The organism is Larkinella ripae, assembly GCF_054780775.1.
Genome location: NZ_BAAGVR010000017.1, coordinates 230,686 through 288,356 on the forward strand (window position 1 = coordinate 230,686; position 57,671 = coordinate 288,356).

Sequence of the window (57,671 nt, forward strand, 5' to 3'; positions counted from 1 at the left end):
GCTGATCGTCGCGGCCATTCTGTCGGCGGCCATGAGCACCATCAGTTCCAGCATGAACGCATCGGCTACGGTTTTCTCGGTCGATATTTACCAGCGCTACCTCAAATCCAATCTGTCGGACGGGCAGGCGCTGCGGCTGTTGTACGTTGCTACTACGGTTTTTGGCTTGCTGGGCATGATTACCGGCATTGCGATGATTGGCGTCAAGAGCGTCCTCGACATCTGGTGGATGCTATCCGGTATTTTTGCGGGTGGGATGCTCGGCCTGTTCCTGCTGGGTATGATTTCCAAACAAACCCGCAATACGGAAGCCTGGATGGCCACGGTGATTGGCTTGCTGGTGATTGTCTGGATGACGTTTTCGCCCCAGATTCCCGACGAGTACGCGGCACTCCGCAATCCGTTTCATCAAAATATGATTATGGTGGTCGGTACGCTGACGATTTTCCTGGTCGGGCTGCTGTTTACCCGACTTCGCGGTAAGAAAAATACGATTATTCCTAAACCCAAGACGATTGCTCAACCCTAACCCTTTTCTTTTATTCCTAAACCCTTAAGCTATTTCGCGGAGTTGAGCGGAGAAGTGAAGAGTTAAGCAGAAGCTCCGCTTGACTCTTCTTACCTCCGTTCAACGCTGCGAAACACCCTAACAATTTCCTTTAAACGCTCTTTACCATGCCTTCCTCTACCGTCGGATCATTGCCCCAGGGTTTTATTCCCGTCATGCTTACTCCTTTTCAGGAAACCGGTGCCGTCGATTACCCGGCGCTGGCTCAGTTGGTCGATTTTTACCTGGAAACCGGGGCCGCGGGCCTGTTTGCCACCTGTCTGTCCAGCGAAATGTACGAGCTGACGGAAGAGGAACGCCTGGAAGTCACCCGGTTTGTGGTGGAACAGACGGCGGGGCGCGTGCCGGTTGTGGCGACGGGCACCTTCGGCGGACCCATTGCGCAGCAGGCCGATTTTGTCAAGCGTATATATCAAACCGGTATTCAGGCCGTTATTGTCATCACCAGCCTGATAGCCGGCGAAGACGAATCCGATGCGGTTTTTCTGGAACGGATGCACGAGCTGATTGACCGGACGGACGACATTCCGCTCGGTTTTTACGAATGCCCGGTTCCTTACAAACGCCTGATCAACGTCGAAATCCTGAACGATCTGCTACCGACCGGTCGCCTGATTTACCACAAAGACACTTGTCTGGACGAGGCTGAAGTAGCCCGCCGGATCGCTGCCGGAGCCGGTTTTCAGTTTGGCCTGTATGACGCCTACATGGTCAATGCCGTCTCGTCGCTGCGGGCCGGAGCCGCCGGTTTGTCGTGCATCCAGGGCAATGAGTTTCCGGAGCTGATCGTCTGGCTTTGCAACAACGTCAACAAGGCGGAAAAACAGCCGGACATCGACCGCGTCCAGCAGTTTTTCGTCGATTGCATGGACCTGGTACATTCGGCGTATCCGACCATTGCTAAATACACCCTGCAAAAACGCGGTTTACCGATTTCGCTCTACACCCGCCGGGAGGTTGGCACACTGACCGACGAGTTGCAACAGGAAATGGACGCCCTGGTCGAAACCGCCAGCCAGCTTCAGACGGAACTGGGCATCGAGTCGGTTCAGGTCGGGAAATTGATCGAATAAACAAACCAACAGGAACGCGGATGACGCGGATCGAACCGATTGACGCGGATTCACATCCGTTTTGATCCGTCCAGTCCGCGTCATCCGCGTTCCTGTTTCTTCTCAATCACGCTATGAAATACACTTTTTGGCTCTTGTTTTCCGCGTTAGGAACTACAACCGCCTTCGCGCAGGAAACCAACTCGCTGGGCATGAAACTCGCGACGGTTCCGGCCGGCCGGTTTTATCAGGGCTCGGAGGGCGAAGGCGAAGATTACGACGAAGCGCCGGTGCACCGCGTCACAATTTCCAAACCGTTTCGGATGGCGGTAACGGAAGTAACCAATGCGCAGTACGAAGCCTTTGATCCGGAACACCGGAAATTGCGCGGGAAAGCCGGTTTTTCAAACGACGACGCCGAAGCCGTGGTGTTCGTGAGCTACGCCGAAGCCGTGGCTTTCTGCGACTGGCTCAGTAAAAAAGAAGGCAAACCGTACCGGCTGCCGACCGAAGCCGAATGGGAATATGCCTGCCACGCCGGAACGGTCACGCCCTTTTCGACGGGCCGTTTTTTGCCCGCAAGCTACCAGAAAAGCCAGAAAACGGACCGCACCCCGGTTGCCGTTTCGCTGAAAGTGGCCCAAACGCCCGCCAACGCCTTCGGTCTCCAGGATATGCACGGCAACGTCGAAGAGTGGTGCGCCGACTGGTATGGCCCCTACGCTGCCGCCGAGCAGCGCGATCCGGTGGGCCGGGCCTCCGGCTCCTTTCGCGTCACGCGCGGAGGCAGCCACGGAACGCCGGTGCAGTACCTGCGTACCACCAACCGGCTGGGCATGATTCCCGAAGACAAGACCTGGCTGGTCGGTTTCCGGGTGGTGCAGGCCGAAAAACCGACCTCGCAGCCCCTGCCCGCCCTGCCGCCGAAAACCCACGCGCAGAACGTTTCGCAAAAACCGGCTTCCTGGAAAACCGTCGCGGCCCCGAAACCGGTTTTTCTGGAACCGATTCGTTACGTCAACAAACCGGATTGCAAGGCCGAAACGCCGTTTTATTCGCACAATCACCAGCCCGCCATCACCTGGATGCCCAACGGCGACCTGATGGCAATCTGGTTCTCGACGGAAAAAGAAGCCGGGCGGGAGATGACGGTGGTGGCCAGCCGGTTGCGGGCCGGGCAGCCGCGCTGGGAATTGCCCACGGAGTTTTTCAAAGTGCCGGATCGCAACATGACGGGCAGTTCGATTTTCCACGACGGCAACGGCACCCTTTACCACATGAACGGCGTCGAAGCGGGCGGTGACTGGCAGAATCTGGCGATGGCGTTACGGACCAGCCGCGACAACGGCGCGAGCTGGTCGTCCCCGAAACTGGTGGCGCCCGAGCACGAAAAACGGCATCAGGTCATTGCCGGGATGTTTCAGACGAAAGAAGGCTGGCTGGTGCAGACCTGCGACGCCGACCCCAGTTCGTCGGGCGGTTCGGCGGTGCACGTCAGCCGGGATGGTGGCAAAACCTGGGCGGCTGCGTCGAGCGATCCCCAGAAACCGGCGTACAAAAACGGCGCGTCGGGTGGGCTGATTGCCGGGATTCACGCGGGCGTGACGCAGTTGAAAGACGGCAGTCTGCTGGCGTTCGGTCGCAGCGATAACCTTTCCAACGCCGAGGGTGTGCTCCGAATGCCGATGAGCCAATCGCAGGACATGGGGAAAACCTGGACGTATTCGCCCTCCGGATTTCCGCCGATTGGGGGTGGGCAGCGGCTGATTCTACACCGCCTGAACGAAGGCGCGATCCTGTTGATCGGCTTTACGCACCACCCCGAAGAACCCGACGAAGCGAAGAAAGGGATGCTGTTTACCGACGCCAGCGGCAAGTCATTCAAAGGGTACGGGATGTACGCGGCCCTGTCGTTCGACGAAGGCAAAACCTGGCCGGTCAAAAAATTGCTGACTGATGGCAACTACCGCTACCTCAACGGCGGGGCCTGGACCGGCGCGTTTGAAATGGATGCCACCCACGCCGAACCGCGCGGTTACCTGGCCCTGACGCAAACCCCCGACAACCTGATTCACCTGATCAGCAGCAGCATTCATTACCGGTTTAACCTGGCGTGGCTGCAACAGAAAATGGCGGTGGAAGCGGCAAAACAATAAAGCCAACACGCGCGAAACAATTGGCGCTTTATGCCCTAGTGGAACCGCATTTTGTTCCTAATTTTACGACATGGAACCGCTACGCATTGCTACCGCCCAGTTTGAACACCACAACGGCGACAAAAACCGCAACCTTGCAATCATTCGTCAACTGGCCGCCAAAGCTTCCGAACAGGGCGCTGATGTGGTTGCTTTTCACGAATGCTCCATTCCCGGCTACACCCACGCCCGGCACCTGTCGCGGGAGCAGATGCTGGCGCTGGCCGAACGCATTCCGGAAGGGGACAGCATCCGGACGCTGACCGATATTGCCCGCGAAAACCGTCTTGTGATTCTGGCGGGGCTGTTTGAAAAAGACGAGCAGGACCGGCTTTTCAAGGCGCAGGTCTGCGTCGGCGAAAACGGGTTGATTGCCAAGTACCGCAAGCTGCATCCGTTCATCAACCCGCACCTGCTGCCGGGCGATCAGTACGTGGTGTTTGAGATCAAAGGCTGGAAGTGCGGCATTCTGATCTGCTACGACAACAACGTGATCGAAAATGTCCGGGCCACGACGCTGCTGGGGGCCGACCTTATTTTTATGCCGCACGTCACGATGTGTACGCCCTCGACCCGGCCCGGAGCCGGTTTTGTCGACCCGGCGCTTTGGGAAAACCGGGAAGCCGACCCGACGTCGCTGCGACTCGAATTTGACGGCCTGAAAGGCCGGGCCTGGCTCATGAAGTGGCTGCCCGCCCGCGCGTACGACAACGGGATTTACGTGGTCTTCTCCAACCCGATTGGCATGGACGACGATCAGCTCAAAAACGGCTGTTCCATGATTGTCGATCCGTTTGGGGACGTGCTGGCCGAATGCCGGAATCTGGGCAACGACCTTGCCATTGCCACCTGTACGCCCGACAAACTGACCAGGGCGGGCGGTTTTCGCTACAAAAAAGCCCGCCGACCCGATTTGTACCGCGAGATCATCGGACAGCCGCACCAGTCCGAACAGAACGTGGTCTGGCTGAATCCCGAAACCGGCTCAGCAGCCCAGCAATAAACCGTATTCCGCTCCTAAACCCGTTTTTTATGCGTTTTCTGCAAATGCTCCTGCTCATTGGCTGGGCCAGCGTCAGCTTACAGGCCAAAGATTACCCGGCTTCGTTGTTTGGTATTTATTCGGACGGCGCCACGCTCAACACCCGCTCCATCCAGTACGCCATCGACCACATTCACCAGAACGGCGGGGGTCGGCTGGTGTTTTACGTGGGCCGGTATCTGACCGGTTCGGTGCATCTGAAATCCAACGTAACCATCCACCTGGAAGAAGGGGCCGTGTTGCTCGGTTCGCTGAACCCGTTCGATTACGACCGGCACATCTGGACGGCGCTGGTGTTTGCCGAAAATCAGCAGAATATCGGCATTACGGGCAAGGGCGTCATCGACGGCCAGGGGCGGTATCTGGCCCGTAATGTCGTCAACGTCATCCAGAAGGGGCTGGTCAAGGATCTGTTTCGCTACGACCGGCCGGAAGCCGAGGCCCGGGCGGTTTTGATTTATTTCCGGGGCAACCAGCGCGTTAAAATTCAGGGCGTTACCTTGCGAAATTCGGCCAGCTGGGTTCAGATTTACGAGCAGTGCAAAAACGTGCAGCTGGACGGCATCACGGTCGATAGCAAAGCCTACTGGAACAACGACGGCATTGACCTGGTGGACAGTGACAGCGTCAGCGTGACCAATTCGTTTATTGATTCGGACGACGACGGCATTTGCCTGAAATCGCACGATGCCACGAAGGTTTGCCAGAATATTTACGTCCGCAACTGCACGATCCGGTCCAGCGCCAACGCCATCAAATTCGGAACGGCCAGCTACGGCGGTTTTCGAAACGTCAAAATGCACCAGATCAAGGTGTACGACACCTACCGCTCGGCCATTGCGCTGGAAGCCGTCGACGGCGGTTTTATCGAAAATGTGGAAATTGACAGCCTGCAGGCCCTCAATACCGGGAATGCGATTTTTCTGCGCATCGGCGAGCGGGTGAAGGGTAAGAAAGGCCGGCTGGAAAACGTCCGGCTGACCAACATCCGGGTCGAGGTGCCCGCGACCAAGGCCGATGCCGGGTATGAATACGAAGGACCGATTGAAGACATGCCCCGCAACATTTCGCCCTCCTCGATTGTCGGTATGCCGGACGCTTTCGTCAACAACGTGACGCTCCGCAACGTCGAGATCATACAACCGGGCGGGGGCACCACCCAGTTTGCCAACGTGCCCCTCAACGCCCTCCACAAAGTCCCCGAAAAACCGGAAGCCTACCCGGATTTTTCGATGTTCGGCGAGTTGCCAGCCTGGGGTTTTTACCTGCGCCACGCCCAGAACATCCGGTTTGAGAACGTGCGGTTGACCTGTTTGAAAAAAGATTACCGGCCCGCCGTGGTCCTCGACGACGTGAAGCAGGCGGTTTTGACGCCCATGACCATCCACGATCCGGACAAGAAAAAACCGCCGGTTTTTGCCAGCCAGTCGAGCGGTGTGACCTTGCCGGGTAAATAAACCAGAAAACCGGTCTGGTCACTTCACCAGCCAGTCGTACGAAAACCGGCTGTAGACAATTTGGGTGTATTTATCTTTTTCGTACAGCAGACCGATGTCGCCGTTTTGCTGAATGACCAGATCGGAATAGGCCGACGAACCGCCGTAAATCGTTTGGCCCGCCGACCAGCTTTGGCCCTCATCCGGGCTGATTCTGACGGTCAGATTCTCGCGGCTCTTCTGGCTGTTGGGATTCGAGAACAGCAGCACCGCTTTCCCGCGCCGGGGCCGGTAAGCGATCATACTGCCCTGGCAAACCGGGTCGGGCAAATCCGGGGCCACCCGCACCGGCTCCCAGCTTTCTCCGCCGGTTTTCGACCACGACAGCAGGCGGTTTTTCACGTCGCCCGACTGGTTGCGGCTGTTCATCAGCAGGTTTCCGTCGGCGGTTTCCACGGCCGTACTTTCGTTGCTGCCGGGATAGGCGATGCTGGGCGTTAGTTTCCAGCTTTTTCCGTGATCGTCGGAGTAAAAACCGTGTGCCCGGTAATCGCGAAACTGCGGTTGCGGTGGTCCGGCGGAATGGTTGGCGGGTACAAAAAGCCGGCCCCGGTAGCGCCCTTTTTGCAGTTGCAGCGCGTGGCCCGGGGTGTTGGCGTACGATCGCCAGTCGTCCGCAAACGCATAGGCCGGGTTAACGGCGGGTTTGTTCGGGCGGGAAACCTGCGTGGTGATGTTCACGGAATCCGACCAGGTCTGGCCATTGTCGGCGCTGGTTTTGTACCAGACTTCCCGCACGGCCTCCCCGTTCCGAACCTTGTTCTCCGACGTGATGCCGGTGTTGTAAATCAAAAAAAGCCGTCCGCGCCGAAAAGCCGGGTCCGTCAGGTCGAAAACCGGCGCGGGATTTCCGGCCTGAAACGTTCCGTTGTCGGCCACCACCCGCAGCGGTCCCCAGGTCCGGCCGTTGTCGGTGCTGACCCGGAGCACCAGATCGATATCGCCAAAGTCGTCGCAATCTTTCTTCCGGCCTTCCGCAAAGGCCAGCAGCGAGCCGTCCGGTGCTTTCACGATGGCCGGAATCCGGTAACATAGATAACCCGCGTCACCGTTCCGAAAAACCGTTGTTTCTTCGGGCGCGACTGGCGGCAAAACCATCCCGGCGGATGAGAGGACCAGCGCAGTGACCAGACCGAGGGATTGGCGTAAAAACCGGAGCATGAGCAGGATCAGGAACGAGTAGGAATTCGCGAAACTAGACAAATTTCGGTTCATCTGCTGAAAATGTGTTTCCTTTGAACCATGAGCAGTTGGTATCTCATCGACTTAATCGGCACCAGCGTGTTTGCCATTTCGGGGGCGTTGTCGGCCCTGAGCAAAAAGATGTACCACGATTTGTTCGGCATCTTTTTCATCGGTTTTCTGACGGCCGTCGGGGGCGGCACCCTGCGCGACATCATCATGGGTGCGTATCCCATCGCCTGGATCCGTGACCCGAATTACCTGATCGTGATTCTGGGCAGCGTCAGCGTGGCGGTTTTGGGGCGTCGGTGGTGGCTCGGCAAACTGCGCCGGGCGCTGCTGGTGTTCGATACACTCGGCATCGGGATTTACACCATTCTGGGTATGCAGAAAGCCCTGGGTCTGGACGTCAACGGCTGGGCTGCCATTCTGCTCGGCCTGATGTCGGCGCTGTTCGGGGGCGTTTTGCGCGACACGCTGGTGAATGACCTGCCCCTGATTTTCGACCGGCAGGTGTATGCCACAGCCTGTCTGGCCGGAGCCGTCGTTTACCTGACCGGGCGGGCGCTGGGGCTGGATCCAACCCTCAATTTCCTGATCTCTGCCGGAGCCATTACGTTCATTCGGCTGCTGGCGATCCGCAACGGCTGGTCGTTGCCGCGCATTGATGGTCAGTGAATGACGTAGCCCAGGTTGTGCTTGATTTCTTTCAGGACGAAGGTGCTGTTCAGGATGCCAATGTTCTCAATTTCAGAGAGTTTGTATTTTACAAAATTGTGGTAACCGTCGAGGCTGCTGACGTGAATTTTCAGCAGAAAATCCACCTGACCGGCCATGTGGTAACATTCCTGCACCTCTTCGAGCTTCTTGATTTCCTCCTCAAACTTATCGATGAACGCCTTATCGTGGTAGCGCATCGACACCTGACAGAAGGCCGTGATCGGCTGGCCCAGCAGGTTTTTGTCCAAAACCGCCACGTACTGCTTGATAAATCCCAGGCTTTCGAGTCGCTTGATGCGTTCGTAAACCGGCGAGAGCGTCAGGCCCAACTGAGCCGCTAACTCCTTCGTAGTCAGCTTTGCATCGGCCTGCAAAAGCCGCAGCAACTTCTTGTCAATTTCATCGAGTTGTTCCATGCCGAAAATTTTTCTACGGAAAGCTGTATGAATTTCGCTAATTCAGTGATTTTGTCTGCTAACAGCTTTTACTGCAGCAATATTAGCGGATTTATTGAATAAATAGCCAAAAATAGCCGGCATAAGTACCTTTGTACCATAAAAACAATTCGAGGACCAGCGTTGTTACGTTTCATACTTCAACCGACTAAAAAAATGAAGCGCGAGACCATTTTAGTGATCGGCGCCAACGGCCAGATCGGAACAGCCCTGCTGCCCCGGCTTCAGGCTCTGTATGGCTTGAATTCGGTGATTGGTGCGGATTTGCGCCGGCCGGATCAGGAGCAGGGGATTTTTGAGATTCTGGATGCCACCAAAGCCGACGCGCTGGCCGAGCTGGTGCAACGGTACCGGATCACGCAGATTTATCACCTGGCCGCCGTGCTGTCGGCCAAAGGTGAATCAGACCCGCTGGGTGCCTGGAATCTGAACATGCAGACGCTGCTCAACGTGCTGGAAGTAAGCCGGATCCATCGCATTCGGAAGGTGTTTATTCCGAGTTCGATTGCGGCTTTTGGCGAACACGCGCCCAAATTTGAAACGCCCCAGACCGCTTCGCTCGACCCGGCCACGGTTTACGGCATCAGCAAGGTAGCCGCCGAAAACTGGTCGCTGTATTACCACAAACGCTACGGGCTGGATGTGCGCTCGCTGCGGTATCCGGGGCTGATCAGCTACCAGTCGATGCCGGGGGGCGGCACCACCGATTACGCCGTCGCGATTTTCCACGCGGCCGTTCAGGGGCAACCGTACGAATGCTTTCTGGCCGAGGATACGCTGCTGCCGATGATGTACATGGACGACGCGCTCCGGGCAACGCTGGAACTGATGGAAGCCGCCGAAAACCGCATCGGTGTCCGAACGTCGTACAACCTGGCGGGCATGAGTTTTACGCCCGCTGAACTGACCGCTTCGATTCAGACGTACTTTCCCGGTTTTAGGGTTCGGTATCAACCGGATTTTCGGCAGGCCATTGCCGACTCCTGGCCCAGAACCATCGACGATTCGGTGGCCCGTCAGGATTGGGGCTGGCAACCGGACTATGATCTCTCCCGCATGACGCAGGAAATGATCGCCCAGCTTTCGAACGTTTATCACACCCTTGTTCCAACCCATTAACGGTATGTACGGCATCAAAGAAGAACTTCAGCAGGAACTCGACTCGATTCGGGAAGCCGGTTTGTATAAATCCGAACGGATTATTATTTCGCCCCAATCGTCGGTCATTGCGATTCACGGCGGTCGGGAGGTCCTGAATTTTTGCGCCAACAATTACCTCGGCCTGTCGTCGCATCCGGCGGTGATCGAAGCGGCTCACCAGACGCTCGACAGCCACGGTTTTGGCCTGTCGTCGGTGCGGTTTATTTGCGGCACGCAGGACATTCATAAAGAACTCGAACGCAAAACCGCCGAGTTTGTCGGGGCCGAAGACTGCATTCTGTACGCGGCCGCGTTCGATGCCAACGGCGGGGTTTTCGAGCCGCTGCTGAACGAAGAAGACGCCATTATTTCGGACGAACTCAACCACGCTTCGATCATCGACGGCATTCGGTTGTGCAAGGCCAAGCGGTTTCGGTACAAGCACAACGACATGGCCGATCTGGAAGCGCAGTTAAAAGCCGCGGAGGGCAATCGGCGGAAACTGATCGTGACCGACGGTGCGTTTTCGATGGACGGCACCATTGCCCAACTCGACAAAATCTGCGATCTGGCCGACAAGTACGGCGCGATGGTGATGGTGGACGAATGCCACGCCAGCGGTTTTCTGGGAAAAACCGGTCGCGGAACCCCGGAATACCGGAATGTGTTCGGTCGGATTGACATCATCACCGGCACCTACGGCAAGGCGCTCGGCGGGGCGTCGGGCGGTTTTACGGCAGCCCGGAAAGAAATTGTCGAGCTGCTGCGTCAACGCTCACGGCCCTATTTGTTTTCAAACACACTGGCTCCGGCCATTGTGGGGGCGTCGCTGAAAGTGCTTGAAATTCTGGGGTCGTCGACCGAACTGCGCGACAGGCTGGAAGCCAACACCCGGTATTTCCGGGAAGCCATGACAACCGCCGGTTTTGACATTCTGCCGGGCGAACACCCGATTGTGCCGATTATGCTCTACGACGCCCCGCTGGCCCAGTCGTTTGCGGCTAAGTTGCTGGAAGAAGGCATTTACGTCATCGGTTTCTTTTATCCGGTGGTTCCGAAGGGCAAAGCCCGGATTCGGGTGCAGATTTCGGCGGGCCACGAACCGGAACATCTGGAGAAAGCCGTGGCTGCCTTCACCAAAATCGGCCGCGAGCTGGGCGTCCTTTCCGCCGAACAGCCGGTTGCCTAGTTACCAATCCAGCAAAAAAGCCGTCCAGAACAATTCTGGACGGCTTTTTTGCTGGATCAGTTCAGTGCTTGCTGAGCCATTCCAGAATATAATCCGCGTCTTCTTGCCAGGTCGGTTGGCCCAGCACGAAGTGGTTGCGTCCCGGAAATTCCTTGTAATCGAGCACCGAACCGTTTGGTTGATACGCTTTATAGTTCCGGTGATTCAGGTGGGCCGGAATGATGTTGTCGATTTCACCGGAAGTGATGAGCAACGGAGCGTGCGGTTTGGCAAAATCCACATTAGCCGCGCTGGTCAGCCCACCCCGGGCGACGGTTTTTGATTCCGGAATCGTGTTTTCTTCGTAGGCTTTTTTCTGCTCGTCCAGCGGCATGTTGTTCACGAACGCATACTGCCAGTCGGCAAACGACATCAGGTAGGTTTTCTTCAGCGAGGTAAACAGGCCCAACGCTTTCCAGCCCGCTTTCAGAAACGAAAATTCGTACGGAAAAACGCCTTGCGGGGGAACCGGGTGGATGGCAACCCCGGCTACGCCCAGACCCCGGTTGATCAGAATCTGGGTGATAAGCCCGCCCAGCGAATGGCCGACAATAATCGGTTTTTCGGCTAATTTTTTGGCAATGTTCGCGTAGTGATCGACGAGTTCGGTTAGGGTCAGCGCGGCCAGATCGGTGTCGTTCGGCTGGCGGTTACGAAGTTCGGCGGCCGTTCCGTTTTTGTAGGGCCAGGCCGGAGCGAGCGTTTTATATCCCTTGCTTTCAAAGTAGGCCTGCCATGCTTTCCAGCTGCTGTTAGCGACAAAGGCTCCAGTGACGAAGAGGAGGGTTTTTGTGGTATTGGCTTTCATGATCGTATCGTTTAGACGTTGTGTTTTGGTCTGTCGTTCAGTGATTTGAACAAGACAAAGGTCCGCACAAGGACGATCAATACTTTTAACCTGGGTTAAAAAAGCCGGAGCAACTGAAAAATTTCTCGGGCGTAATTATAAAGTTTTTCCGGAATAAGTGACTTGCTGCAATTGCCTTCGTCCAATACTATGTAAACCGGCTGATTGTTCGAAGCACCGGTTTTGATCACCCATCCGTACTGGTACTGAATCATGAGAAAATACATGCTTGCTTTAGCCGCACTGGCTTTTACGCTCGTTCTGGTTTCGGTCGTAACCAGCGGTATTCTGAGTGTCATCTGCGCACTGATTGCGGCCGGTCTTGGGGTGTGTGCCGGTTATGTTCAGGCTGCGGTCCTGGTAGACGAAAACTATCAGGTGATTCCGAACACGGAGACCGCACCGTCAGCGGCCAAAACGCCCCATTTGATGCCGGAAACTACCGTTTCTAAGTATTAAAGTCGGAAACCGGTAAGGCGTCCGTCGTTAGGGCTTAGCGCTCCATCATCCGTTTTCGAATGCGGCTCAGCGAGGGCCCCTGAATCCCGAGGTAAGACGAAATATGATAAAGCGGGATGGCATTGTAGAGATCGGGATGCTGCTTCATCATCTCCAGATACCGTTGTTCCGGCGTTTTGAACAAAAAATCTTCGGCCCGCTCCATCGCAACGTTAAAAGCCCGCTCGGCCACCAGCCGGCCAAAATGCTCCCACTGCTTTGATTCCTGATAGAGCTGGTTGATGTGGTTGACGTGAATGTACAGAATCGTCGAATCGACCATCGACTCCGTGTAGTAATTGCAGGGCGTCTGGTTGACAAAACTCTTGTAAGAAACAACAATCTGATTCTGAGAGAAGAAGAAAACGTTTTTTTCCTCGGCGGTTTCTGAATGAATGTAATAGGTCCGGAAAATACCGTTCAGAATAAAGCCGAGGTGTTTACAGACATTCTTGTATTCGTTGTAGAATTCGCCCTTCCGGTAGCTTTTCTTTTGCCAGTAGGGAATGGACAGAGCAAATGCTTCCTCATCCATTCCCGCAAACTGTTTTAGGGCATACCCCAGTAAATCGATTTCATTCATAAGCCGCTATTTTTCCGTTCGGTTCTTTGTCTTTCGCCAGTCCCGCCCTCTGGTCCATGTGCAGCGTCTCCTGATAGGTTTTGTTGTTCAATGGATCGTAACCGTATTTCGGCAGTTGCGGCTTAAAGTACAAAAAACATTTTTGTCAACTTTTTTGCGGAGTAGCCAAATTCTATTTGATGAACAGGTAAGGCGCTTAAAGATACGGTTTTGTGCTGAATGGACCCATCAATCGGTTTGCTAACTTCCATTTCCCGTTATGGCTGGGGTTACCAACTTTATCGTTGATTTTTCCTTTTCTGCGTAAAGTGCCGGATTTATGACCTATCTGGAATTATATAAAAAATATAGACTTTGCCGGCCCCTTATTAAGCTGAAGCTGAGGATTTTGTTGGCTTCCTGAAAGCCAAACAGGAAAAAGTGCTGAGTCAAAAAAACAGCCGGTTTTTGGCAGTGCTCAAGGCCAATTTGAAATGTCGCCGGATTTTGACGCTCCTCTGGACGATTTTGCTGATTAAATGTAATGGGTCTGTTACTGAACACCCAAGCACTCATCTGGTTCCGCAATGGCGATGTAAAAGCGCTGTCGGTCAAAGTCCGGACTGAAATCGAAGATCCACAAAATACCTCGTTTGTCAGTATGGTCAGCCTCTGGGAAATGGCCATCAAAATCCGGCTCGGAACGCTTACCTTCCGACCTGCCTACGACGATCTTCTGGCTTTAATTGATCAGAACAGATTGGCTCTACTTCCCGTTATCTTTCAACATACGCAGCAGTTATTAAAGCTGGAGATGCATTACCGCGATCCGTTTGATCGGTTATTGATTGCGCAATGTCTGATTGAAAATAAGGTACTAGTCACAAAAGACCGCCATATCCCTCAATACCCTGTTCGTTGTCTCTGGTAGTTTTATCGTATTCGACGTATCCGGTGGGAACCCGTCTATTCATCGGTATTCATTTCCCGTTACGGCCAGAATTGTTACCTTTGCGGCTGATTTCCTGTATCGTTTCACTGATTGATATCTAACAAATGGAGAAAATTAAAGTAGCTAATCCGGTGGTCGAACTGGACGGCGACGAAATGACCCGCATTATCTGGAAGTTTATCAAAGACAAGCTCATCCTCCCTTACATCGACGTTGACATTAAATATTACGATCTGGGCGTTGAATACCGCGACGAAACCAACGATCAGGTGACCATCGATGCCGCTAACGCCATCAGGGAATATGGAGTTGGGATTAAATGCGCCACCATCACGCCCGATGAAGACCGCGTGAAAGAATTCAATCTGAAGCAGATGTGGAAATCGCCGAACGGTACGATCCGGAATATTCTGGACGGTACGGTTTTCCGCGAGCCGATTGTGATCAACAACGTTCCGCGCCTGGTGACCAACTGGTCGGCCCCGATCATCGTCGGTCGTCACGCATTTGGTGATCAATACCGCGCCACGGATTTCGTCGTGCCCGGTAAAGGCAAGCTGACGATGAAGTTCGAGGGTGAAGACGGAACCGTGCAGGAATTTGACGTTTATCAGTTCAAAGGAGCCGGTGTCGCGATGGGGATGTACAACGTAGACGAGTCGATCCGCGGGTTTGCGCAGGCTTGTTTCAACATGGCTCTGCAAAAAGGCTGGCCGCTGTACCTGTCGACCAAAAACACGATTCTGAAGAAATACGACGGTCGTTTCAAGGATATTTTCCAGGAAATTTACGAAAACGAGTTCAAGGCGAAAGGTGTTCACTACGAACACCGTCTGATCGACGACATGGTGGCCTCGGCCCTGAAATGGGAAGGCAATTTTGTCTGGGCGTGTAAAAACTACGACGGTGACGTTCAGTCGGATACGGTGGCGCAGGGTTTTGGCTCACTCGGCTTGATGACCTCCGTGCTGGTGACGCCCGACGGCAAAACGATGGAAGCCGAAGCGGCCCACGGCACCGTAACGCGCCACTACCGCGAACACCAGAAAGGCAACCCGACTTCAACCAATCCGATTGCGTCGATTTTCGCCTGGACGCGCGGTCTGGCGTTCCGGGGCAAACTGGACGGCAACCAACCGTTGATCGACTTCTGCGACGCGCTGGAAGCGGTTTGTATCGAAACCGTCGAAAGTGGCAAAATGACGAAGGATCTGGCGTTGTCGGCGTTCCCGGCGGGTACTAAATTGACCGCTGGTGAGCATTACCTGAACACCGAAGATTTCCTGGAGGCACTGGATCAGAACCTGAAAGTGAAACTGGGTTAATTTCAACGCATGCGAAATAGTAATTAGACCTGTAAGGTTTCAAAAACCTTGCAGGTCTTTTTTGTCTGAAGAACTATCTAATTTTTATTTGTAAAACGTCAACAGGCACGGCTACGCAAGCGGTTAAGAAAATTGTTAAACCGAACGAAAACCGGCAGGTGGCCATAATCGTCTCATCGGGCCGGAAGACATTTTAAGTGCCGCAACCGCCTTCACCCATCGCTTCCTGCTGGCTACGATCAACAAAAAACGCTTTGAGCGCGTTGATACCCTGACGCTCATTACGCCGGAAACACGGATGTTATGGATGCTATTAAATCCTTCTTCCAACCTTTTTCCTTTTTCCAGCGTCTTATACCAAAACCTGTAAACGTGATGAAGACGCTATCCCTGTTGCTGAGCCTGCCATTGCTCATTGCCGCCTGCCAAACCGCCCCCTGGGATAACGAAGTGGCCGTTAGCGCGGATTGTCCGTCGTATGCCGAGTGGAAAAAAGCCGCCGAACTCCGCGAAGTGCCGGGAACGGTGATTAACGAAGCCGAAACGTCGCAAACCAGCACCTGGCTCTACATCCTGACCCGCGACAGCACCCGGTATTTTCCGTGCAACCTGCCCGAAACGGCCCGAAAAACCGGAACCAAAGTGGTCTTCAACGCCGATGAGTTTGCGCCCCCGCCGAACGTCCGGCTGGCCGGTGTCCCCATCAAACTGACAAAATTACGGACGAGCCGGTGAGGTTGGTTAACGATCCAGTTGGGCCAGAACCCGCTGGTCGGCCCGACGAACTAGCTGCTTAATACTGCGCCAGGCCCGCAGCATGAGCCGGATTCGAAAGTAAAGCACGATGGGTTTGGGAAAGTGTTTGCGAGCAAACAACAGACTGCTCTGGTGGAAACTGCCGTTGAAAAACTTTTCTTCCACGCCCGAATCGACGCCCCCCTCGTTGCTGGCGTGGTGAATCAGCGCGGCCGCGGCCACATACCCCATCCGGCACCCGGCCCGGTAGGCCCGCAGACCGAAATCCGCATCCTCGTGGACGGCAACACCGACAAAACGCTCGTCGAACAAACCAGCTTTATCAAAAACCGGGCGGGATACCGAGAAGTTAGCGCCGGTGACGACGTTGACCGGCCCATCGACCGGGCAATCGTCACTGCCGGTGAATTTCAGGTACCACGTAAGCCAGGACGGTTTCGGTTTGGGCGAAGCGTGTTTTTCAATGATCCGGCCCTGCACCACCTCTAGGCCGTTCTGATGAGCCTGAACATGGGTTTGAATGAACGCCGGTTCAAATTCCGTATCGTCGTCAATGAAGATCACCACGTTGCCCCGGGCGTGCCGGAGCCCAAGATTCCGGGCGGCTGTGAGCGACGGTTTTTCGCTCCGAATCCACTGAAACCGGTTTTGGTTCGTTTCCAGAAAGTGTTGGGTAGCCGGTTCGTGCCGGCGCGTCTGATCGACAAGGATAATTTCGAAGTCGCGGAAATTTTGCCGAAAGGCACATTCCAGGCACTGAATCAGCAGGGCTTCGCGGTTGTAGGTCGGAATAATCAGGGATGCGAGCACAAAGGTTGAGTCTGGTAGCCTTATAACTTTTCCCGAAAGAGTTTCAGAATGTCGTCGGTTTTGGAAGGCAGAGGGGCATCGCGCTTGATGAATTTGCCGTCGCGCCCGATCAAACCGGCCGCTGGAACGTACTCGGCCCGCAGCGAACGGAGCAGGTCGCCAAACTGGTCTTCTTCGACGTAGACGTGCACGCCTTTGGGCTTATTTTTCGCGACCCATTCCCGCCAGTGGGGCATCGACGTTTCATTGCTGCACACGTAGGCAAACAACACATCGCGGCTGCCAATTCGCTCCTGAAGCGCGCGGGCTGCGAACATTTCCTGACGCGACGGCTCCACGTCCGTCGACCAGGCGAGCACGTAAATCGGTCGCCCCTGCGCCTGTTGCTGGAGCTGCTCGATCAGTTCTTTGCCGTACCGGCTGGACTGTAGCAGACTCACGCCCGACAGGACTTCTACCGGTTCGTTAATCCGTTTTTCGCTGAATTTTTCGGAGAACTCCCGCACGGTCGCGCTGTCTTTCACTTCCAGCCGGTACAATTCTTCGAGCGAAAGCTGGTAATGCCGGTCGCCCACCTCCGGCCGGATGTGCTGGTACAACAACTCCTGGTTTTTCAATTCGATGGTCGGCAGATTCATGGCCAGAAACTGGGCTTTCAGGTAATCCAGACCGGTGCTGTCCACAATTTTCCGGTACTCCGCCATCGTCGTTTCATACGTCAGCAGTTTGGTCAGTCGGTCGTCATGGCGTTGCATAATTCGCTGCAACATCGTTATGTCGCGACTCACGCCGGATTTGGCGGTTTTGAGTTCCTGAATCCGGCTGCGTTCCGTTTCCGATAAATCGTTGACATACCGGTCGACCAGCCGGGCAAACGTACTCACCGGAATGCTGCGTCCCGAACCCGTCAGCGATAAGTCAGACACCCGCGAACCGGCATAGGCCGCAAACCGATCCATCGCCGTTGCCCGCTGCACCGTCAGAAAAAGGTCGTCGGCGGGGCGCAAAGTGCTGGCGGGCACGCTGGTTTCCAGCCGCGTGTCCTGCTCGGCTAACGCTTTTTCGTACAGAAAAGCCGCTGCTTCGTATTTGGCCGCCGAGCGGATGTATTGATCCAGCAGGGGCAGGACTTCGTTGGTCTGCCGGTATTTTTCGTAGGTGGTGATGAACTCGTTGGTCAGAATCTTCCGGCTGTCTTCCGCCGACCGGCCAACGAGCCGCCGTGATAACTGACGGTTATCCGTTTTGGGTTTGTTTTTGAACTCATATGCTTTGTACCGAGTCAGTTGGTTGTTAACCTGGGCGTTGAGACCGCGAAACCGGAAAGGCGCTTCCGACAAAAATAAGGAGTCGGCATCGAGGGCAATTTCGATGGTGCCGGATGATGCCAGAAAGGCCGTTGAAATCTGGCCAAAATTGAAATACAGTTCTTCGTACGGATACACCAGCGGCAAGGTTACCCGAAACGAACCGTCGGGCTCCAGCGGGGCCGGGCGGGCCATCTCGCGGCTGGCCTGCAGAATGTTGTTGCGCGAAATCGTAACGTTGGGGCTCTGGCGGTAGAGCTGAATCGTCAGGTTTTTGATCCGCCCGGTAACCGTAACCGAATCGGATTTTAACTGACCGTAGGCCGCCGTGCCTAACGGACTGAAAAAACCGGTCAGCAAAAGGCAAAAAGCCGAAAATAGGTGATATCGTAACGTTGGCATGAAAGCAAGGACGCTGGTCTACTCAGAAAAGAATACAAGTTAAACCGCCCGGTGCACACTACCAAACGTTCCTGATCGGGTGGGCTATTTCACCTTGATGCCGTGATAGGTTTCCATGTCCTGATAATCTTTCCGCAGCGGATGGCCCTGCCAGTCGGTGGGCAGCAAAATCCGGCGCAGGTCCGGATGCCCGCTGAACTGAATTCCGACGAGGTCGTAGATTTCGCGTTCGTGCCAGTCGGCGGTGCGCCACACGTTCGTTACCGTCGGAACCGCGGGCAGCGGTTCAGCCCCGGCATTGCGCGGCAGCAGTACTTTGAACATCAGCGTGTGCTCGTACGGGATGGACGTCAGGTTGTAAACCACCTCCATTGAATTGGCTTGCGGCCCGTTGTCGATGCCGGTCATGCAGGCCAGAAAATCAAAAAAGAACCGGTCGTCGTCGCGCAGAAACTGGCAAACCTCCGCAATTGCGGCCGTTTGAACCACAAAAAAAGGCTGCGGATTGGTGGTATTGATTTGCTGGATGAGGTCAGCGCCAAACCGGGCGACGAGCAGATCGGTGATTTCAGAGAAAGTCATTCCGCAAGTTAGCGAATCGAGATAATGGTGATCTCGTCGGCTTCAAATTTAGATCCCCAACCGCACTGCACGGTTTTCTTCCGGTCCGTGAATTTGTAAATGATGTTGCCTTGTTTCTGGTTGTCCTTCCCCAGAAAACTCTCGATGACCCCGGTCGATTCGGCATCGGGCGCATACCGGACTACTTTAGCCGGATCATTCCAGTTCAGGGCCACGTGCGTTTCGCAGCCGTCGTAGGCCAGCCCGTTGGCATAAACCATCACATCATCCCGAAGTTCCGGACCGGTTGGTTCGTCGCTGTTTCGGCACATCGCCAGGCCAAAAACCGTGGTCAGTATCAGAAGGGTCGTTTTCATTGCAGTTTTCTTTTAATTTTCAGGACCCTTCAGCGACCGCCGGGGTTGGACTGTCTCCCAAACTTTTGCGGTTTTCTTCTAGTTCCAGCGCCAGCAAAGCCGTGGGCGCGGGTTCTTCGGTCAGCCGGGCGTTCCGGATTTTTTCCTGTAATTTCAAAAAACCGCCAATCAGCGCTTCCGGACGCGGTGGACAGCCGGGCACGTAGACATCGACCGGAATGATCCGGTCTACGCCCTTGACGACGTGATACCCGTGTTGCCAGTACGGCCCTCCGCAGTTGGAGCACGAACCCATCGAAATGACGTAGCGCGGTTCCGGCATCTGTTCGTACAACCGCCGGATGCGGTCGGCCATCTTGAACGTTACCGTTCCCGAAACAATCATCACATCCGACTGCCGGGGTGAAGGGCGAGGGAAAATACCGAACCGCTCCAGATCGTAGCCCGACGCAAAGGTCTGCATCATTTCGATGGCGCAGCACGCCAGCCCGAAGCCCATCGGCCACAGCGACGAGAGCCGCGCCCAATTCAGGAGGTCTTCGGCAGTGGTCAGCAACACGCCCCCTTCGCCGGATTTAAACCGTTGATCGAGTAAACCGCTCATGGTAAAACTTTTAAAACCGGTACGATCTTCAAGACCTTGCCGGTTTACTGTATTTCTGATTTACTTTTTCGTACAGCGAAGCTGGGACGCTGGTTTTGATTTCCGGCACTTTGGGTTCCGGTTTTACCCAATCCAGAAAGCCCTTCACCCAGGCGTAGGCCAGCCCCAGCGCCAGCAGGGCAACAAAGATAAACATCTCCGTCAGCGACAGCCAGCCCCACAAGCCGTAGGTTTCTTCGATCAACCGCTTCTGCCCGAAAACCGTTGCCCACGGAAACAGAAACACCAGTTCGACATCAAACAGCACGAAGATGATGGCCACCACGTAAAACCGCACGTTGAACTGCACGTTGGCGTTTCCGACCGGTTCTTCACCGGATTCGTAGGTCGTCAGTTTTTCAATATTGGGACGGTTGGGCCGGAGCAGCCCCCCCACAAACAAAATCAGCCCAACGAACGCCAGGCCGGTGATGATGAACAGGAAAATGATGCCGAAGTCGGATAACATTGCTGAATGGTCTGAACCCGAACTAATCTGTGAATCCGGGTTCAGGACGGTTTTTTATTTCATATACGTTCCAAAAACGTGGTCCCACAGGGGGGACGAGACGCCGTAGTTCCGGTCGTGGCTTTTGTAATGGTGCACCGAATGGTTGATCCAGAGCCACTTGAAAAAGTTTTTGGGCGGAGCGTAGGCGTGTACGATGAAATGCACGAACAGGTAGCCCGAATACCCCACCAGAAAACCGGGGAAAAAGGCGTACGAAGCTTCCCCCAGCAGCAAAAACATCACCGCGAACAAGGCCGCGCCAACGAAAATGGCCGCAGCCGGAGGCATCGCCAGCCGGGTTTTGTCTTTGGGGTATTCGTGGTGAATCCCGTGAAACGTATATTGAATCTTGGCCTTCGCCGGGGTGTCGGCTTCCATGTGGAAAACGCCCCGGTGAACGGCGTATTCGACCAGGCTGAAAACCGTAACGCCCGCAAAAAACAGGAAGCCGATCCAGGCCGCCGACATGTCGGTGTACGTGAAGGCGTACCAGCCGAAAATGGTGGAGGTTACTAAGTAAATTCCAATCGGTACGGAGATGTGGGTACGTGACAAACGTTCCAGAATGGGATTCTCGAACAACGGTTTGGTGCCACTATTTTTGGGTCTGACTTTGTTTTTGGTTATTGTTCCTTCCATGATTATAAACGAGTGATTCCGCCGAACCGTTGGGAAACGCGGTAGCGATGGGTGTGTATATGTAAGCGCAAATTTATATTCCAATTCCAGAGATAGTCAAGCAAGTTGACTGATTTCTATTTTGTCACCAGCTGATCTTCGACCTTTTGCTTGATGGCTTCCAGATTGCCTTTCGGCAGTTTGGGCTTGATAATCAGCCGCAGCGATTGGTCGTCGCTCAGGTAATTCCAGGCCCAGTTGATCAAAATCAGCAAGCGGTTTTTAACACCGACAATGGCCATCAGGTGAATAAACAGCCAGACCATCCAGGCAAAAACGCCCTGAAAACTCCAGAACGGCAGATCGACCACGGCTTTTCCCCGGCCAATGGTTGCCATCGTTCCGAGATCTTTATAGACAAACTCCTGCATCGGTTCGTTTTTCAACGTCCGGATGAAGTTTTTCGCCAGGTGTTTGCCCTGCTGAATGGCCGGCTGCGCAATCTGTGGGTGGCCATTCGGGTATTTCTCTTCGGTCATCAGGGCAATGTCACCCACGGCGTACACGTCCGTCAAGCCCTGCACCTGACTGAGCCGGTTCACCAGAAGCCGTCCCCCGCGTCCGATGGTTTCTGGCGGCAAACCGTTGAGCGGATTGGCCTTCACGCCAGCCGCCCACACCAGGTTATTCGTCCGGATCGTGGAGCCGTCGGCCATGTACACCAGCCGCCCGTCGAAATCCTGAACGCGGGTATTCAGTTTGACAACGACCCCCAGTTTTTCAAGGTATTGCTGCGATTTAACCTGCGATTCTTCCGACATGGGTCCCAGCAACTCACCCCCGGACTCGATCAGGTAAATCTTCATCATCCGGAAATCCAGCTCGGGGTAGTCGCTCGGCAACACGGTTTTTCGCATTTCAGCAAACGTTCCGCATAACTCGACACCTGTCGGGCCTCCTCCCACTACGACCACGTTCAAAAAACCTTCTTTTTCGTCCACACTGTCCACCGAGAGGGCATCTTCAAAGTTCTGAAGCACCCGGTTTCGGAGGGTGATGGCTTCCGAAACCGACTTCATCGGCAAGGCCCGCTCGATGATGTTTTTCATGCCGAAAAAATTCGTATCGGCGCCCGTCGCAACGACCAGATAATCGTATTCGATCGGGCCGAGGTCGGTATCGACGGTTTTGGTATCGGGATGCACCGCCGTAACGGTCGTTACGCGGATGTGAACATTTTTGCAGTTTTGAAAAACCGCCCGCAGGGGAAACAGAATGGAACTGGCTTCCAGCCCGGACGTCGCCACCTGATAATACAGCGGCTGAAATTCGTGGAAGTTATTTTTATTGATCAGAACGACCTGAAAGTCTTTCCGGCTTGAGAGTTTGCGCGCTAACTGCAACCCTCCGAACCCCGCCCCCACAATCACTACACGCTTTCGGTCGGTACGTGGAATATTTGGGTTCATGTTCTTTCGAGTTAAACCTTTTGTCAGAATAACTCCAATCGTTTGGGTAAGGTTTCAACCAGGACCGGTAAACGGTTGATTTTGGCCTAAATTCCAGTCAAATTCGTTCCTCAGGACTTTACTTCGACGGCCTTTCCTGCCGCAGCCATCTTTACGTTGCCCGCTTCAAACGTTAAATCGATGCGGCCCAGGTAAATCCCGGCAAAACCGACCTGGTTGATCAGCACCGGCAAACCCTCCTGATTCAGCACGTTGACGGGCGCTTCCAGAAAGGTATGCGTGTGCCCGCCGATGATCAGGTCGATGTTCCGGGTTCTGGAAGCCAGCACGCGGTCGGAAACGGTCGTGTCGCTGTATTGATAACCCAGGTGCGACAGGCAAATTACGTAATCACATTTCTTGTCTTTCCGTAAAGTAGCCGCCACCGCGTTGGCCGTTTCAATGGGCTCTACATACACCATTTCCCGGTATAACTCTTTCGGAATCAATCCTTCCGGCTGGATGCCGAGTCCAAAAACGCCAATTTTCAAACCGTCTTTTTTGAAAATCCGGTACGGTTCCGTCCGGCCGTTCATGGCGGTATTTTTGAAATCGTAGTTGGCAATCAGAAACGGAAAAGTGGCTTTCCCGAACTGCGTCACCATGTTGTCCATGCCGCCATCGAAATCGTGGTTACCGATGGTGCTGGCGTCGTAGCGCATCCGGTTCATGGCCTGCACTTCGGGTTCGCCCTTGAACACGTTAAAATAGGGCGTTCCCTGAAACAAATCGCCCGCGTCGAACAACAGCACGTTTGGTTGCTCCTGCCGGATCTGCTCGATCAGGGTGGCCCGGCGCACAATGCCCCCGCGCCCCGCATTCCGGCTGCCGTCCATCGGAAACGGCTCCAGGCGGCTGTGAACGTCGTTGGTGTGCAGAATGGTGAGGCTGGTCGCGGTCGGTTTGGCCCAGACTTCCGGCGCCAGACTGCCCACCACGGCGGCCGTCCCGAATGCTTTCAGAAACTCGCGTCTATTGGATTGCAATGCGTCCATCGGTCGTTGGGTTTATGGGTTGGCCGGTTTTGCCGAGTTGCCGGAAATAGTCAATGAAAACATCCCGGATCGTGACGGGAAAATCCTTGCGGGCTACGGCATCTTTCAGAAAAGCCGTGCCCCCGCCCCGGCTGGCGATGTAGTCGCTCACCAGAATCGTGTAGGTCTGGTTGGGATCAAACGTTTTGCCGTTCGTGAACGTAATGGACGTCAGCAGGTTGTTCTTGATCGTGACCCGCACGCCCCCGACGATCAGCGCATTTTCCTCGGCCTGATTGCCGATGAAAAACTCGAAAAATTCCCGCAGCATCGCGCCTTTCAACGTCAGCAGCGTCAGCTGGTTGTCAAACGGCATCACCTCGTAAATGTTCTCAATCCGGATCGGTCCCTGGGGCAAGTTGGTGCGAATGCCGCCGTAGTTCAGGTGGGAACAGTCTACGGGCTGCCCCAGCTTTTGCTGGCCGTATTGAAGCAGGGCGTCGGCCAGCATGTTGTTCAGGGCCGACTCCGGTTTGGCTTTGTTGAGCGGCCCCGCCGACTGCACCAGCACTTCGTTCATCGTCTGGCCGAGTTGCTGCTTGTAGGGTTGCAGAAACCGGGTCATGGCGCTGTCGGCTCCGGCCGACAGCGAATCCACCAGCAGGCGTTTGTACGACTGATCGGTCAGGTGATACCCGGTTTTCTGACAGGCGGCTGTCAGCAGCGCCAGAACCGGGATAAAAAATAGTTTCGTGAAACGCATGGCAACGGGTTATTGCTGGGATTTAAGGCTGTTGGGATCGAGGTGTTTGGCGCCAAAGTATTGCAGTTCGTACCCAAAATTCAGCCAGCCGCTCGACCGCCGGATGAGTGTGGTTTGCCATTCGCGGGTGGTGAACAGCGTATGCCACGGGCCGAAGGCAAAGCGGTATTTCAGGGGCATGTTAAAACCGTAAGCGCCCGCAATCCAGCGGTGTTGCACCTCAATAAAGTCGCCTTTCTCGGTCACTTTGTATTCGAGAACGGGCGGAGCGGCATAATTCAGAAACTGATCAAAAACCGGCCGCAGATCAATGTTGGTTTCCTGACACAGAATGTCGATGATCTGCTTGGTGGTCACAATCGAATGTTTGCGTTGCAGCGCCACCTGCCGAAGCGCCATAAACCAGACGTTGTCGTCGTCCACGATGCAGCGCAGGGAGTGCAGCAACCACGACCCTTTGTAGTAAATATCCGTGTCCTTGTGCTGGTAATTGACGCCCTTCGGCCCCATCATCGGATACTTGTTTTTAATGAGCGGTTTTTGCGTCATCAGGTATTTGATCATCGACGGGTAGCCGTCCGTATTTTCCACATAGATGGATTCCATGTAGGTGGCAAAAGCTTCGTGAATCCACATTTCGGCCGGATCGGAGCAGCTCAGGCTGTTGCCAAAATATTCGTGTGCGCTTTCGTGGATCAGAATCGGATCGAAGCCAAACGCATTGTTCTGGTATTTGTTGCCGTAGCCGATCGCGCTCTGGTGTTCCATGCCCAGATACGGCGTTTCGACCAGGTTGTAGCCGTCGCGCCAGAACGGAAAATGGCCGAAATACCACTCGTAACAATCCAGCATTCCGATCACCTGCTCGAAGTGCTTGACGGCTTTATCGCTGTTGTAACGCAGCACGTAATAATTCAGATCGAGGTACTTGTAATCCCGGCTGCGGTACTGATCCCGCACCGCTACGAAATCGCCCAGGTTAAACGTAACGTTGTAACTGTTAATGGAATACGAAACTTCCCAGGTAAATTCGGTCTGGTTGTCATCCACCTCCTGCTGGCGCAGCAGACGCCCGTTCGAGATTGCTTTCAGGCCCCGGGGCACGCGAAACGTCATCCGCATCGAATCCGGTTCGTCGGACAAATGATCCTTGCAGGGCCACCACGAACTGGCGCCCAGTCCTTCGCAGGAGACGCCCACCCAATCTTTGCCGGTGCTGTCCTTGCTCCACGAAAAACCGCCATCCCAGGGCGGGTTCACCGCTTCGCGGGGTTTGCCGTGGTAGGTTATTTTCAGTTCTTTGACATCGCCCTTTTCCTGCGGATCTTTCATGGTTACAAAAACCGCATTGCCTTCCCGCGTGTAGCGCAACGCTTCGCCATCCTGCCGGATCGACTCGATGGTCAGGTTCTCGAACAGGTCAATCTGCATGCGTTTGAAGGGATTCCGCACCCGGTAGAGGATCGTGTTGCTCCCCGCAATGGATTTAGTCGCCGGATTGACGGTCAGGTTCAGATTATAAAAACCGACATTGTAACAAATTCGCTCGGGGCGCAACGAGCCGCGCAACGAGTCTTGTCGGGTAAATGGTTCGGGTTCAGAGGGTTGCTGCGTTTGTTGCGCAAAAAGAGGAGTAAAACTAAAAAAGGCCAACACGGCCACCAGCCATTTTCTCATGAATGCATGCTTCAAAATCTCCTACAATAATAAGAAATTATAGCCCGACCACCAGCATCCGGCGCAAGACCGGGCGTGATTGATGGCGGTTTTTAACCGATCTTGGATTCTACGAAAGCAGGCTGTATTTTTAAGTATATGAATAAGCCCACGATTGCCGAATTGCAAACCTCCAGTCAGTACCGACTCACCGAATCGTTTACCATCGCCGGGATGCAGCAGTTTATTTTACGTGAACTGGGCCTTGCGCCACCCGCCGAAAAAAAACCGGCGCAACTTAGCGTTAAACGCCTGATTTTCTTTGTGCTGCTGGGCGTAATCGGCGGCTATGTCGGGATGTTGCTGGCCAAAAATGCCCTGACGATTCCGTGGTGGCAGTTGGGCGCAGCCATCGGCGGTCTGTTTGTGCTGATGCCCATTCACGAAGCGATCCACGCGCTGGTTTTCAAGGCGTTGCGCGCCCCTAAGGTCGGCTTCGGCTATTCCGTTCAAAGTCTGATGATTTACGCCTACGCCCAGCGGTTTGTGGTCACGCTGAACGAAAATGCGCTGGTTGCGGTGATGCCGTTTCTGGTCATCACCACGGGTCTGGTGGTGGCCTGGCTGATCTGGCCCCCGCTCGATCTGGTGTGGGGCACGATGCTGCTCTTTCACACGCTGCTGTGCGTCGGGGATTACGTGCTGGTGCAGTATGCGATCAAAAACCGCCACCGAACGATGTTTACCTTCGATGACCTGGACGAGCAGAAATCGTATTTTTACGAACGTACCCCCGAGCTTTAACCCGGGCCTTCCGGATGCGGTTTTGAGGATGCCTGAAGCCCGGGCACGCACCGCCGACCGGCCGGTTTGATGCAACCACCTTTCGCAGAGTTCGGTTAAGCGTATCGTGATTTTAGCGCGTCGCCCGGGCTAGATCGTCTGCGAAGACAGGCACGTTCGGGGCCGGGAAGCCCGAGGGTGGTCGGCGTCCTGAAAACCGCGTTGTCACGGTGGCCGGACCGAAACCGCCGGTTGGTAATCGCCGGGCTTAGTTCAGGTGCCGCGTGATCGTCGAGCGGTTGTATGCCCCGAAACAGCCCAAACCGCCCTGAATATTGGTCGGCATCAGCACCGGTTCGGCAAACGGATTGTTCTGCGACTGCCGTTGCTGCTGGCGCGCCCGGTGGTAGCGGTAATAGTTTTCGTCGGTCTGCAAAACCGATACCCGAATGGTCAGCGGTCGGGCAAACGGGTGGCTTCCGGAATAGGTCTTCTGAGCGATGCTGTCATACCCCGAATAATCGAAATACAAGGGCACTTCGCCCCGCGCCGATACCAGCAACTGGCCGTCCTGATTCTGGTCAGAAATGTACTGATCCTGCCGGCCGAAACCAATAACGCCCCGCATCACCACTTTGGGTTGGGTCGTATCCAGGTAAGCCTCCGGAAACCGGGGCAGCCAGTTCAGGCACTCGCCATAGCCGCTAATGCGGTAGTAATTGGTCTGACCCGCCGGGTCCTGCCAGAGCAGCCGAACGTTGTATTGCCAGGCGGGGTCGCTGCCCGGCCCCGCGTACGACCGGGTCGAATCAAGCGCCAGTTCAGAAACCGGCACGTTGCCCGGAATGGTGCAGGAGCTGGTCACGGTTTCAAAACCGGGCGCATCGACTTGCAGCGTATACGTGCTGGCCACCAGAACCGGAAACAGGCGGGTGCGGGCCGTGTAGACCCGGTTTTGCGGATCGTAGGTCAGCCTGACGGTTCGGCCTTCGCTGGCCAGAATCACCGTCGCGTCGCGCACCGTATTGACCGAATCGCTCACGAAATCGCCCAAAACCGTCTGTGAACTCGATACCGAAATAGACAAAACCGTGTCCTGCGGGGACAAATAGCCGTTGACCACCAGTTTGCGGTCGATGGGCGGCAGGTTTGACGGGTCAATTTCCGTGACTAGATTCTGACAAGCCATCGTGACCAGCAGCACCAGCGCAACCAAAGACGACAATCGAAAAAGCATAGTCCGTTAGAATTTAAAACCGTACGTCACCGACGGCACAATCGGAAAAACCGAGTAGCGCTGAAAAACCGTCTTCGTCGGCTGGTTGGTTTGCTCGTTGGTCTGCGTTGTGAGTTGGTAGAAAAACGGATTCCGGCGGTTGTAGAGGTTGTATACGCTCACCTCCCAAGTACGCTCGTGGTGCCGCTTTTTCTTGTGAAACTGGATGCCGAGGTCCATCCGGTGATAGGCTTCGGCCCGGAAGCTGTTCTTCTCGCTGTAATCGTTGACCGCCCGCCCGTAGCTGAAAAAGGGGTTGATAAACGAATTGTCGTTGTTGATCACCGGATTCGGCTGGTGGGTGGCGGCCTGGTATTTCGCCAGCGGAACCGTCAGCGCGTTGCCCGTGCCGTAGACCCAGGTGCCCGACAGCGTGATTCTGGGGCTGATTTCGTAAATTCCGACCACCGAAATGTCATGCCGCCGGTCGTAACGCGGAAAAAACTTCCGGCCGAAATTCAGCTCCGGAAACTGCCACTGCGTCCACGACAGCGTGTAGCCGGTCCAGCCCGTTAACCGTCCGAGCTTTTTCTGCAACAGAAACTCCGCGCCGTACGACCAGCCTTTGCCCGCCGTCACGTTGTCTTCCCAGCGCACCTGGTTGGCCGATTCGGGGTTGTTGATCAGCAAAAAGCTGGCTCCTTCGCGGTAGTTGATGATGCTGTTCATCGTTTTGTAATACCCTTCGATGGTCATGCTCAGGCCTTTTCCGGCACCTTTGTCGGCAAAATCCTTGGCGATGCCCACGGCAACCTGCTGCGACTGTTGCGGTTTGACCTGATCGGTGGTGGGCACCCACAAATCCGTCGGCAAACCGATGCCGGTGTTCGACAGCAAATGCACGTACTGGTTCATCAGCGCGTACGACGCCTTGACCGACAGCGACGGCTTCAGAATGTAAGCCGCCGAAAGGCGCGGTTCGGGCCGGAAATAATTCGTCTGCTTCTGCACAAAATGACTCAGCCGAAGCCCGCCGTTGATGCGCCAGTGAGGGGTAGGCCGCCAGTTGTCTTCGGCGTATAAACCGGATTCGAGCACGTCAATGGCGTCGATTTTGGTCGTAAATTGATTGATCAGCGTGTTCTGCAACACCACGGCGCTGGGCGTAAACCGGTGCGCAATGGTCTGAATACCAAACCGGACCGAATGCTTTGGCGACGGATAAAAATCCACGTCGTACTTCAGCGACCAATCCCGGATGCCGGAGCTGTAGCGCAGCGAAAAAAAGTCGGATGAAACCGCATCCGTTTCGTCGGAGGCAATCTGAAATTTATAATTGCTGAAAATCAGCGAGAGGTTGGAAAAAAGCCGTTGCGAAAACAGGTGATTCCACCGCAGCGTTGCGGTGGTGTTGCCCCAGTCGAGGTTGATTTTGGTTCCGCTTTCTTTATCATCAGCGTAAAACCGGTCCTGCCCGAAATAGCCGCTCAGGTACAGCTTGTTGGCGGGACCCCAATCGTAGTTGGCCTTGGCGTTCAGGTCGTAAAAATAATACCCCGCCACCGTCTGCCCCTCGGTCTGCTGCTTGATGATGGGCCGGGCCACCACATCCAGGTACGTCCGACGCGCCGACACCAGAAACGACGACGAACCCGACCCCGACTTCTTTTTGGTCAGTGGCCCCTCCAGCGTCAGCCGAGAGGCTATCAGACCCACCCCCCCCTCCCCGTGGAGCTTCTCTTTGTTGCCTTCCTTCAGGTTCATCTCGATCACCGACGACAGCCGGCCCCCAAACCGGGCCGGAAAACCGCCCTTGATCAGCTCCACACTCTTGAGCGCATCGCCGTTGAAGACCGAAAAGAAGCCGAACAGATGGTTGGCGTTGTAGACGACGGCATCGTCCAGAATGATCAGGTTCTGGTCGGGCCCGCCCCCGCGCACGTAGATGCCGGTGCTGCCTTCGGAGCCTTTCTGCACGCCGGGCATGAGCTGGAGCACTTTCAGCACGTCTTTCTCCCCCAGAAAAGCCGGTATTTTCTTGATCTGCACAACCGGAATAGCAATGGTGCTCATCTGCGGACTTTCGCTTACTTTTTCCTCCGTCCGGTTGGTGCTGATGGTCACTTCCGAAAGGAGCTGGCCGGGCGTGAGCAGAATGGAAAGCTCCCGGTTTTTCCGAAACGGCACGGTTTGTTGGACGGCCTGGTAGCCCACGAAGGAGAAGGCAATCGTCAGGCTATCCTGGGCCGGCAGCGTCAGCGAGTAAAAGCCGTAGGTGTTGGTGGTGGTGCCGGTGGTGGTGCCGGGCCGGTAGACATTGACGCCGATCAGGGCTTCCTGACTACCGCTTTCCCGCACATAACCGCTGATCGTGGCAAGGGCTCGGGCGGTAGGCGATTGAGCCGCTGCCCTGGCTCCACCCAGCAGAAATACAAAATAAAACAGGAAGAAATGCTTCATTCAGGCATTCAATAAGCTTATTATTTGTTATTACGACAGAAGGCGTTCAAAAAGTATAACCCGGCAAAACTTAACAGTTTAAGAGATGCTGAGTTATCATTGCAACAACCTGATTAACACACGACGACCATGCTGAATTTTGATAAACTTTCGCTCAATATTCCCGATACAACCAAACCGCGGGTGGTCATTATTGGCGGTGGATTCGGGGGGCTCAATCTGGTTAAAAAACTAAGTGGCAAAGATTTCCAGATTGTGATGTTCGACAAACAGAACTACCACGGTTTCTGGCCGCTGCTGTATCAGGTTGCCACCGCCGGGCTCGAACCCGACGCCATTGCCGAACCGCTGCGAAAAATGTTCGACGAAGACTACGAGGACTTTCATTTCCGGCTGGTGCGGGTGCTGGGCGTCGATCCGGCGACGAAAACCGTCAAGACGATGATCGGCGAACTGCCTTACGATTACCTGGTGATTGCCACCGGCACAAAAGCTAATTTTTTTGGCAACGAACAGGTGCAGAAATATTCGTTTTCGCTTAAAACCATTCCCGAGGCTCTGAATCTGCGCAGCCAGTTGCTCCAGTCGTTCGAGCAGGCCAGCATCACGACGGACCCCGAAAACCGGGAAGGGCTGCTGAATTTTGTCATTGTGGGGGCCGGGCCGACGGGCGTCGAAATGGCCGGATCGCTGGCCGAAATGCGGAAGCACGTGTTGCCGGGCGATTATCCGGGGCTGGATTTCAGCAAGATGAAGATTTACCTGGTCGAAGGACTGGACCGGGTGTTGCCGCCGATGTCGCCGGAAGCCAGCGCCAAAACGCAGAAATACCTGGAAGAACTGGGCGTTATCATCAAGTTAAAAACGCTGGTCGATACGTACGACGGTGAAGTGGTGACGCTCAAAACCGGGGAGCAGATCCGTTCGCAGACCGTTGTCTGGGCCGCTGGCGTAACCGGTGCGCTCATCGACGGCCTGCCGAAAGAACTCATCGCGCGCGGTGGCCGGATTACGGTCAATGAATTCAACCAGATTCAGGGCTATACCGATATTTTTGCCATTGGCGACATTGCGTTCATGAAAACCGAGAAATGGCCGAACGGGCATCCGGGCGTGGCGCAACCGGCCATTCAGCAGGGCCAGCATCTGGCGAAAAACCTGCGCCGGCTGATCAAAAACGAGGCCATGACCAAGTTTGATTACTTCGACAAGGGCTCGCTGGCGATCATTGGCCGGGTCCGCGCCGTGGCCGACTTGCCGGGAAACCTGCACCTGGGCGGTTTTATCGCCTGGATGGCCTGGCTGTTCGTCCATATTTATTACCTGATCGGCTTCCGGAGTAAACTCGTGGTGCTGAGCAACTGGATCTACCGCCTGTTCACCTACGAACGCGGCACCCGGCTCATCATCCGGCCGTTTGTCCGGAAAGACGACAAAGAAGCGCAGGAGTTTGTAATGAAGAATGAAATGTCGTAGTATGGCCCGGCTTACGTCGTGTAATCCGACGGGGCCGTCCGGAGGGTTCAGACATCCTGGTTAATCCTTTAATCTGTGTAATCCGAGTTCAGATAATTCCGATGAGATTTTTGCTGACTGTTTTCTTCCTGCTCGAAACGGTTCTGGTTTCGGCCCAGACGACCCTGAATCCCGACACGGTGAAGGCCGGGCCGTTCGATATGGGCAAAATGTGGACGTTCGACACCCCGCCCCAGGACTATTTTCAGAAAACCTACGGATTTACGCCCGACCAGAAGTGGTTCGATGAAGTGCGACTGGCGTCCTTGCGGTTTGCCGACTATTGTTCGGCTTCCTTTGTGTCGGCCAACGGACTGGTGATGACCAACCACCACTGCGCGCGCGAATCCGGAACGGGCGTACAGCGGAAAGGGGAAGACCTGAACAGCAGCGGTTTTTTCGCCAAAACGTTTACCGAAGAGCGCAAGGTACCGAATCTGTACGTCGATCAGTTGCTGAAAATCGAGGACATCACGACGCGCGTACAGGCCACGATGGCGGGCGGCAAATCGGAAACCGAACAACTCCAGCTCCGCGAACGCGAATTTGCGACCATCAAGCAGGAATACGGCAGTCAGGCCGAGTGGAAGGGGCTGGAACTGCAAACCATCACGTTCTACAACGGCGGTCGGTATGCACTCTACGGGTTCAAGCGGTATGACGACGTGCGGCTGGTGCTAATGCCCGAATTGCAACTCGGTTTTTTCGGCGGAGATCCCGACAACTTCACCTACCCGCGTTACGCGCTGGATTTCTCGTTTTTTCGGGTTTACGACAACGGAAAACCGCTGAAGACGACCCACTTTTTTAAGTTCAATCCGGACGGCATCAAGGAAAACGAGCCGGTTTTTGTCACCGGAAATCCCGGTAGCACCGAGCGCCTGAAAACCGTGGCCGAACTCGAATTCGACCGGGATCTGAAAATACCGTACATTCTGCAACTGCTCCGCAACCGGGCCGACGCGCTGACGGTCTACAATGCGAAAGCAAAGAACGACAGCATTCAGAACGAAATCTTCAGCCTTGAAAATAGCCTGAAAGCCTATGGTGGTCAGCTGGACGGCCTGCGCGATTCCTATCTGCTGGCCCGGAAAGGCGCTTTTGAGCAGCAGTTCAAAGCCGACGCCCAACGGCTGGAAGGCGGGCGCGGGCAGTCGAAGCTGAGCACCGGTTCCGGAAAAAGTAACGAAGCGGCCAATGGAGCGACGGCCGGAGCCCCCGGGTCGCGGTTTGATGTCAACCTGAAAGTATGGGACAACATCGCCACCAACGTCAACGACCTGCGGAAGTCTTTTAACGATAATACGTATCTGTCGCCGAGTGAGTTAGCCCGGGGTGATTTGCTGGTTTTTGCCCATTTGCTGATTACCTACGCCGACGTGGCCCGCCAGAATCCCGCCCGCGCCGAACAACTGAAAGGCTTGCTGGAAACCCCTACCCTGACCGATCGCGCGCTGGAAGAAGCATATCTGGCGGCTCATTTGGGCGAAGCGCGGGCGGCTTTGGGCAACGATGATCCGTACATCAAAGCGGCTTTGAACGGCAAGGCCCCCAAAGAAGCGGCCGCGTATTTGCTGAACAACACGAAACTGAACGATCAGGGCTTCATCAACGATCTGATTACCAAAGGTCCGGCGGCCATCAGTGGCGACAACGACCCACTGCTGGCGCTGGCCCGGATTTCGGTGCCGCGTTACCAGCAGGCGTCGGCGGCTGTGAAAGCCCTGAGCGGCAAACAGACGGTTTTACGGAGCAATCTGGGACGGTTGCTGTATGAAGTATACGGCACCGGTATTCCGCCGGATGCGACGTTTTCCCTGCGCATCAACGACGGCGTCGTGAAGGGTTTTCCCTACAACGGTACCGTTGCGCCCTACCAGACGACCTTCGCCGGGCTGTACGACCGCTATTATTCGTTCAATGGTAAATTTCCGTGGTCGCTGCCGAAACGCTGGCTGAACCCACCCGCGGCCTTGCTGCGGCAGCCGATGTGTTTTGTTTCCACGAACGACATCATCGGCGGTAATTCGGGCAGTCCGCTGATCAACAAAAACCGGGAAGCCGTCGGGCTGGCGTTCGATGGCAACCTGGAAAGTTTGCCGGGCAGTTTCATTTTTGTTCCCGACAAAAACCGCACGGTTTCGGTAAATACCGGTGCCATCGTTGCCTCGATGCGGTACATCTACAAGGCCGAGCGGCTGGTGAACGAACTGGTGGGCAAATGAAACGGATCGTCCACAAACACCCGCTGGCGCTGCGCTGGTTTCACTGGATCAACTTCCCGATTCTGTTCGTGATGATCTGGAGCGGTCTGCTCATTTACTGGGCGTATCAGCCTTACAAAATTCAGATCGGCGATGCGGTTTTCTTTAAATTTTTTCCGGACTGGTTCATTCAGGCGCTGAGCCTGCGTCGTCGGCTGGCCGAGGGGATGTCGTGGCATTTTGTGTTCATGTGGCTGTTCATACTCAACGGAATCGTATACGTTTTATATACCCTGATTTCGGGCGAATGGCGGTTTTTGCTGCCCAACCGGCGCTCCTTTCGGGAAGCCTGGCAGGTAACGCTGCACGATCTGGGCATTCGAAAAATCGCCCCTCCGCAACTGAAATACAACGGGGCGCAACGCATCGCCTACACGGCCATTCTGCTGATGGGATTCGGGTCTTTGGTAACGGGGCTGGCCATTTACAAACCGACGCAGTTTGCCTGGGTGACAACGCTTTCCGGTGGGTACGAAACCGCCCGGCTGGTGCATTTTGTCCTGACGATCGGCTACGTCCTGTTCTTCGTGATTCACGTTTTGCAGGTCATTCGGGCGGGCTGGAACAACTTTCAGGCAATGGTGACCGGTTTTGAGATTGAGAAAAGTAAAGCAGAAACTTCTGGCCTGACGAAGGTGGAGGAATGACTACGACACCTGTCAGGTTTTGAAAACCTGACAGGTCTGGAAAAATTTAGCAATGGCCGAAATCAACGACATCGACGAGACGCTTCCGGAAAAACAACCGAAACGCGAGGAACTGACCACCGATCAACAAATTCGGCGCCGGACGATCCGGGCATTTGCGTGGTTTGGCGTCCTGAGTTTTGTGCCCTATGGCGTCTGGAAATGGATTCGGGAGCAGCCCAAAGAAGCCGGTTTGCCAAAAATATTCCGCGAAGTTTTCAAGACGAACGAGCAAGTCGCCAACCGCTATTTCAGCGACGCGCATCTGGCGCCGACGTTCCCGAAAGAAAGGGCCGCCAAAAACGTGCGGGTGAATGGCCGGGACGGTTTGCGGAGCGCCCTCGACAAAGACGCCTGGCGGTTGAAGGTGGAACGGTCCGGTCAAAAACCGCTGTTGATTTCGCTCGAGGAACTCAAGGCAATGCCCAAGCAGGAGATTATTTTTCAGTTTAAATGCATCGAAGGCTGGAGCCAGATTCAGCACTGGGGCGGGGTTAATTTTGCCGAATTTGTTAAAAACTATCAGTTGGGTCAGAAAACCGGCTCCGGCGACTGGTACCCGTACGTTGGCATGAAAACGCCCGATGGCGGGTATTACGTGGGCATCGATACGCCCAGCGCCCTGCACCCGCAGACGATTCTGGCCTACGAAATGAACGACGAGCCGCTGTCGGATCCGCACGGCGCTCCGCTCCGGCTGATTATTCCGGTCAAGTACGGCGTTAAAAACCTCAAACGCATCGGCAGCATCTGGTTCAGCGACGAACGCCCGCGCGACTTCTGGGCCGAGCGGGGCTATGATTACCACGTCGGATTGTAGGCACCCCGCTGACGGATCAAACCGGCTTTTTGCTATCTTCGGAATCCATTCAGAAACAAACGGGTTCATGAAGAAAATTCTCCGCTACGCCGTTCTTTTCGGGCTGTTGCAACCGCTTGCCCATGCCCAGACGGCCCAACAAAAGATTGTTGTTACCGACCTGACGCGGATCAAACAGGTGGGCGGCATCAAAACGTCACCGGATGGTAAACGGGCCATTTACACGCTGACGACCATTGAACCGGATGCGGACAAAAAAGACGAATACGAGTACAAAACCCACCTTTATGTGTCCGACCTGCAGCCCGGCCCGGCGAAGGCACTGACCAACGGCAGCGAAAGCGCCCGGCAGCCGGACTGGTCGCCCGACGGGAAGTCGGTTGCCTTTGCGCGAACTGTCAAGGGAAAATCGCAAATCTTCGTGATGCCGCTCGACGGGGGCGAAGCCTGGCAATTGACGAAGCTGGGTTACGGCGCTTCCAATCCGCAATGGTCGCCCGATGGCCGGCGGATTTTGTTTACGGCATCGGCTTCGTTGTCCGAAATTCTGAAAGATTCGGTCCTGAATCCGGGCAAAACCGTACCCGCCTGGTCGCTGGAAAAACCGGGTTTCGCCAACAACGATTTTATCAAACCGGACAAAACCGTAAAGGCCAATCCCGACGGATCGCTGGCCGAAATCCGGGCGTATCTGAACAAGGATGTGGACGATAAAAAAGCGAAAGTGATCAATCGGCTGAACTTTCAGGGCGAATCATCCACCGAACCGGAACTGAATTTTACGCACCTGTACAGCGTCGAGGTCAAAGAAAATGCGACGCCCAAACCGCTGACACGCGGTTTTTATTCGTTTCAGGCGCCGGTCTGGATGCGGGATGGGCAGGGGGTTCTGGCCGTGGCGGATCGCGATACGCTCCGGCACCCGGATCGGGAGCAGGATGCCGCGCTGATCTGGCTGGCGGCCGATGGCTCCGGCAAGCGGGCGACGCTCCTGGCCGGTGCGGGCCGTACGTACTCGGCCCCAGCGATTTCGCCCGATGGCCGTCAGTTGGCACTGCTGGTGTCGTCGGCGCAGGGCGTCAACGTGGGGCAGGTGGCCGTCGCGAACCTGAATGGCCCGGCGGTTTCGGATCTACAGGTCGTTTCGTTCGACCGGGCGGCTGGCAATCTGAAATGGGGGGCGGTAGCGGTCGCCGGTTCCAGGAGAAAGAAAAACGCTGATACGTCGGTTTTTGCGGTTTTTTTTACCGCGCCCTCGAACGGCGGTTTTCCGCTGTACCGGCTCGATCCGGCGACGAAGCAGGTGACGCAACTGTCGGATTTTGAGACCGGAATCAGTTCCTTTGACGTGGCGGGTAGCCGGGCGGTTTTTGCCAAAACGGAGGTGGCCAATCCTTCGGAGTTGTATGTGGCCGACCTGGCCGGCGCTACGGCCCGGCAGCCTATCACGGGCAAAGCCGTCAAACTGAGCCGCCACAACGAGTGGGTGGCCGGCAAAACCCTGAGTTTACCGGAGAAACGGACGTACAAAAATTCCAAAGGCCAAACCGTGGAGTACTGGATCATGAAACCGACCGCCATCGCGACCGGCCGCGCAGCGGTTTCGGCCCAGAAATTCCCGTTACTGCTCAACATGCACGGGGGACCAACGGCCATGTGGGGGCCGGGCGAGCCGTCGATGTGGCACGAATTTCAATATTTCTGTTCGCAGGGCTACGGAATTGTGTACGCCAACCCGCGCGGATCAGGTGGGTACGGCATTGATTTTCAGCGCGCCAACGTGAAAGACTGGGGCACCGGACCCACCGAGGACGTGCTGGCGGCCGCCACCGATGCAGCCCGAGAAGCCTGGGTTGATACGAGTCGGCAGGTGATTACGGGCGGATCGTATGCCGGCTACCTGACGGCCTGGATTGTAGCCCACGACAACCGCTTCAAGGCGGCTTTTGCGCAGCGGGGTGTCTACGACCTCACCACGTTCATGGGCGAAGGCAACGCCTGGCGGCTGGTTCCGAATTATTTTGGCGGCTACCCGTGGCAAAAACAGGCCGCGGACGTGCTTGAATCCAACTCGCCGTACACGTTTGTGGAAAACATCAAAACCCCTTTGCTGATCAAACACGGCGAAAACGATTTGCGAACGGGCGTAATCCAGAGCGAAATGATGTACAAGAGCCTGAAAATTCTGGGTCGCCCGGTCGAATACGTTCGGATGCCGGGGGGGACGCACGAGCTGAGCCGGACGGGGAATGTGCGGCAGCGCATCGACCGGATGCTGCGGATCTACGAATTTTTCGAGCGGTATATCGGCGGGACTACCAGCAGACAATAAGAGGGGAGCGCGGCCACCGCGTTTTCATTAAAAAGGCGCAAATGCCGTAGAAATGTCGGGCTAAAACCGGCACACACCCGGTGTCTGCGCGGCTACCTTTGGTCAAAACAACGCAACCATGAGCAAGGGACTATTGGCTGGAAAAATTGGGTCACTGCGCAAAAGCAAAGGGCTTTCGCAGGAAGAACTCGCCGACTATGCATCGATCAACCTGCGAACGCTGCAACGGATCGAAACCGGGCGCACCGAACCGAGGGGGCAAACGCTCCGCTTAATCGCCAAAGCGTTAGACACCCCCGTCGAGGATTTTCTGGATTTTACGAAAGAGGAAGACCGCGGTTTTTTGCAGATGATGAACCTGTCGAGTCTCTCGTTCTGGGTCATTCCGCTCGGCAATATCTTTATTCCGCTGGTGCTCTGGGTCATGAAACGCGACAAGGTGAAAGGAGTCAACGAACTGGGTCGGCGCATCATCAACTTTCAGATTACCTGGACGTTCCTGACGTTTGGTCTGGTTTGCGGCTGGATCGCGGGCGTCTTTCTGAATCCCGAATGGTCCGGTTTTTTCTCGCCGTTTGTCATGATTGCCCTCATCGCCGGACTGTGCGTCCTGAATTCGATCCTCATCCTGTTTGCCACGTTTCAGGTCCGCCGGGGGACAGAAACCGTATATTCCATCGGGTTTCCCATTCTGCGGTAATGGGGCCGAAAACCGGGTTGGTGCAGGAAACACGACCCTCGTTTTTTCACTGAATTAACGCATTGACCCTGACCAGTTTGTATTTCTTTTGGCGCAAATACGTCAGCAGTTCGTTCAGGTGCTCGTAGAGTTTATCGGTGCGGTCGGGATGCGTACCTACGTGCAGCAGCAGAATAAAACCGTTCAAGCCCGCCGGATGCCGTTGCTCGTAGTCGTAAATGGATTGCAGAATGGCGCGACTGCTGCGGTAATTTTTCAGATCGGGCGTGGTGTAATCAGCGTGGCTGAGGGTGCCGGACGTGTAGCTGATCAATTGCAAACCCCTATTCCGGGTCCAGGCCGCAATGGTATCGTTGTACCATTCGTAAGGCGGCAGAAAAAACCGGGCCTCCGTTTTGGCGATACCGTAGCGATTCATTTCCGCGTAGTTCCGGTCCAGGTCGGCGCGAAACTGGCTCGGGCCGACCAGCAGGCTATCCCGGTTCGTCCAGTCGCAATACAGCAGGTGCGCATCGGAATGGGCGCCGAGGTAGTGACCATCTTTTTTCAGGGCCCGAATGAGGGGCTGAAAAACCGGGTTGCGATAAAACCGCCCCGTCAGAAAGAACGACGCCGGAACCCGGTTTTTCCGTAACACGTTCCGGATCCGGTTTCCTCCGTCGGCGTATTCATCCCCCGTAAAAACCAGCGCCACGTTCCGGACCGTGGTATCGCCCCGGATGATGGCGCCCCGGACCGTCGTGTTGGCGCCCGAAATAAATTTTTGCGGATTTGCTGAGGTCCGTGCAACGTCGGAAACCGCAACTGCATCTTTTAGGCAATTATCGACCTTCGGAACGATAAACCAGTCAAGCAGCAACCACCAAACGATCAGCATAGCGGGGCATCATTACTTTCCAAAAAACACCGTGTCATGAATTTGATGAACTCTTGGGCTACCCGGACCCCTATGGCCACTCCGTTGACCACTTACACCGTTGAAATGGAACACACCGGTTTATCCGGCTGGATCAGCTACCGCGAACCGCTGCTGACACTTCGGTTTGCCTACGAACGGATGCTGACGTCGATCTACATTTTTGTGCCGGGCGACGAGCAGTGGCCGGCCTATTGCCGGAGCGCCGGGGCCAAAACCGCCACCCTCCGCCGTGCCGAAATCATCCAGCGCATTGCCGCCGAACTTCGCAACCAGCAGTCACCTTCGATGGTGCAAATTAATGATTTTGGAATTGAAGTGGTGTTTTAATCCCTTTCTGCACTTTACCGCCGTCTCTTTTTCTTTTTGCCCGACGAACGTTTGGCCGGGGCTTTTTTCCGTCCTGACGATTTTTTCCGAACGGTTTTTGATTTTCGCGGAGCCGGTTTCTTTTTCACAACGCTCGCTTTGACCGGCGCAGCAACCGCCGAAACCGCGGTTTCACCTTCTTTTGCCGCCAGCAGATAAATCAGCGAAGCCGTCCCATCCATAGTGGGTTCGTTGGTGCTGTAGTCGCCGTAGTCGTCGTGGTAAACGACCAGATCACTCTGAAAAGCCGCGTATTCGTCCGGGTCTTTGAGCTGAATGCCAATCAGGTTTTTGTAGATCCGGCCATACACCGGTCCATCGACCAAACCGCCGTCGATGGGATACTTGCCGATGTGCGTGAAAGCCGAATGTGGATCCGTTGGTGTGTCGGCCCCGGCGGGCAAACCGTACACAAAACTCGTCCCCCACGGATTGCAGCCAAAGAGCCAGTCGAAGCAGGCCTGCTCGAGCTGGAGATACTGCGTGTCGCCGGTTAATTTGCGGTACCAGTAACACTGGATGGCAAAGGAAGTCGTCAGGTTGTTGCTGCACCAGGTAAACGGGACGCCCCGGTAAAAGGCGTTGCTTTCGGCCTTTTGCCAGACTTTCTCAATCCCGCTGCGGTAAAAGCCAATGATGTGCTGTCGGCGCGAATCGACCAGGCGCTTGGCAATCTCAAAATGGCCGATATTGATAAACGGATACCATTGATAATGCCGGGCGGTGTCCGTGCCCAGCCAGGGGGTCACCGGTTCGATCAGGCCGTAGGCGTAGGCGCTGTTGAGGTAATCGGCGGCTTTGTATCCCTGAACCCGGGCGGCATTGTACATCTCAACGGCGGCCAGTTCCAGATCATCAACGTAATTGTCTTCTTCGTAAAAATACGGTGAGCGGCCCGGCGCGGTCTGACAAACACCCGGCTTCTGCAAACCCAGCGTGTAAGCGGTTTGGGCGCGCTGCCAGAGCTTTTCGGCATAATCGGGGTCTCGCCGACGGAGCACCTGAAAGCCCAGCGCAAACGCGCTGCTGAACTTGCCCGCCGTGGAAGCGACGCCCGTGGTGCGGTTTTTATAGTTGAAAAGCCCCTGCGGTTTTCCGGAAGCAAAATAAACCGGTCGCTCGTACCCCTTGCCATACGCCGAATCGCGTTTGGGAATCCGCATCCCGGTATGATCCCGGTCGTCAGCCAGCTGGTTAAACATCCAGTCGTCTTTCGGGTGCATTTTCAACAGCCAGTCGAGGCCCCAGCGCGCTTCGTCCAGCACATCCGCCTGGCTGTTGGTGCCTTCCAGTCCATTGCTCAGGTGCCGGTCGCCGAATACTTTTGGAAAATCGCGAAAAGCCGCCAGCAGATGGTAGGTCGCGTTGGCCGAGGTGGTAACATACTGGAGGTAATCCGAGGCATCGTGCCAGCCGCCCGAAACGTCGATGTGCGTGCTGTCGGGCATGGGGCCATACATCGTATAGCCGTCGTGGGTGTGGCAGGAGTCTTTCAGGAAGGGATTGTAACCACTGCGTTGCTGGCGTATATAGCGCAGGCAAAAATCCGCCGTTCCATCATATACGTCGTCGGCAATTCGAAATTCCGGCGATTGAATAGCCCCGGTTTTCAGGTAATACCGACCCGGTTTTCGAACGGCCGAAAAGTCAAGCCGGTAGGTTTGGAGGAAAGGACCGTAGGCACCAAAATCTTTCCCGACGGCGTTTTCGTAGACCACATTTTCCGTGGCTGCGTCAATGACCTGAAAAGGTTGGGTCAGTGCATCTTCGGTTTTACCAGCCCAGACGGCTGTTTTTGGGCCTGCGGGCCGATACCCTAAGGAGTTGATACGAATCCAGGCCTGCTCCTCATCGGTGAAAGTAAAGGCGGCAATCCCAATCAATAAACCAAACAGCAAAACTAATTTCCTCATCGATGGGCAATTTACAACTTTTACCGTTCGCCGAAGAAACTCAGGGAAATGAAATACCTATTCCCGGCAATTTTAGAAAAAGCCGGGAATAGGTTCACGGAGGGATATAGTACTGTGCGTTCTGGTTAAATCAATAACGCCGTTCGAGCATCTCGAGAATGCGCAGCCACGGCATACCGCTGCGGATAAACTGATCCAGCGGGATTTCGGAAAGGAGGTTGTAGCGCTCTTCCAAACTTTCTCTTTCTTCAGCAGACTGCTCCTTTTTGGAAGAAGACTGACGATAAATTTCGTCACCCATCATGCTGGATAAGAGGTAATAACGATTGTATTGCATAATATTACTTACTTTTCGGTGCCACAAAGGTAGACTACAAAAGTACTTTGTCCAACCCGTTCAAACAGATTATTCCAAACAACTCGCTTCTAATCAGGAGAAAACAGTTTAGTTAACCGACTTGACAGGGGATTATTTCCCTGGAAAGACTGGTAATATATACTTAAATAGACGTAACAAACGTGGAAAAGTCACTACTTCGGCTTCTTTTGTTAGTTTATGGTCAGGTTTCCTCCGCCCGAATAACTCCGTAAACTGCCGTCATACATGGCATCGGCCGAGACCGGCCCCCGCGAAAACCGACCTTTGGAGACCACCCGGACGAGGTAATAAAAGGTTTTTTCGGTGGTCCCGGCGGAGGTGAAAAAGTGAATCCGGTCGTCGCGGACATCGAAATGTTCCGGAGTCGAAGCCCCCTTGATCCACGGCATTTCGCGGGGTTCGGTCAGGCGCGGGTTTTCGATCTCAAAACCGGCGGGCAGCATATCGGTCACGACCACGTTGTTGACCGCAACTCCATTGTCGCTTGCCAGCGAAATCCGGACCACCACCAGATCATTCTGTTTAAACGACGCTACCGGCGAACCGTCGCGGTCCAGAAGCTCCCGGCGCACCCGCAAGCCGGCATCTTCTTCGGTGTACGTTCCCGTCGCGCTCAATCCTTCGGTCTGGGCAAACCAGTACAGGCTGCCGCTGCCCTGCGTGGTGAGCTTCAGCGTTTGGTTGGCGATGCCGTTGGTGAGATTCAGCGTCTTGCCGGAGAATTGTCCCACGGTTTTGCCACCGGCCGTGAGCGTGGCCGTAGCCGTTGAAGTGGCGGCTTTCCTGGCAATTTTACCCAGAGCCAACACCGCAAAAACCGACTCCTGGGTGTTTAGATACGAACTGGTGTTCAGCGCCTGCGAGAGTTGCCGCGCCAGCGTCGGAATCTGCAAATTGTCCGGGTCGGTTTCCAGCAAGGTGTTCAGCACCAGCGCTAGGTTGCGGATGGGCGAGGCATAGCTATCGCCGGATTGCCGCCGGTTGGTCGAGTTGGTGTATTTTTTCGGCAGCAAAGCCCCGTAGCTGCGCGTATCGCCGGTCAGGTAAAACGTAGCCGCCAGCAAATACCGGCTGTCGGCGGTCAGCATCGTTTCGTTCGGGCGCAGGGCTGCGGTTTTGTAATAATTCATGGCCGAACGGTTCGGCTGCCCGCTCAACGCCAGGGCGTATAAACCGTACAGATGCTGGCGGCTGATGATCTTACGAACCGTGTTGCCGGTTTCTTCCAACGTTATCTCGTCCTCCAGCGCCGGGTTGCTCGTGCGGACGGTCAGCCGGTCGAGCGCTTTGCTATACACCGATGGACTGATTTCAAAACCGGCGCGCCGGGCTTCGGTCAGGAAATGCACCGCGTAGGCCGACGCCCAGCCGTCTTCTTTCGGCAAACCGGGCCACATGCTAAAACCGCCCTCGGCCAGTTGCATCGACTCCACCCGCCGGATGGCTTCCTGAACGGTGTAGGTCGGGTTCAGATCGCTTTCGCCGGACCGCACGAAATACGTACCCGGTTTTCCCATGGCTTTGAGCGTTTCCGCAAAATACAATTGCGGAAACGCTTTGGAAATCGTTTGTTCCAGGCAACCGTACGGATACCCGAGCAGGTACGACAATTCTTTGCTCAGCTGAATCATCGGCGAGCGACTGACGATCAGCTGGCTCCGGACCGTGCCGGGAATAAATTGGTTGGTCAGGTCGATGGTTTGCGATTGGCCGGCGGCCACCACACCCGATCGGGCGGTTTTTAACAGGGATGTTACCGGCCTGACGGTCAGGTCAATGCTTTCGGAAAAGGTTTCATTCAGTCCTTTGACAAAAACCGTCAGGTTGCCGGTTCCGAGCACGGGTTTGGCTTTTACGGCAAACCTCGCCCGGGCTTCCTGCCCCGGCTGGATGGTGAGCTGCTGGGTGGTGGCACCGCCGGCCAGTAAAGCGCCGGTCAGTTTCAACGAAGCCGTAACGGTCGCCGGTTTTTTTGTGGTGTTGCTGATCGTCACGGGCAAATCCAGTTCATCGTCGGGACTCAGAAACCGGGGGGCACCGGTGCTGATCACGAGTGGGTCGGCTACTTTCATGTTTTTCGTGGCCGATCCGAACGCCTTGTTTTTGTAAGCGACGGCCATGATGCGTAAATCGCCCGAAAACTGCGGAATCGCGATGTCGAAGCCCGCTTCCCCGTTGCCGTTGGCTTTCAGGACGCCACTCCACAGGGCCACCAGCTTGACGCGACCGTTGCTCAGCGGATTAATGCGTTTGCCCAGATTATAACCATCACCGCCAAAGGAAGAACTCCCGGCGACCGTCAGTTCGGGAAATAAAAACGAATACAAGTCGTGGCTGTTGACCTCCAGCGCCCGCTTCTGGTAAAAATAACCGTGAATGTCGGGGGTCTGGTAATTCTTCAGTTGCAAAATGCCTTCATCGACCACGGCCACGGTTAGTTCGGCATTGGGGCTGGTTTTGACCGAAACATGCTGTTTTGTTTTGGAGCGGGACTGGGCCACCGCCGTAAGGACCACCGGTAATTTGGTGTCCGGATCCTGCACCTGCATGGGGGCAAAACCGTGGGCCACCATCAGCGGCAGGTTCGAGCCATCGACGGGGCGAATGAGCGTGGCCGTTACGTACACCGTTGGCAGGTGTTCTTCCGACAAATCAACGGTCAGTTCGGCGGATTTCTGATCGGTTTCCAGAATATGGGTTTCCAGCACCTTGTTGCGTTCCAGCGTGACCAGCAATTTGCCGGCAAACGGCGTTTTGAACAACACCTTCGCCTTCTGGCCGACCTGATACTGTTCTTTGTCGAACTCGATCAACACCTGGCCTTCCGTGCTGACTTCAAACGACGAACTTTGCGTCGTGCCAAAACCGTACGCATAGTACGAAGCCGCCGTGTAAGCCGCAGCCCGGTCGCCGGATTTGTCGGTTCGCCCGATGCGCACTTCGTATTCTCCCGAAACCGTCGGCACGTAGCTGAAGCGGGATCGCCCGTCGCTGAAATTCAGGGTGTTGGTATAAACGACTTTCTCCCGCTTTTTCGAAACGTACCGCAACTGATCGTATTGTTTTTCAACCACGGTCTGGTAGTCAAACCGCACAACTTCGGCCTGCGCCGTAGCGCCTTTCTGCAACGCTCCGTTGCGATCCACCGCCACCACCTCAACGGGCAACGGTGCGTTGGTGCCCACGTACGAATCCGCCAGCCGAATGCCGTAAAAGGTTTCCTGCGTAAACACATCGAGTCGTTTCAGCCGGTTGACGGGGCGGCTATTTTCGTCAAAAACCGTCACGAATAAATTGCCTTCCAGCACGCCGATGTCGCGGTAGCTGGCCGGAATCGGAAACCGTTCGACGGCCTGTCCGCTGGCGTTGGTCACGCCCTGACGCAGATTTTTTTCAAACGACGCATTGCTCTGAATTGCAAACGAATACTCCGGAAACGGTTTAGCCGTAAACGCCCGCTGTTTCAGTTGCAGGTCCATTTCGTAGGTTCGTCCGGTGGCCGGCGGCCCAAACAGGTTCGTGGCGGTGGCCGTCATCGTAACGGCTTCGCCGGTTCGGTAAACGTCGCGTTCCGTGCGGGCTTCCACCCGGATGCGGTCGGGAATAAACTCTTCGATGCTAATGTTCCGCGACGCCAGCAATACCTCGTTGGCGTTGTAAATTTCGGTGATGTACGTGCCCGTGACAGCCGCCGGGTCGATCGGGACATCGGTGGTAATGGCGCCCTGTTCGTTTGTTGTTTGCCGCATAACGCGGTATTCTTTGCCGTTGGGCGACAGCACTTTGATTTTCAGCGGGATCTGGCCGACACTTTCCCAAACCGGGTTGCGGATCACCGTATTGAAGTGAATCGTTTCGCCGGGACGGTAAATGTTGCGGTCGCCGTAGACAAACGCATCGAAGCCCGTCGGATTGTCGCGTTTGCCTTCCACCTCAAAGCGCGAGGTTTCGACTTTGGCGTCCTGCAACAGCAGATAGTTGAAATCATCCTCGGTTTTTACCAACACCATCGCCAGGTTGGAACCGGGGTTTTTCTGCGCTATTTTTTCAAAATGGGCCACCCCTTTGCCGTTGCTCTGCATGGTGGCAATCACCTGGTTGTTGCTACTGACCAGCGTCACTTCCACATTGGCGAGCGGCTCGGCGGTTTCCACCGAATTGGTAAATACCCAGACTTCATCGGCGCCCTGTTTGGCAATCAAACCAAGGTCCGAGATCGAAATCAGTTTGGTGGCGCTGACGTAGGCATCGTCTTTTGAGCTGACACTGACCAGGTAGATGCCCCGGGGCGGATTCGGGCCGGACGGGCCGGGGTCGGGGAGGGCTAAGTTCAGGGCCGAAACCCCCTTCACTTTCGGCAAATTGCCCGTTTCGACGGTTTTCCGGACGATAACATCGCTGTAATTCTGTTGTTCGTCTTCGTAATAAACGTGCGTCCCCAGCGGCTGCCACTGCCCGTCAATTTCGCCGTGTTCTTCGTACCGGCCGGAGCGGAGGTAGTGCAGGATGTTGTTCTCGTAAATTTTGGCAATTTTCACGTCCACTTTCGGCACGTTGACGATGCTGACACCCACGTTTTTGGCGCCTTTGGCGGGCAGGTAAACCGCCCGTTTGTTGGAAAATGAAATACCGGCGGGCATTTTACCAAAAAACACATCCTTCGACACGGTTTCGTCCAGCCGCGCGCCCAGAACCCCCTTCATCTGGCCGGTGAGGGTCAGCACGTAGGTCTCGGTTTCGTTAAAATTTCCGCGAATGATAAACCCGTTTTCGGTGGGTTCGGCGCGGGTCTCGGCCTCCGGCGACAGCGTGTAATACGGTTTCAGGTCATTTGCCTGTAATTCCTGCGTGGTGATGACCCGGATAACGCCCTCGTTGTTTTCAAACCCGGTTTTTACGTCAACCACTTCGAGTTGATACTGAGACGGTAGCGTTGTCGTTTGTTCAAAGGCTTCCTGTGTCGTATAGGTGGTGTTCGGTACGTTCAGCCCTTTCCCGATCTGAAGTTTTACCGCGGTTTCGTTGCGGGAGGAAGGCGCATTGCCAATGGTCACCGGAATCGTTTCATGGACCGACGTTTGCAGAATCTGGGTGGTCAGCGGTTTTGCCTCTTCGGCTTCGATTTTCAGTAAACCGGCTAATTCGGCTCCACTGACCGGGTAGTTGAAATTGAGTTTCGCTTTGGCCACCGGGCGGCCGTTTTCCCCGCGCGTCCACCAGAATTCGGTATCGCTCAGGTGCAGATAGGGCGTATGGAACGCAAGGGTTTCGTTATCAAGCGTATAGGATGCGTCTTTTTGCTGACGGACGAGGACGTTGTTCAACTCGGCTTTGTACTTCGTTGCGGGTTTGAAGGCCACGGCGGGCGAAAACACCAGCTCGTTCGGAGCGGTCCATTTGAAGTTGCCGGCCACCGCCGGTTCAAAAACCACGTACTGGGTGGAATCCCATTCGTTGAGCCGGCCTTCCGGCACCAGCTCTTTGCTGAACGTAAACACCAGATTTTGATTCCGGGCGATTTCTTCTTCAAAGTTTTGATTGATTAACCGAACCGAATTACTGAGGTGCGAGCAGGTGGAGAAGAAAAGCAGTACGCTGAAAGCCGTTAAGAAACGCAGGAGCGTCTTCATGGTTTGAGGAGGATTGCGGTAAGACAACGAAAGGTCTTAAAATTAGTTGGTATTTTGCAAAGCGACTTAACAAATGGCGGGTTCCGGTTGGTAATCAACGCCGTTGGCGGAACAGACGGGGATTGAAACAGACCAGAAAAGTAGCGAACTTGCTAGCAGGCAAATGCATGAATCATGAACGAACGTACCGACCTGAACGAGTACCACAAGCAGCAGAGCGCTCGATTAAACAAAAAAATCTCCGGGCAGTCCTTGATGTCGTCCGAAGAATTCACCGCACAGGTCCGGCAAGTGAGCAAGCGGAGCCAGCGAGCGAGGACGAACGCTGGACCGTCAGCCAACTAATCCGTCCGCTTGAAGCGGAATCGGTGTACCAGTGGGCGGTCGAAAGGGATTGCCTGCATACTGAAAGTCTCTTTACCGCCAAATGGAAGGCCGGGGGCGAAATAGAGGGCGGAGAACACCAGCTTTATGCGGAAGCCGGCTGGGTTTACAAGCGTAATAACCTGATTTACCACACGAGCTGGTTGGACTATTTCCACCGATTAGTTCTGCACAACTGGTTGTTCCCGGAAACGGCGATGCAGTTTGAAGGGCTAATGGAAGTCGATTCGGAGCTTCAGGCCGTTATTTCCCAAAAGGCAATCCGGGCCGTCCGTGGTGCTACGCGCGAGGAGGTAGAAGAGGAAATGAGCAACAGGGGTTTTAGGCGCCTAAAACAAGACAATTACAGGCACCTGCTGTTACCAATTCTGGTAGAAGATCTCCATGATGAAAACGTATTGGTGGATTCGGAGGGCGATTTACTGATTTTTGATCCGGTTATTTACCTGATTCCAAAGAAACAATAAAGCCGACCGCGAACCCGCAGTCGGCTTATACAGTTTGGTTTTTAGTTTAGAAGTTGATCGTCCGGCAGGCGGTTTTTCAGAAAACCGCTCAGCCTGAGTTTCTTAGAAAATGTATTTATTTTCCGCAATCATCGCATCGGCAATGCGACGGCGGGTTTCTTTCAAGTTCAGCGGTTCGATTTTCGTAAACCGTTTCAGGCCCATCAGCATCACGCGGAGTTCGTCACTTTCGGCGAAGGAGCTAATCGCGGCCCGGCCGGCATTGTTGATTTTCTCCACCGCTTCGTGCAGATACACCAGCGCGAGGTCCTTCTGAAGCGCGACGCCCGATTCCCCTTTCGTACCGATCAGCTTTTCGACCCGCAGCAAAACCGACTCGGCTACGTAAACCTCAATCACCATATCGGCCAGGTTCATCAGAATTTCCTGTTCGTCCGACAGCTTCATCATGAGCTTCTGAACGGCGGCTCCGGCCACCATCAGGATGGCTTTTTTCAGGTTCCGCAGCACCTTCTTTTCGGCGGCAAATAGGGTTTCATTCTCGTCGGCGCCGAAGTCGGGAATCGACATGATTTCTTTGGCAACCGCCGTGGCCGGACCCATCAGGTCGAGTTCGCCCTTCATGGTCCGTTTCAGAATCATATCGACGGTGAGCATCCGGTTGATCTCGTTCGTGCCTTCAAAAATTCGGTTAATCCGGGCGTCGCGGTAGGCCCGGTCCATCGGCGCATCGGCCGAGTAGCCCATCCCGCCGTAAATCTGAACCCCCTCATCGACCACGTAATCCAGCATTTCGGAACCGTGAACCTTCATCATGGCGCACTCAATGGCAAACTGTTCCAGGGCTTTGAGCTTGGCGTCCGCGTCGCTCATTCCGCTGGCTTTCAGGCTCTCAATCAGATCGTCGATGTTCTGTCCGGCGCGGTAACAGGCGGTTTCGCAGGCATAGACTTTGATCGCCATTTCGGCCAGTTTGTGCTTGATGGCGCCAAAACCGGAAATCGGCGTTCCAAACTGTTTGCGCTCGTTGGCATACCGGGTGGCGTTGTTAATCACTTCTTTGGCTCCGCCGACGGCGGCAACACCCAGTTTAATCCGGCCGACGTTCAGAATATTGACGGCAATTTTAAACCCGTTGCCCCGCGTCGAAAGAAGGTTTTCGACCGGCACTTTGCAATCGTTGAAGAAAATCTGGCGGGTGTCGGAGCCTTTGATGCCCATTTTGTGCTCGGGCTCGTTCATGGTCATCCCGCCGAACTCTTTTTCGATAATGAACGCGCTCAGGTTCTTATCCACCTGGCCATTGCCATCGTCAACTTTGGCGAAAACAATGAACAGATCGGCAAAACCGCCGTTCGATATCCACATTTTCTGGCCGTTGATGATGTAATGTTTTCCATCTTCCGACAGGATGGCCTTCGTTTTGCCCGAATTGGCATCCGAACCCGCGTCGGGCTCTGTCAGGCAATAGGCCGCTTTCCACTCGCCGGTTGCCAGTTTGGGCAGGTATTTCGCTTTTTGCTCGTTGTTGCCGTAATACACAATGGGCAGGGTGCCAATGCCGGTATGCGCCGACAAGGCCACGGAAAAGGAATGCCCGGCGCCGGTTACTTCGGTCACCAGCATGGAGGTATTGAAATTCGTACCAAAACCGCCAAACTCCTCCGGCACCGAGGTGCCAAGCAGGCCCAGTTCACCGGCTTTATCCATCAGCGATGCAATCAGCTCCGGCGATTTGGCGTGATCGATTTCATCCAGCCGGGGCCAGATTTCGCGCTCCAGAAATTCGCGGCACGTTGCGGCAATCATTTGTTGTTCTTCCGAAAACTCTTCGGGAATGAACACCTGCGAAGCGTCCGTTTCCTTGATCAGAAACTCTCCGCCTTTGAGCGATGCTTTATGTTCCGTGGCAATCATGACGTATAGATCAAAGGGTTTTTTAGGCTGGCATCCGGATATACCTTCAGTTGACAAATGTAAAAAAAGTAAAAATAGTATGCAAGCATACGGGTTTTAATTTGATTCTTTTCCGGTTTTATTGACTAAAAACCGGTTCTGTACCAGCAAACGCGGCCTTTTGGAGTAGGTTGGCTTCCTGGATCAGCAGCAGTTTTTGAGCCGGATGAATAAAATTAATCTCACAATTGGTTGTACATATATTATTTAACAGTATATTTCGTCTGTGATTAGTATCTAGTTATGAACCAGGAAAATAGAGTCAGACCAACAGGGGCCCGATTCGTCCTGAATGCGTCAGTAATCAGACGATTCCTTGGCTTGAGTTTAAGTATTTCGCTATGCTGGGGAGAGGGCAAAGCGCAGGGTGTTCCCCGGATCGGCAATCAACTGGAATTCGCCGGGGTAACGATTCACCTGACCGAAGCTACCCAGCATTTTGTGCAGCAGGAAGCCGAATTGCTGTATGTCAACCGGGCGCTGGTGATGGCAAAGCTGGAAAAAATGAATTTGTATTTTCCGGTTATCAGACCCCTGCTGGCGCAACATTCGTTATCCGATGATTTTCTGTTTCTGGCCCTTTACGACCGGGGCACGGCTGCCGACGCGCCTTCGACCGGTTTTTGGGCGTTGGGAAATCTAAAACCGCGTGAGCTTCGCATCGACGCTTTCGTGGACGAACGCCTTCATCCGGCGCGGGCTACGCTGGCGGTGATCAGTCGCCTGAAGCAGTTGCATCAGCGCAAACCGAACTGGGTGTCGGTTGTGCATGGCTATGATCAGCTGCTACGGGCCGACACGGCGCAGACGCTGACCCAGGAACCGGGAGAGGGCAGGATCTATGCGCTGCGAGACACACAGGACGAATTTTTGATTCGGTTGCTGGCTTCTAAAATTGTGCTGGAACGAGCCATGTCGGTGTATACTCCTCAAAACCAGAAAATTTTGTTTTCGTATAAGGAGTCAAAAGGCAAAAGTCTATCCCAAATTGCGGAGTATTGCCGGATCGACGCGGCCAGTCTTGATCCGTGTAATAGCTGGCTGAAAGCGCCCCGGGTGCCCGATGCGGAGAACTATACGGTTTATGTTCCGGTGACGCTGGATCAGTACGCTGCGTTAAAACGTCAGGCCAATCCGGGTGACGAGAAACCGGCGGATTTGCAGGATGCCGGTTTTCCGGTTTTGCAACGGAGCGCAGAATCGGGCAATCGGGGTGGCATTTTTTACCAGATCAACGGCAAAAAAGGAATTCAGGCCCAACTGTACGATAACCGGATTACGCTGGCCTACGCGGGTAAACTAAACGTACGAAAGTTTGAAAAGTACAATGACCTGCGCAGCGACCGCCCGATTGTGGCTGGTGAAATTTATTACCTGCGCAAAAAAAGCAAACGGGCCAACGTTCCGTTCCATATTGTTCGCCGGGGACAGTCGCTGTGGGCCATTGCGCAACAATACGGAATTAAACTTCAGAAACTGATCGACTATAACGGGGTGAATCCGGAGCAACAACCCGCCGTCGCCCGAATTTTATGGCTTCAGCGGAAACGCCCATCCACCCTGCCCATCGAATATTACCGGTCGCCCAAACAGCCTGAATCCGCTCCGGCAGTTCCGCAAACGGCGCCGGTTCTGGTGGTTAACAAGCCGGATTCGACCCAAAAGCATCCGACGGAAGAACGGATTGCCCAGGCTGAAAAACCGCCGGCCAACGTGCCGAGCCGAAAAACGCTGGCGACGCTGGACAGCCTGATTGCGGCCTTGAACGAACCGGAAGCCCCACGGTTTCGGTCGGGGGCCACGAAAATGATTCAGCCCGTGGCTCTGACGGAAAATAAGGCACCGGAAAAGCTGGCTGAAGACGAGTCGGAAGAAGGAAGCGGTCCGCTGATTATGCACATTGCGGAAAAAACGGATACGTACCTCACCGTGGCCCGGAAATACAAGGTGACGGTCGCGCAGCTCTACGTGTGGAATAATTTATCGGCGGCTAAACCCCTGCGTTCGGGGCAACTTTTACTGATTGATCAGTCGAAAACGCCCACCAAAAAAGGCCTGATTCCGCTGGCGGCCAAACCGGCCCCGGCCAAAAAACCGCTTGTCAAACCGGCACTTTCCCCGATGAAGAACGTTGCGGCCAAACCGGCGGTACTCCCTTCTGGTGAAGGTCCAACATCAACGGTTTCTGACGGATCGCCCGCCCGCTCAGCCGACCAAATCACTCACGTCGTGAAGGCTGGTGAAAATCTGTACCGGATTGGTTTGCGCTATCACGTAAAACCGGAGCAGATTCAGCAATGGAATCATTTACCCGGTCTGACGGCCATTGTCGGCGCGCGCCTGGTGGTTTGGAAAAAGTAAAGGGAGCCGCCTGGCTCCCTTTCCACTAAAGTCGTTCGAAAACGCCGGCAACGCCCTGACCACCACCGACACAGGCCGAAACCATGCCGTATTTCTGGTTCTGTCGTTCCATTTCATTTAACAACTGCACCGATAAGCGGGCGCCCGTCGAGCCCAGCGCATGACCCAGCGCGATGGCTCCGCCGTTCGGGTTGATCTTGCTGCGATCAAGGCCGAGTTCCTGAATAACCGCCAGTGATTGAGCCGCAAAGGCTTCGTTGAGTTCAATCTGGTCAATATCGTCCTGTTGCAAACCGGCTTTTTTCAGGGCCAGCGGAATGGCGTTGACCGGTCCGATGCCCATGATGCGCGGCTCGACCCCGGCGGCCGCGTACGACATCATCCGGGCTTTGGGTTTCAGTCCCAGCTCGTTGACCAGTTTTTCGGACATGACGATGACAAACGCGGCTCCGTCGGAGGTCTGCGAGGAGTTTCCGGCCGTGACCGAGCCACCCGCGGCAAAAACCGGTTTTAGTTTATTCAGGGCTTCAAAACTCGTATCGGCCCGTGGGCCTTCGTCCTTGCCGACGGTCCATTCGCGGGATTTCTTCTTGCCCGCATCCGCGTCAAAATACGTTTCCTTTACCGTGATCGGCACAATTTCGCCGTCGAACTTTCCGGCTGCCTGAGCCGCCAGGGCTTTCTGGTGCGATTCGTAAGCAAACTGATCCTGCGCTTCCCGGCTGATCTTGAACTGGTCGGCCACCTGCTCGGCGGTCAGGCCCATGCCGATGTAATAATCCGGGTTTTTCTGCGCAATCTCGAAATTCAGGGCGGTTTTCCAGCCCATCACCGGCACCAGCGACATGGACTCGGTTCCGCCCGCAATGATGCAGTCGACCAGTCCGGCATGAATTTTAGCCGACGCGATCGCAATGGCTTCCAGCCCTGATCCGCAATACCGGTTGATGGTCATGCCCGGTACGCTGTTGGGGAGCGACAGCAGCGCGATGTACCGGGCAATCTGCATACCCTGTTCGGCTTCCGGCACGGCATTGCCAACGATGAGGTCATCGACGCGGGCCGGATCGAAGTTTGGCACCTGCGCCAGCAAATGTTTGATGACTTCAGCCGCCAGATCGTCCGGGCGGGTCAGTCGCAGTCCTCCGCGGGGAGCCTTCCCGACGGCGGTTCTATATCCAGCTACAATGTATGCGTCCATGGTGTTAGTAGATTAAAGAGAAAAGGGACAAAAGACAACAGAATGTCTCGGCGCTGGGATGAAAAATTATTTTCAAGTTTCCGATGCAACGAGACTATCCTTTTCTGTCTTTCATGCCGTTTTTCGGTTATTTCTTTCTATCAATGATTCGGACAGAAATTCCAGCCGATGGGCTACGGTCAATTGTGTTTCTGACTTATGAGGCAAGTGAGACCGACAAGAAACGAGTAAATTCTTTATTACTTCCGCGTCCTGATCCTTCGGCGATATTGGATTCTTGTCCAAAAATCAATTCCTCGGCGGTTTTCCCCCGTTCAATAATCCCTGCATCCGTTCCAGCGTTTTTCGCTCACCCGTTAGCGACAGGAAGGCTTCCCGTTCCAGATCGATCAGGTAGTGCTCGGATACGGTTTGCGGGGTGCTCAGGTCCCCACCACAGATCACGTACGCCAGTTTTTCGGCAATCTTCTGGTCGTGGTCGGAAATGTAACGACCCATGCGCATCGCCGTAATCCCGGCTTTGAACAAGGCAATCCCGGTTTTCCCCTGCACTTTAATGTCCTTGCGCGGTTTGGGTTGCGTATACCCGTTTTCGGCCAGCTCAATGGCGACCTGCTTGGCTTCGGCAATCAGACGGCTGCGGTTCAGCACGATCTGGGCCGTGGGCAGCAGGTAATTCATGTCGCGGGCTTCCTGCGCCGAAGTGGACACCTTAGCCGTCGCGATGTTCATGAAAATGCTTTGCAGGATGTTCAGTTCCGGGTCGCCGGTTTGGTACAGATCGCTCGCGCGGGCGGCCATTTCTTTCGTGCCACCCCCCGCCGGAATGACCCCGACGCCCACTTCCACCAGCCCCATGTACAATTCGGAATGCGCCACCACGCGGTCACAGTGCAGGTTGAGTTCGCAACCCCCGCCGAGCGCCAGCGAATGCGGAACACCCACCACCGGAATCGACGAATACCGCGCCCGCATCATCGTTTGCTGAAACTGCGCAATCATCAGATTAATTTCGTCAAATTCCTGCTCGATCGCAAACATGAACAGGGTCGCCAGATTTGCACCCGCCGAAAAGGCCTCCGTGGATTCATTGCCGACCACCAGACCACGAAAGTCCTTCTCCGCCAGACTGATGGCTTTGTTGATGCCTTCGATCACTTCGGCGCCCATCGTGTTCATCTTGCTGCGGAATTCGAGATTCAGAATCCCGTCGCCGAGATCATAAAGCACTGAACCGGCGTTTTTCCAAACTACGTTATTGGAAAAATTTTCCAGCAGAATGAACTGCTCCGTGCCCGGAATGGCCTGGTAACTCTTCGTCGGAATGTCGTAATACTTCCGGGCTCCACCTTCGATTTTATAAAAACTTTCAAAACCGGCTTCGAGCATCTCATACACCCAGGGCGCCGGTTTTTGACCCAGTGACTCGATTAACTCGATCCCTTTCCGAACGCCAAGGGCATCCCAGGTTTCGAACAGGCCCAGTTGCCAGCCAAAACCGGCCGTGATGGCGGCATCAATGCGGTACAGTTCGTCGGCTACTTCGGGGATGCGGTAACTGGCGTACCGGAACTGATCGGCGAACGTTTTGCGGTAAAACTCCCCGGCCTGATCCGAGCCCGCCAGCAGAACCGAAAACCGCTTCTTCAGGTTGTCGATGCCTTTGGTGCCTTCCAGCGTGGCAAAGCGGATGGCCGCCCCCGTTCCCTTTTGCGACGGTTTGTACTCAAACGTCTTCAAATCGAGCGCCAGAATAACCGACTGGCCTTTTTCGTTCTTGATTTTCTTGTAGAAACCCTGCCCGGTTTTATCGCCCAGCCATTTGTTTTCCATCAATTTCTGGATGGCCGACGGCAGTTGAAAACCGTCTTTTGACTCGTCGTTGGTCAGGACTTTCAGCAGATTTGTCGCCACATTGACCGTCGTATCCAGCCCGACCACATCCGATAAGCGGAACGTTCCCGATTTCGGCCGGCCGACCACCGGCCCCGTCAGCTTATCGACTTCCTCCACCGTCAGGCCCATTTCTTCGGCCACGCGAATGGTCTGGATCATGGCGTAAATACCGAGCCGGTTGGCGATGAACGCGGGAGTGTCTTTGCACAAAACCGTGGTTTTTCCCAGGTACAAATCACCGTATTTCATCAGAAAGTCGATGATTGCGGGGTCCGTATCCGGGCCGGGAATGATTTCGAGCAGCCGCAGGTAGCGGGGCGGGTTGAAGAAGTGGGTTCCGCAGAAATTCCGCCGAAAATCCTCGCTACGGCCTTCCGTCAGCAGGTGCATCGGAATCCCGGAGGTGTTCGACGTAATCAGCGTACCCGGTTTTCGGTGCTGCTCGACGCGGTCGTACAGCGACCGCTTGATGTCCAGCCGCTCCACCACCACTTCGATAATCCAGTCGTATTTGCCAAGATCTTTCAGATTGTCATCGAAGGTACCCAGCGTAATCCGCTCGGCAAACTTAGGGCTGTACAGAGCCGCCGGACTGGCTTTCAGTAAATTTTGAAAAGCCTCGTTCACAATCCGGTTGCGAACGGCGGGTTTATCGAGCGATAATCCTTTGGCTTCTTCGGCGGGCGTCAGGGCGGTGGGCGCAATGTCCAGCAGCAGCACTTCGACGCCGATGTTGGCAAAATGGGCCGCAATCCGCGACCCCATGATTCCAGAGCCTAAGACGGCCACCCGGCGGATGCTGCGGTTTTTTGGGGCCGGGTTCCGGCCTTCAGACTGTGGTTTGGAAAGGGTTGTTTGCATGGCGTTTGTATGCTGAACTCGGATTGTCTCGAACTTGGATTACGCAGATGAAGCGATTAACAAGTACGATGGCTTTAAATCTCTTAATCTCCTGTTAATCCCTTCATCTGCGTAATCCGAGTTCAGACGATTATTTCATCCGCTCCGCTGGCTTTGATTTTAGCGTTCTCATCTTCCACCAGCCGGCTGATTTCCTTCATCACATCGAAGAAAACGACCAGTTTTTCAAGCGGAATGGTTTCCCGAATGGCATTATTAAACTGAATAACGCCTTCGCGGGCAATTTCGCGTTTTTCCTTGCCCGCATCGGTGAGCAGAATCCGGACAAACCGCTTATCGTTTTCGTCAATCACCCGCCGAATCCAGCTACGCTCTTCCAGACTTTTCAGCATCCGGACGAGGCTGCGCGGCTCC

Annotated in this window: 48 protein-coding genes and 1 pseudogene (2 of these 49 only partly in view); 23 read left to right on the forward strand and 26 right to left on the reverse strand. The window is 54.9% G+C overall.

Annotation, left to right across the window (positions count from 1 at the left end; genetic code table 11):
• The 5 genes from ACYVHX_RS10240 to ACYVHX_RS10260 all read left to right on the forward strand — a co-directional run.
• A protein-coding gene (locus ACYVHX_RS10240) for a sodium:solute symporter family protein (RefSeq protein WP_460671529.1) crosses the window boundary here: on the forward strand, positions 1-529 show its 3' end. Its footprint begins 1,061 nt before the window's first position; 529 of the gene's 1,590 nt are visible here — the last part of the coding sequence; the start codon falls outside the window, past its left edge; the stop codon is at positions 527-529.
• 146 nt (positions 530-675) lie between these two features.
• Positions 676-1,641 carry a dihydrodipicolinate synthase family protein gene (locus ACYVHX_RS10245; protein ID WP_460671530.1) on the forward strand — a complete coding sequence of 322 codons (966 nt, stop codon included), beginning with the start codon at positions 676-678 and terminating at the stop codon, positions 1,639-1,641.
• Between the two features lie 113 nt (positions 1,642-1,754).
• A complete protein-coding gene (locus ACYVHX_RS10250; protein ID WP_460671531.1) occupies positions 1,755-3,776 on the forward strand; it encodes an SUMF1/EgtB/PvdO family nonheme iron enzyme in 2,022 nt (673 codons plus the stop codon).
• A gap of 70 nt (positions 3,777-3,846) precedes the next feature.
• Positions 3,847-4,818, forward strand: a complete 972-nt coding sequence (locus ACYVHX_RS10255; RefSeq protein WP_460671532.1) for a nitrilase family protein — start codon at positions 3,847-3,849, stop codon at positions 4,816-4,818.
• Between the two features lie 29 nt (positions 4,819-4,847).
• Positions 4,848-6,314: a glycoside hydrolase family 28 protein gene (locus tag ACYVHX_RS10260; protein WP_460671533.1), complete on the forward strand. Its 1,467-nt coding sequence runs from the start codon at positions 4,848-4,850 to the stop codon at positions 6,312-6,314.
• 18 nt (positions 6,315-6,332) lie between these two features.
• Here ACYVHX_RS10260 and ACYVHX_RS10265 read toward each other — a convergent pair whose 3' ends face one another.
• Positions 6,333-7,568 carry a sialidase family protein gene (locus ACYVHX_RS10265; RefSeq protein WP_460671534.1) on the reverse strand — a complete coding sequence of 412 codons (1,236 nt, stop codon included), beginning with the start codon at positions 7,566-7,568 and terminating at the stop codon, positions 6,333-6,335.
• Positions 7,569-7,595: 27 nt separating this feature from the next.
• Between ACYVHX_RS10265 and ACYVHX_RS10270 the strand changes: the two genes are divergently transcribed.
• The gene (locus ACYVHX_RS10270; protein WP_460671535.1) at positions 7,596-8,213 is read left to right on the forward strand and encodes a trimeric intracellular cation channel family protein; all 618 of its coding nucleotides are present in this window, start codon (positions 7,596-7,598) and stop codon (positions 8,211-8,213) included.
• Here ACYVHX_RS10270 and ACYVHX_RS10275 read toward each other — a convergent pair.
• Positions 8,207-8,671, reverse strand: coding sequence for an Lrp/AsnC family transcriptional regulator (locus tag ACYVHX_RS10275; RefSeq protein ID WP_460671536.1), 465 nt, complete (start codon positions 8,669-8,671; stop codon positions 8,207-8,209). The genes ACYVHX_RS10270 and ACYVHX_RS10275 overlap by 7 nt on opposite strands.
• Before the next feature lie 195 nt (positions 8,672-8,866).
• Between ACYVHX_RS10275 and ACYVHX_RS10280 the strand changes: the two genes are divergently transcribed.
• Both ACYVHX_RS10280 and kbl read left to right on the forward strand, forming a co-directional pair.
• Positions 8,867-9,829, forward strand: coding sequence for an NAD-dependent epimerase/dehydratase family protein (locus ACYVHX_RS10280; RefSeq protein ID WP_460671537.1), 963 nt, complete (start codon positions 8,867-8,869; stop codon positions 9,827-9,829).
• Positions 9,830-9,833: 4 nt separating this feature from the next.
• On the forward strand, positions 9,834-11,039 hold the full coding sequence (kbl, locus tag ACYVHX_RS10285) for a glycine C-acetyltransferase (RefSeq protein WP_460671538.1): 1,206 nt from the start codon (positions 9,834-9,836) through the stop codon (positions 11,037-11,039).
• A 61-nt stretch (positions 11,040-11,100) separates the two neighbouring features.
• Here the strand turns inward: kbl and ACYVHX_RS10290 are convergent, their stop codons facing one another.
• Positions 11,101-11,886 (reverse strand): alpha/beta hydrolase, encoded by a 786-nt coding sequence (locus ACYVHX_RS10290; RefSeq protein WP_460671539.1) that lies wholly within the window; start codon positions 11,884-11,886, stop codon positions 11,101-11,103.
• A gap of 264 nt (positions 11,887-12,150) precedes the next feature.
• On the opposite strand from ACYVHX_RS10290, the gene ACYVHX_RS10295 reads away from it, so the two are divergent.
• Positions 12,151-12,384 carry a hypothetical protein gene (locus ACYVHX_RS10295; RefSeq protein ID WP_460671540.1) on the forward strand — a complete coding sequence of 78 codons (234 nt, stop codon included), beginning with the start codon at positions 12,151-12,153 and terminating at the stop codon, positions 12,382-12,384.
• Between the two features lie 34 nt (positions 12,385-12,418).
• Here the strand turns inward: ACYVHX_RS10295 and ACYVHX_RS10300 are convergent, their stop codons facing one another.
• On the reverse strand, positions 12,419-13,006 hold the full coding sequence (locus ACYVHX_RS10300; RefSeq protein ID WP_460671541.1) for a Crp/Fnr family transcriptional regulator: 588 nt from the start codon (positions 13,004-13,006) through the stop codon (positions 12,419-12,421).
• Between the two features lie 458 nt (positions 13,007-13,464).
• Between ACYVHX_RS10300 and ACYVHX_RS10305 the strand changes: the two are divergent.
• From ACYVHX_RS10305 to ACYVHX_RS10320, 4 genes and pseudogenes are all read left to right on the forward strand, one after another.
• A pseudogene (locus ACYVHX_RS10305) lies at positions 13,465-13,524 on the forward strand (hypothetical protein); the annotation flags it as partial.
• A gap of 5 nt (positions 13,525-13,529) precedes the next feature.
• Positions 13,530-13,916, forward strand: coding sequence for a type II toxin-antitoxin system VapC family toxin (locus ACYVHX_RS10310; RefSeq protein ID WP_460671542.1), 387 nt, complete (start codon positions 13,530-13,532; stop codon positions 13,914-13,916).
• A gap of 125 nt (positions 13,917-14,041) precedes the next feature.
• The gene (locus tag ACYVHX_RS10315; RefSeq protein WP_460671543.1) at positions 14,042-15,262 is read left to right on the forward strand and encodes an NADP-dependent isocitrate dehydrogenase; all 1,221 of its coding nucleotides are present in this window, start codon (positions 14,042-14,044) and stop codon (positions 15,260-15,262) included.
• Positions 15,263-15,637: 375 nt separating this feature from the next.
• Positions 15,638-15,997: a hypothetical protein gene (locus tag ACYVHX_RS10320; RefSeq protein WP_460671544.1), complete on the forward strand. Its 360-nt coding sequence runs from the start codon at positions 15,638-15,640 to the stop codon at positions 15,995-15,997.
• Positions 15,998-16,003: 6 nt separating this feature from the next.
• Here the strand turns inward: ACYVHX_RS10320 and ACYVHX_RS10325 are convergent, their stop codons facing one another.
• From ACYVHX_RS10325 to ACYVHX_RS10375, 11 genes are all read right to left on the reverse strand, one after another.
• On the reverse strand, positions 16,004-16,828 hold the full coding sequence (locus ACYVHX_RS10325; RefSeq protein WP_460671545.1) for a glycosyltransferase family 2 protein: 825 nt from the start codon (positions 16,826-16,828) through the stop codon (positions 16,004-16,006).
• A 20-nt stretch (positions 16,829-16,848) separates the two neighbouring features.
• Positions 16,849-18,537 (reverse strand): TlpA family protein disulfide reductase, encoded by a 1,689-nt coding sequence (locus tag ACYVHX_RS10330; protein WP_460671546.1) that lies wholly within the window; start codon positions 18,535-18,537, stop codon positions 16,849-16,851.
• Positions 18,538-18,621: 84 nt separating this feature from the next.
• The gene (locus ACYVHX_RS10335) at positions 18,622-19,119 is read right to left on the reverse strand and encodes an NADH-quinone oxidoreductase subunit C (protein ID WP_460671547.1); all 498 of its coding nucleotides are present in this window, start codon (positions 19,117-19,119) and stop codon (positions 18,622-18,624) included.
• 8 nt (positions 19,120-19,127) lie between these two features.
• Positions 19,128-19,475 carry a hypothetical protein gene (locus ACYVHX_RS10340; RefSeq protein WP_460671548.1) on the reverse strand — a complete coding sequence of 116 codons (348 nt, stop codon included), beginning with the start codon at positions 19,473-19,475 and terminating at the stop codon, positions 19,128-19,130.
• Between the two features lie 19 nt (positions 19,476-19,494).
• The gene (gene nuoB, locus ACYVHX_RS10345) at positions 19,495-20,079 is read right to left on the reverse strand and encodes an NADH-quinone oxidoreductase subunit NuoB (RefSeq protein ID WP_460671549.1); all 585 of its coding nucleotides are present in this window, start codon (positions 20,077-20,079) and stop codon (positions 19,495-19,497) included.
• A gap of 28 nt (positions 20,080-20,107) precedes the next feature.
• Positions 20,108-20,587, reverse strand: a complete 480-nt coding sequence (locus tag ACYVHX_RS10350) for an NADH-quinone oxidoreductase subunit A (protein ID WP_460671550.1) — start codon at positions 20,585-20,587, stop codon at positions 20,108-20,110.
• Between the two features lie 54 nt (positions 20,588-20,641).
• A complete protein-coding gene (locus ACYVHX_RS10355) occupies positions 20,642-21,268 on the reverse strand; it encodes a sterol desaturase family protein (RefSeq protein WP_460671551.1) in 627 nt (208 codons plus the stop codon).
• A 116-nt stretch (positions 21,269-21,384) separates the two neighbouring features.
• The gene (locus tag ACYVHX_RS10360; RefSeq protein WP_460671552.1) at positions 21,385-22,716 is read right to left on the reverse strand and encodes an NAD(P)/FAD-dependent oxidoreductase; all 1,332 of its coding nucleotides are present in this window, start codon (positions 22,714-22,716) and stop codon (positions 21,385-21,387) included.
• A 110-nt stretch (positions 22,717-22,826) separates the two neighbouring features.
• Complete coding sequence (locus ACYVHX_RS10365; protein ID WP_460671553.1) at positions 22,827-23,750, reverse strand: bifunctional metallophosphatase/5'-nucleotidase; 924 nt, start codon at positions 23,748-23,750, stop codon at positions 22,827-22,829.
• Entirely contained in the window at positions 23,728-24,492 is a 765-nt protein-coding gene (locus ACYVHX_RS10370) for a 5'-nucleotidase C-terminal domain-containing protein (RefSeq protein WP_460671554.1), read from the reverse strand. Before ACYVHX_RS10370 ends, ACYVHX_RS10365 begins: the two co-directional genes overlap by 23 nt.
• A gap of 9 nt (positions 24,493-24,501) precedes the next feature.
• Positions 24,502-26,169, reverse strand: a complete 1,668-nt coding sequence (locus ACYVHX_RS10375) for a M1 family metallopeptidase (RefSeq protein ID WP_460671555.1) — start codon at positions 26,167-26,169, stop codon at positions 24,502-24,504.
• Between the two features lie 138 nt (positions 26,170-26,307).
• Here ACYVHX_RS10375 and ACYVHX_RS10380 point away from each other — a divergent pair, with 138 nt between their 5' ends.
• Positions 26,308-26,952 (forward strand): DUF3267 domain-containing protein, encoded by a 645-nt coding sequence (locus ACYVHX_RS10380; protein WP_460671556.1) that lies wholly within the window; start codon positions 26,308-26,310, stop codon positions 26,950-26,952.
• Between the two features lie 247 nt (positions 26,953-27,199).
• Here the strand turns inward: ACYVHX_RS10380 and ACYVHX_RS10385 are convergent, their stop codons facing one another.
• Together ACYVHX_RS10385 and ACYVHX_RS10390 are read right to left on the reverse strand one after the other, a co-directional pair.
• Positions 27,200-28,168 carry a DUF4249 domain-containing protein gene (locus ACYVHX_RS10385; protein WP_460671557.1) on the reverse strand — a complete coding sequence of 323 codons (969 nt, stop codon included), beginning with the start codon at positions 28,166-28,168 and terminating at the stop codon, positions 27,200-27,202.
• Between the two features lie 6 nt (positions 28,169-28,174).
• Positions 28,175-30,607 carry a TonB-dependent receptor gene (locus ACYVHX_RS10390; RefSeq protein ID WP_460671558.1) on the reverse strand — a complete coding sequence of 811 codons (2,433 nt, stop codon included), beginning with the start codon at positions 30,605-30,607 and terminating at the stop codon, positions 28,175-28,177.
• Positions 30,608-30,736: 129 nt separating this feature from the next.
• Between ACYVHX_RS10390 and ACYVHX_RS10395 the strand changes: the two genes are divergently transcribed.
• The 6 genes from ACYVHX_RS10395 (at position 30,737) to ACYVHX_RS10420 (ending at position 38,924) form a co-directional block, all read left to right on the forward strand.
• Complete coding sequence (locus ACYVHX_RS10395; RefSeq protein ID WP_460671559.1) at positions 30,737-32,083, forward strand: NAD(P)/FAD-dependent oxidoreductase; 1,347 nt, start codon at positions 30,737-30,739, stop codon at positions 32,081-32,083.
• A 101-nt stretch (positions 32,084-32,184) separates the two neighbouring features.
• Positions 32,185-34,347 carry a S46 family peptidase gene (locus ACYVHX_RS10400; protein WP_460671560.1) on the forward strand — a complete coding sequence of 721 codons (2,163 nt, stop codon included), beginning with the start codon at positions 32,185-32,187 and terminating at the stop codon, positions 34,345-34,347.
• On the forward strand, positions 34,344-35,033 hold the full coding sequence (locus tag ACYVHX_RS10405) for a cytochrome b/b6 domain-containing protein (protein WP_460671561.1): 690 nt from the start codon (positions 34,344-34,346) through the stop codon (positions 35,031-35,033). Before ACYVHX_RS10400 ends, ACYVHX_RS10405 begins: the two co-directional genes overlap by 4 nt.
• A gap of 52 nt (positions 35,034-35,085) precedes the next feature.
• Positions 35,086-35,892: a molybdopterin-dependent oxidoreductase gene (locus ACYVHX_RS10410; protein ID WP_460671562.1), complete on the forward strand. Its 807-nt coding sequence runs from the start codon at positions 35,086-35,088 to the stop codon at positions 35,890-35,892.
• Between the two features lie 67 nt (positions 35,893-35,959).
• The gene (locus tag ACYVHX_RS10415; RefSeq protein ID WP_460671563.1) at positions 35,960-38,224 is read left to right on the forward strand and encodes a S9 family peptidase; all 2,265 of its coding nucleotides are present in this window, start codon (positions 35,960-35,962) and stop codon (positions 38,222-38,224) included.
• A gap of 118 nt (positions 38,225-38,342) precedes the next feature.
• Positions 38,343-38,924, forward strand: coding sequence for a DUF4870 domain-containing protein (locus ACYVHX_RS10420; RefSeq protein ID WP_460671564.1), 582 nt, complete (start codon positions 38,343-38,345; stop codon positions 38,922-38,924).
• Between the two features lie 46 nt (positions 38,925-38,970).
• On the opposite strand, the gene ACYVHX_RS10425 is transcribed toward ACYVHX_RS10420, so the two are convergent.
• Positions 38,971-39,801: a polysaccharide deacetylase family protein gene (locus tag ACYVHX_RS10425; protein ID WP_460671565.1), complete on the reverse strand. Its 831-nt coding sequence runs from the start codon at positions 39,799-39,801 to the stop codon at positions 38,971-38,973.
• Between the two features lie 72 nt (positions 39,802-39,873).
• On the opposite strand from ACYVHX_RS10425, the gene ACYVHX_RS10430 reads away from it, so the two are divergent.
• Entirely contained in the window at positions 39,874-40,170 is a 297-nt protein-coding gene (locus tag ACYVHX_RS10430; RefSeq protein WP_460671566.1) for a hypothetical protein, read from the forward strand.
• 14 nt (positions 40,171-40,184) lie between these two features.
• Here the strand turns inward: ACYVHX_RS10430 and ACYVHX_RS10435 are convergent, their stop codons facing one another.
• From ACYVHX_RS10435 to ACYVHX_RS10445, 3 genes are all read right to left on the reverse strand, one after another.
• Complete coding sequence (locus ACYVHX_RS10435) at positions 40,185-42,122, reverse strand: glycoside hydrolase family 9 protein (RefSeq protein ID WP_460671567.1); 1,938 nt, start codon at positions 42,120-42,122, stop codon at positions 40,185-40,187.
• Between the two features lie 130 nt (positions 42,123-42,252).
• Positions 42,253-42,459, reverse strand: coding sequence for a hypothetical protein (locus tag ACYVHX_RS10440; protein WP_460671568.1), 207 nt, complete (start codon positions 42,457-42,459; stop codon positions 42,253-42,255).
• Positions 42,460-42,671: 212 nt separating this feature from the next.
• Positions 42,672-48,131 carry an alpha-2-macroglobulin family protein gene (locus ACYVHX_RS10445; RefSeq protein WP_460671569.1) on the reverse strand — a complete coding sequence of 1,820 codons (5,460 nt, stop codon included), beginning with the start codon at positions 48,129-48,131 and terminating at the stop codon, positions 42,672-42,674.
• Positions 48,132-48,298: 167 nt separating this feature from the next.
• Here ACYVHX_RS10445 and ACYVHX_RS10450 point away from each other — a divergent pair, with 167 nt between their 5' ends.
• Positions 48,299-48,982 carry a putative polyvalent protein kinase domain-containing protein gene (locus ACYVHX_RS10450; protein WP_460671570.1) on the forward strand — a complete coding sequence of 228 codons (684 nt, stop codon included), beginning with the start codon at positions 48,299-48,301 and terminating at the stop codon, positions 48,980-48,982.
• Between the two features lie 102 nt (positions 48,983-49,084).
• Here ACYVHX_RS10450 and ACYVHX_RS10455 read toward each other — a convergent pair whose 3' ends face one another.
• A complete protein-coding gene (locus tag ACYVHX_RS10455; RefSeq protein ID WP_460671571.1) occupies positions 49,085-50,899 on the reverse strand; it encodes an acyl-CoA dehydrogenase family protein in 1,815 nt (604 codons plus the stop codon).
• A 360-nt stretch (positions 50,900-51,259) separates the two neighbouring features.
• On the opposite strand from ACYVHX_RS10455, the gene ACYVHX_RS10460 reads away from it, so the two are divergent.
• Positions 51,260-53,299, forward strand: a complete 2,040-nt coding sequence (locus ACYVHX_RS10460; RefSeq protein ID WP_460671572.1) for a LysM peptidoglycan-binding domain-containing protein — start codon at positions 51,260-51,262, stop codon at positions 53,297-53,299.
• Positions 53,300-53,324: 25 nt separating this feature from the next.
• On the opposite strand, the gene ACYVHX_RS10465 is transcribed toward ACYVHX_RS10460, so the two are convergent.
• From ACYVHX_RS10465 to ACYVHX_RS10480, 4 genes are all read right to left on the reverse strand, one after another.
• Positions 53,325-54,500, reverse strand: a complete 1,176-nt coding sequence (locus ACYVHX_RS10465; RefSeq protein WP_460671573.1) for an acetyl-CoA C-acyltransferase — start codon at positions 54,498-54,500, stop codon at positions 53,325-53,327.
• A 196-nt stretch (positions 54,501-54,696) separates the two neighbouring features.
• Entirely contained in the window at positions 54,697-54,792 is a 96-nt protein-coding gene (locus tag ACYVHX_RS10470; protein ID WP_460671574.1) for a four helix bundle protein, read from the reverse strand.
• Complete coding sequence (locus ACYVHX_RS10475; RefSeq protein WP_460671575.1) at positions 54,789-57,257, reverse strand: 3-hydroxyacyl-CoA dehydrogenase/enoyl-CoA hydratase family protein; 2,469 nt, start codon at positions 57,255-57,257, stop codon at positions 54,789-54,791. The genes ACYVHX_RS10470 and ACYVHX_RS10475 overlap by 4 nt, the downstream gene beginning before the upstream one ends.
• Positions 57,258-57,379: 122 nt before the next feature.
• Positions 57,380-57,671 carry the 3' portion of a MarR family winged helix-turn-helix transcriptional regulator gene (locus tag ACYVHX_RS10480; protein WP_460671576.1) on the reverse strand. The gene runs 176 nt beyond the window's last position, so the window shows 292 of its 468 coding nt (coding positions 177-468); its start codon lies off the right edge, out of view; the stop codon is at positions 57,380-57,382.

Excerpts from the sequence above, each read along its gene's own strand:
- ACYVHX_RS10320 (WP_460671544.1), top strand. The coding sequence starts at position 15,638 with ATGAAGACGCTATCCCTGTTGCTGAGCCTGCCATTGCTCATTGCCGCC.
- ACYVHX_RS10405 (WP_460671561.1), top strand. The coding sequence starts at position 34,344 with ATGAAACGGATCGTCCACAAACACCCGCTGGCGCTGCGCTGGTTTCAC.
- ACYVHX_RS10265 (WP_460671534.1), bottom strand. The coding sequence starts at position 7,568 with ATGAACCGAAATTTGTCTAGTTTCGCGAATTCCTACTCGTTCCTGATC.
- ACYVHX_RS10245 (WP_460671530.1), top strand. The coding sequence starts at position 676 with ATGCCTTCCTCTACCGTCGGATCATTGCCCCAGGGTTTTATTCCCGTC.
- ACYVHX_RS10300 (WP_460671541.1), bottom strand. The coding sequence starts at position 13,006 with ATGAATGAAATCGATTTACTGGGGTATGCCCTAAAACAGTTTGCGGGA.
- ACYVHX_RS10375 (WP_460671555.1), bottom strand. The coding sequence starts at position 26,169 with ATGAGAAAATGGCTGGTGGCCGTGTTGGCCTTTTTTAGTTTTACTCCT.
- ACYVHX_RS10410 (WP_460671562.1), top strand. The coding sequence starts at position 35,086 with ATGGCCGAAATCAACGACATCGACGAGACGCTTCCGGAAAAACAACCG.
- ACYVHX_RS10400 (WP_460671560.1), top strand. The coding sequence starts at position 32,185 with ATGAGATTTTTGCTGACTGTTTTCTTCCTGCTCGAAACGGTTCTGGTT.
- ACYVHX_RS10390 (WP_460671558.1), bottom strand. The coding sequence starts at position 30,607 with ATGAAGCATTTCTTCCTGTTTTATTTTGTATTTCTGCTGGGTGGAGCC.
- ACYVHX_RS10380 (WP_460671556.1), top strand. The coding sequence starts at position 26,308 with ATGAATAAGCCCACGATTGCCGAATTGCAAACCTCCAGTCAGTACCGA.
- ACYVHX_RS10335 (WP_460671547.1), bottom strand. The coding sequence starts at position 19,119 with ATGACTTTCTCTGAAATCACCGATCTGCTCGTCGCCCGGTTTGGCGCT.
- ACYVHX_RS10360 (WP_460671552.1), bottom strand. The coding sequence starts at position 22,716 with ATGAACCCAAATATTCCACGTACCGACCGAAAGCGTGTAGTGATTGTG.
- ACYVHX_RS10385 (WP_460671557.1), bottom strand. The coding sequence starts at position 28,168 with ATGCTTTTTCGATTGTCGTCTTTGGTTGCGCTGGTGCTGCTGGTCACG.
- ACYVHX_RS10275 (WP_460671536.1), bottom strand. The coding sequence starts at position 8,671 with ATGGAACAACTCGATGAAATTGACAAGAAGTTGCTGCGGCTTTTGCAG.
- ACYVHX_RS10350 (WP_460671550.1), bottom strand. The coding sequence starts at position 20,587 with ATGTTATCCGACTTCGGCATCATTTTCCTGTTCATCATCACCGGCCTG.
- ACYVHX_RS10465 (WP_460671573.1), bottom strand. The coding sequence starts at position 54,500 with ATGGACGCATACATTGTAGCTGGATATAGAACCGCCGTCGGGAAGGCT.
- ACYVHX_RS10330 (WP_460671546.1), bottom strand. The coding sequence starts at position 18,537 with ATGCCAACGTTACGATATCACCTATTTTCGGCTTTTTGCCTTTTGCTG.
- ACYVHX_RS10370 (WP_460671554.1), bottom strand. The coding sequence starts at position 24,492 with ATGCGTTTCACGAAACTATTTTTTATCCCGGTTCTGGCGCTGCTGACA.
- ACYVHX_RS10340 (WP_460671548.1), bottom strand. The coding sequence starts at position 19,475 with ATGAAAACGACCCTTCTGATACTGACCACGGTTTTTGGCCTGGCGATG.
- ACYVHX_RS10445 (WP_460671569.1), bottom strand. The coding sequence starts at position 48,131 with ATGAAGACGCTCCTGCGTTTCTTAACGGCTTTCAGCGTACTGCTTTTC.
- ACYVHX_RS10270 (WP_460671535.1), top strand. The coding sequence starts at position 7,596 with ATGAGCAGTTGGTATCTCATCGACTTAATCGGCACCAGCGTGTTTGCC.
- ACYVHX_RS10425 (WP_460671565.1), bottom strand. The coding sequence starts at position 39,801 with ATGCTGATCGTTTGGTGGTTGCTGCTTGACTGGTTTATCGTTCCGAAG.
- ACYVHX_RS10280 (WP_460671537.1), top strand. The coding sequence starts at position 8,867 with ATGAAGCGCGAGACCATTTTAGTGATCGGCGCCAACGGCCAGATCGGA.
- ACYVHX_RS10450 (WP_460671570.1), top strand. The coding sequence starts at position 48,299 with ATGAATCATGAACGAACGTACCGACCTGAACGAGTACCACAAGCAGCA.
- ACYVHX_RS10420 (WP_460671564.1), top strand. The coding sequence starts at position 38,343 with ATGAGCAAGGGACTATTGGCTGGAAAAATTGGGTCACTGCGCAAAAGC.
- kbl (WP_460671538.1), top strand. The coding sequence starts at position 9,834 with ATGTACGGCATCAAAGAAGAACTTCAGCAGGAACTCGACTCGATTCGG.
- ACYVHX_RS10395 (WP_460671559.1), top strand. The coding sequence starts at position 30,737 with ATGCTGAATTTTGATAAACTTTCGCTCAATATTCCCGATACAACCAAA.
- ACYVHX_RS10255 (WP_460671532.1), top strand. The coding sequence starts at position 3,847 with ATGGAACCGCTACGCATTGCTACCGCCCAGTTTGAACACCACAACGGC.
- ACYVHX_RS10295 (WP_460671540.1), top strand. The coding sequence starts at position 12,151 with ATGCTTGCTTTAGCCGCACTGGCTTTTACGCTCGTTCTGGTTTCGGTC.
- ACYVHX_RS10455 (WP_460671571.1), bottom strand. The coding sequence starts at position 50,899 with ATGATTGCCACGGAACATAAAGCATCGCTCAAAGGCGGAGAGTTTCTG.
- ACYVHX_RS10315 (WP_460671543.1), top strand. The coding sequence starts at position 14,042 with ATGGAGAAAATTAAAGTAGCTAATCCGGTGGTCGAACTGGACGGCGAC.
- ACYVHX_RS10435 (WP_460671567.1), bottom strand. The coding sequence starts at position 42,122 with ATGAGGAAATTAGTTTTGCTGTTTGGTTTATTGATTGGGATTGCCGCC.
- ACYVHX_RS10310 (WP_460671542.1), top strand. The coding sequence starts at position 13,530 with ATGGGTCTGTTACTGAACACCCAAGCACTCATCTGGTTCCGCAATGGC.
- nuoB (WP_460671549.1), bottom strand. The coding sequence starts at position 20,079 with ATGAGCGGTTTACTCGATCAACGGTTTAAATCCGGCGAAGGGGGCGTG.
- ACYVHX_RS10250 (WP_460671531.1), top strand. The coding sequence starts at position 1,755 with ATGAAATACACTTTTTGGCTCTTGTTTTCCGCGTTAGGAACTACAACC.
- ACYVHX_RS10415 (WP_460671563.1), top strand. The coding sequence starts at position 35,960 with ATGAAGAAAATTCTCCGCTACGCCGTTCTTTTCGGGCTGTTGCAACCG.
- ACYVHX_RS10430 (WP_460671566.1), top strand. The coding sequence starts at position 39,874 with ATGGCCACTCCGTTGACCACTTACACCGTTGAAATGGAACACACCGGT.
- ACYVHX_RS10290 (WP_460671539.1), bottom strand. The coding sequence starts at position 11,886 with ATGAAAGCCAATACCACAAAAACCCTCCTCTTCGTCACTGGAGCCTTT.
- ACYVHX_RS10365 (WP_460671553.1), bottom strand. The coding sequence starts at position 23,750 with ATGGACGCATTGCAATCCAATAGACGCGAGTTTCTGAAAGCATTCGGG.
- ACYVHX_RS10475 (WP_460671575.1), bottom strand. The coding sequence starts at position 57,257 with ATGCAAACAACCCTTTCCAAACCACAGTCTGAAGGCCGGAACCCGGCC.
- ACYVHX_RS10355 (WP_460671551.1), bottom strand. The coding sequence starts at position 21,268 with ATGGAAGGAACAATAACCAAAAACAAAGTCAGACCCAAAAATAGTGGC.
- ACYVHX_RS10440 (WP_460671568.1), bottom strand. The coding sequence starts at position 42,459 with ATGCAATACAATCGTTATTACCTCTTATCCAGCATGATGGGTGACGAA.
- ACYVHX_RS10260 (WP_460671533.1), top strand. The coding sequence starts at position 4,848 with ATGCGTTTTCTGCAAATGCTCCTGCTCATTGGCTGGGCCAGCGTCAGC.